The organism is Alteribacter populi (assembly GCF_002352765.1).
GTDB classification, from domain to species: Bacteria; Bacillota; Bacilli; order Bacillales; family Salisediminibacteriaceae; genus Alteribacter; species Alteribacter populi.
In genome coordinates, this window is the sequence record NZ_KZ293963.1 from 3987301 (window position 1) to 4044971 (window position 57671).

Below are 57671 nucleotides of genomic sequence, written 5' to 3' on the forward strand. Positions count from 1 at the left end.
GCGTTGACTTAATGGAATTCGGCATTCCTGAAGCGATGTGGCATTTACGTGTAAAAGGATTCAAAGCGATTGTCACGATGGACTCTCACGGAAACAGCTTACACGAGCACGTTGAGAAAACGTCATTGGAGCGTTTGTCTCAGTATAAAGAAAAAGTGTTTGCATAAGAAAGAAGGCCCTATCTTGAAACAGCCTGACTGCCAAAAGCGGTCAGGCTGTTATTGTGTGCTCCTTAATCTGTTGATTATTCTTACTAAAAACAACAATCTTTCAGAAATTAGCCTTTATAAAAGATTGTTGCTATTTTTTGAGCGTGACAGCCATTAATGATGGGAAAGGACGCAAATTTTTGCCTTCAACTCATCATTTGAGCTGAAAAACGCTCAAAAACAACAAAAAGAGTATTTATTTGAGTAATATATCGGCGCTAGCAGGTGCTTTATCATCTGCTCAAGCATGATATCAGCGGAAATCAGCATCTTATCAGCGGAAATAGCTCCGATATCGGCGATTCGACAAATATCGCGCATCAAACTTTACGAAAACAGCCTTATCAAGAAAAACGCCCATTTCAGAAGTCTTCGATGCATGAAAAGGAGCTGTTCGATTTAAACTATATGCATGAAGGTTGAATGTCGGGAAAAAGGAGCCGGATGAATGTGAAAAAGAGAGTCGTTCTTTTATCAATCGTGATGCTTTTTGCTATGATAACTGTACTTAGTTCATCTGCTTTTGCATATAACACGCAAGTATATCATTGGAATTTTAAACCGAAGGAAAACAATGAACCACCAACGACGGAACCCCATTACGAAGAGCTGCTAACAAAATACGGTGGTTTTTATTTAGGGGACACATCAGAAAAAGAAGTGTTTTTAACTTTCGATAACGGATATGAAAATGGCTATACACGTAAAGTGTTGGATGTGTTAGAAGAAAAAGAAGTACCAGCCGCTTTCTTTGTAACGGGACATTATTTAAACGAGGAGAAAGAGTTGATTAAACGGATGGTGGACGAAGGGCATATTGTTGGGAACCATTCGTTTCATCATCCGAGTTTGCCAGAAGTTAATAACGAACGTATGGAAAAAGAATTGACCAGTGTAAAAGAGCTTTACACAGAGATTACTGGTGATAAAATTATGAACTATTTGCGTCCACCTCGAGGCACTTTCAGTGAAAAATCTCTCGCGCTTACTGAGGAACTGGGTTATACGAACGTGTTTTGGTCATTTGCTTATGTCGATTGGGAGATCAATAAGCAGAAGGGGTGGAAGTATGCTTACGACTCTATTATGCGCCGAGTCCACCCAGGTGCCATTATGCTGCTACATTCAGTTTCCAGTGACAATGCAGAAGCACTCCCCAAAGTGATTGACGACCTTCGTTCTCAAGGCTATGAATTCAAAAGCCTGGATGAAATCAGTGTCAAAGATAAAGTTTTCCCTTATAAGCACGAATGAATGTGAAAGGGGTCAGGCACTGTGCCTGACCCCTATGTAGGTAATGTGTCATGGTAAGGACTAGAAAAGATCCCAATTCTTACTTTTTAATGAGAAAATGCGATTTCAGATAAACCAGCAGCAACTTCTTCTAATGTCGATACATCAGTTACGTCAAAAGCAATCGCTTCTTTGCTGCGAACGATAAGAACACCTAACGTTTTTTGATTTGCATCTTCAATTGGAAATTTCAATTCCGCGTTTGTTTCCCATTTAAAATCAGATTCTTCGTCGGAAGCTGCCATTAATTTTACATCTTCCTCATTTTCCACAAAGTAAATGCCTGACCAATCAATATAAGGCACCTCTTCTACAAGGCTGTCAACGGTCTTGTTTAAAACTTCCGTTAAATTTTTTCTTTGATAAATGTCGGCCATAATTTGTAATGAAGCCACGTCTGTTGCGATAGACACTCGTAATCTCTCCCTCATCTGTTAATCTCACAATCGAGTGTATCAAACATTTACCCAAAAGCGGGTTGGCAAGTTAAGGAAGTAGCCCGGATGTGGTATCATTTATTGTACAATGAAAGGCGGTGCGACAATGAACTCATCGATTCAGTTACAAGGACCATATAATTTTGACCACGCATTGAAAAGATTGGAAACCGACCCATTGAATGTTGTTAATCAAACTAAACGAGAAGTAAAAATCCCACTGATTGTAAACGAGACATCTGTTGTAGTGGATGTTCAAGCGACGGGAACAACGGAGCACCCGTCATTTGATCTTAGCATCTCAAGCTCAGTAGATAAGAAAGCAGTTCTTACGAGGCTATATGAAGTGATGCACTTTGATGTACCGTTAAAGAACGTTGCAAACCACTTTAAAGCTATGGATCTTTACCCTTTAATTCGAGAGAGTTATGGCATTCCTTTTATTACTGATTTCCAACTTTATGGCTGTTTAATGAAAACGATCATTCACCAACAGTTGAATATGAAATTTGGAATTACGTTAACCGAGCGATTTGTTAAAAGCTTCGGTGAAAACATTCACGGTGTCCCCTTTTTTCCAAAGCCTGAAACAGTGGGGCAATTACATGTTGACGAGCTTAGAAAACTCCAATTTAGCCAAAGAAAAGCAGAATATGTGATTGATACTTCGCAAATGATTGCTGAAGGAAAACTCAATTTCACGGAAATTAAACGAAAATCGGATGACGAAATTATTGAAGAACTTACGAAGATACGGGGAATTGGCCGTTGGACGGCAGAAAACTTCATGATGTTTGGGCTAGGCAGACTCGATCTGTTTCCCAAGCAAGACATCGGTGTGCAAAATGCATTGAAGCGCTTTTATCAGCTTGAAAAAAAGCCTTCATTTGAGTTTATGGAAAAAATAGCGGGAGATTGGAGCCCATACAGAAGCTATGCAACGCTTTATTTGTGGAATAGTTTAGAGAACGGAACGGTTTAACTGGAGGATAAAAAATGGAAAAACAACGTAAAAAACAAACAGAATTGAAGATGAAAGTAGGGCAACGCTTTCCCCTTACAATCAAGCGGTTAGGTATTGATGGAGAAGGTGTCGGCTACTATAAACGGCAAGTCGTTTTCGTTCGCGGAGCGCTTCCTGGAGAAGAGGTTGTTTGTGAAGTGACAAAGCTGCACCGGAAGTTTGCTGAGGGGAAAATAAGAAAAATCCGAAAGGCCTCTCCTCACCGAACAGAAGCGCCATGTCCGGTTTACGATAAATGTGGCGGCTGTCAGCTTCTTCACTTAACGTATGAAGGACAGCTTAAAGAAAAGAAAGATATTGTTAGACAAGCTTTTGAACGCTACACGAAGCTTAATCTCGACAAAGTTAAATTTGCTGACACGGTAGGGATGGAAGAGCCGTGGCGGTATCGAAATAAAAGCCAAATGCAAGTAGGAAACGCGGATGACAAGCTCATTACTGGCTTATTTCAAACCGGTAGTCACCGCTTAATTGATATTCCAGAGTGTATCGTACAACATCCGAAAACCGATGAAGTAACACGTACGGTAAAAGAAATTCTCGAAAGCTTGAACATCTCTGCTTACAATGAAAAGAAGCGAAAAGGTACGGTCCGTACGATTGTCACACGTGTTGGCTTTGAAACAGGTGAGGTTCAACTTGTGTTAGTGACAGCCACACGAGATTTTCCAAAGCGTGACCTCTTCGTAGAAAAAATAAACGAACGCCTTCCGTTCATCGAATCAATCGTCCAAAACATTAACCCGAAGAAGACTTCGATGATTTTTGGAGAAGAAACGATCGTGCTTGATGGTAAAGAAAAAATTCGTGAAACGTTAGGAGAGTTAAGCTTTAACCTTTCTGCACAAGCGTTTTTCCAATTGAACCCCGCACAGACGAATAAGCTTTATGACCTTGCAAAAGAAGCAGCGCAACTCACCGGAAACGAGCGTGTAGTTGACGCCTACTGTGGAGTCGGGACGATCGGTCTTTGGTTAGCAGATGAGGCGAAAGAATTAAGAGGAATGGATGTCGTCAAAGCATCGATTGACGATGCCCGTAATAATGCGGAGCAGCTCGGGTTCACAAATGCGATCTTTGAAACAGGGAAAGCAGAAGAATGGCTTCCGAAATGGGTGAAAGAGGGATGGAAGCCAGACGTCATTGTCGTCGACCCGCCACGAAGCGGATTGGATGAATCGCTCATTAACACGATTGCACGCGTGAAACCAAAGCGTATCGTATACGTTTCCTGCAACCCGTCAACACTAGCGAAAAATACAAATGATCTTCTTAAAGCCGGCTACCAGCTGGAGCAATTACAACCGGTGGATATGTTTCCGCATACGGCACATGTGGAGTGTGTGGCGCAGTTAGTTTTACGTGATAAAAATTAATCGAATAGGATTGAAGCGAACGTCGAGGTAATGAACAATGATTGAAAAATTACTGAAAAGGCACTTGCTTACGAGAAAAATACTCGAATCTCAGTTCCCACATACGATTGGTTATCTTTTTGCTGAATGGACTTGCCAAGCAGAATCAGATATTGCAGATAACATGAGTTAAGCTGTTTGTTTCATTAACGGGTGTGTTAATTTATAAGAAGGGTTATCGTTCTTTTGTGGAATTAATTGAACGAGCAGTTTAGTCCTCATACAATTATGAGTAAAAACAAGGGGGAACCTAATATGACAAAGAGAAATAAGGAATTGTCACTAGAACAACGTGAAGAACTACTCATAACTTTGAAAGCCCGTTTTGAGAAAAGCATGAACCGACATAAAGGTCTTGAATGGGCTAAAGTACAAGCCAAGCTAGAAGCTAATTCTGAAAAACTGTGGTCGCTTAATGAAATGGAAGGGACTGGCGGTGAACCGGATGTTGTTGGCTATGATAAAAATACGGGCGAATATATTTTTTATGATTGTTCAGCGGAAAGCCCTAAAGGTCGCAGAAGTGTTTGTTACGACCGTGAAGCACTGGAGTCAAGGAAAAAATACAAACCAGAAAATAACGTAATTGATATGGCAACTGCCATGGGCATTGAACTTTTAACGGAAGAACAATACCGGGAGCTGCAGAAACTTGAAAATTTCGATATGAAAACGTCGAGCTGGGTGCAAACACCTGCTAATATTAGAAAACTTGGCGGGGCTATCTTTTGTGATCGCCGCTACGAAACTGTCTTTGTGTACCACAATGGAGCAGAATCCTACTATGCTGCAAGGGGTTTTCGAGGCTCGCTAAAGGTCTAAATTTTGAGGAAGCAAAGGCGGTTCTTCTGCTGCTTGGTGACCCGCGATGACGCTACATCGCGGGTTGTTTACACTTTACATTAATAAGAAGTTAAAAGAGTATCATCTAATCCGTCATACGTATGAGATTCGTCAGTTATAGGGAGAATTTCAAGGAGTGTCACTTCGTTTTTTGTTAGTGAAATATCTAAGTTTATAAAGCCATTCCTAGTCTCAAGTCTGTTTGTTGTATGTTTTGGCTTTGCTGAATTCCTCATGATCTCTACTAGTTGTTTACTTGGAAACCTTGGTCTGCCCATCTTTTTCCACACGCCCCACGGATTTGCGTGATTTTCATCGACTGATTCACGATTGGTAAATACGTAGTCCGAATCAAAAGGAATTTCAAATGAAATTTCTTTGCTTTTTTCCGTTACCTTGTCTGTTACAAGGTTCCAGGCAACGAGAGTGATCGTCCCATCATCCTTTTGTGTAACGACAAGATCATTATCTCGGTATAGAACAGCATTCCCAAGTCTGTTGAAAAACGCAAATAAATGGTACGTAGGTTTAGGTATGCTGTTTAACGCAACTAGGCCAAATCCTCCATGAAATTGGGAACGTGGAATGTCAAATTCTTCAAAGACATCACTGAACGTCCAATAGGAGAAGGAATCGACATAATCTCCGCCTTCACTTAAAATTCTCGCGAGGTAGGCAGCATTTAACGGTGTGTCATGAATCGGATTGATCGGGCTGTATGATGTATTGTATTCAGTAATATGAAACGGCAAGTGTGGGAAGTCGGACGAATCAATTCTTTCTCTTCCTATTTTAAATTGATCTAACATATTACTATTTTCATATAAATCTTGATAGTAAAATTCTGAGGTTTTTTTCTTTGGAGCTTCTGATGTATAGGCATGTCTGCTGACAAAATCGACAGGGACGTTTTCTTGTTTACAGAAATAGAGGAAATCAGTAATCCACTCATCCGAACCTCCGCAAATCGCGGGTCCTCCCACTTGCAATTCAGGGTTAACGTCCTTGACTGCATTCGCAGTGACTTTATAAATTTTAAAATATTCCTCTTTATCAGCGTTTTTCCAAAAATTTCCTAAGTTCGGTTCATTCCACACTTCAAATGGCCATTGTATAACTTCTTCTAATCCATACCGGTCGATAAAGTGTTGTACCGTAGTGGTAATGAGATTCCGCCACTTATTATAGTTAGCTGGAGGCGTAATATTTCCTTCCCAGTAAAAAATCGTTTGTTCTCCTGAAGCTAGCGCTTTAGGCATAAAACCAAATTCTACAAAAGGACGAAGGTTCATTTCAAGAAAGGAATCAAAGATGCGATCGATGTAAGTAAAATTATAAAAAGGTTTTATTCCTTCGGGTGTATCTACTTCCTTATAAATACCAATATCTTCATGAAACAGTCCATGTCCACGGATATACTTAAAATTTATGTTTTCTTGGACCAGTGTTAAATGATCTAAATATTCTTTCTGAAGTGCAAGACCTAATCTTCCGGTTCCAATACAATGCTTCCATTTGTCGTCTAAAGTCGAGACAGGATTTTGGGTTATCCGAACTTTACTCATTTTCAGCCTCCTAAAAGAAAGTTTGTTTAATGAATGAACTTTTTTATATAAAAACTAATCGAATGTGATAAAATTGTCAAGTGGGAGTGTTCATTAATTAGAGGCTGTTGAATAAGTAGCATACGCCTGCGTAGCAAGAGGATATGCTCTTTCTCATGGAGAGAGTCTGCAAGGAAATAACTCTTCTTTTGCTAAGATACACATGGGGTAGCCAAGGGTGCTGCTCAATGGCGGAGACTCCTGCAGGGTTTTTAACTGATAAAAGCAACAAACTTTTAGAAAAGAGCCTTAATTAAAGACTCCTAATACATTATGAAAATGCTTACATTTACTTAGTGTGGTTAGTCTGATATTATTCGAAACAACTATTATGCTGTTTGAAACATGGAGAGTATTACTGATGAATCCGTCATTTCCGGTGAATTTAGCTAGAAAAAAAGTCTGGGAGTGGTCTTATGGAGTTTACTTTCAAAGATAAAAAGTTAACAGATGGTCATTTAATTACCAGGCCATATAATATTGAAGAGTATATCTATCCAGACATTAAAACTGGGTTTGAATTACTCGGAATGCATGTGAGGTCAACGAAGTGTACGTGGAATTATCCGGAGCACGAACACCAAATTTACGAATTAAACCTCGTAACGGAAGGCCATCAGATCTTTAATGTAAATGGAACATTTTATGATCAATATGCAGGGGATATCATTTTTATCAAGCCAGGAGAGCTACATTCCAGTGTTGCTGGAAGCGATAAAGGCTTCACCTATTTTTGTATGCACTTTAATATTGATGACAAATTATTTTTACCTTACTTTAAAGATGTAGAGCAATTATTTTTCCATTCTGAAAGTAAATTAAATCGTCAAATAACGCCTTTGCTAGAAAGGTTAATACACTTATTAAAAAACTCTGAGTCTTGCTTTGTAGAAAGAATGCATGTTCATGCTGTCATTTTTGAACTATTAGCTGGAATCGTTTCTGGTCTTAAAGAAGAAACGAGTGATAGTGAACTCATCACGAACCGCACGTATGAGCTGGCTTATCGAATTGCTGATAAATTAGAAGACATGGTGACAAATGAAGATGAAGAGCTCCACAAAAAGGGTATTGAAGATTTAGCATCAGAATTAAATATTAGTCTCTCTTACTGTCATAAGCTGTTTAAAAAAGTGTACAATATGTCACCAAGAAAATATCTATCCTATAAGAAGACAAACAAGTCGAAAACGTTACTCATGGAGAAGCAATATTCGGTGGAAGAAGTGGCCGAATTGATGGGTTATTATGATCTTGCTCATTTTAGCCGGCAATTTAAAAGGTGGACAGGATTTACCCCTTCTCAATATCGAAAAAATTATGCTACTAGAAGTGAATAATAGATTAAGAAAAGCTGCGTGAAGGTAGAACAAAAACCTCTATTTACAACAATAGAGGTTTTTTTATGGGTTAAGAAAAGATAAAAATCTATGCTTCATTGTCTAGCACCAGTCGCCATCAAATCATGTCAAATAACTTGCACAATTTTAAATATGAAACATCGATGTGCGATTTTGGGTAAAAGTAGTCCTAAAAGATACATAGATTTCTGAATTTTCTGTTGATAACATTAAATTACTCAACTGACATGGTAGTATACAACCTGAAACAATTCGGCCGGATTATTTAAAAAAGAAAGGTGTGTTGGAATGAATGTAAACGCTTTCTCTGAAAGGTATAAAAAGCTCAACATCTATTTGTTAAATAGCAGATTCAAAAATATTTGGAAATATCGTTGGCTTTACCTTTTTATGCTGCCTGGAATTCTTTTCTTCATTATTTTCAGGTATGCACCGATGTGGGGCGTCGTAATGGCTTTTCAGAATTATCGTCCTCACCTCGGTATTCTTGGCAGTGAATGGGTTGGATTTGCTCATTTTGAACGATTTTTCTCGCTGCCTGATTTTTGGATGCTCTTCAGAAACACACTCTTGTTAGCAATCTATGATTTAGTCATTTTCTTTCCGTTAACGATTATTTTAGCACTTATGTTAAATGAAATAACAAGAGAGTGGTTTAAAAGAAGTATTCAGACGATCGTTTATATTCCGTACTTTTTGTCTTGGGTCGTTATTGTCGGTATCACTCATCTCCTTCTTTCAACGGAGGGGGGGCTTATAAACGAAATTATTCATTATTTCCGTGGAGAGACAGTCAGCTTTTTGACGAGTACGGATTGGTTTAGACCATTAATTATTATGCAAATGATATGGAAAGATGCTGGGTGGGGAACGATTATCTTTTTGGCGGCACTTACCGGTGTGAATCCTCAACTTTATGAAGCAGCAAAAATGGATGGGGCAAACCGTCTTAGGATGATTTGGCATATTACGCTTCCAGCGATTCGAAACATTATTATCATTTTAATGATTTTGCGGTTAGGTAACTTCCTTGATCTCGGCTTTGAGCAGATCTTTTTAATGGTTAACTCATTAAATAGAGAAGTTGGGGAGGTTTTCGATACGTATGTTTATCGTGTCGGTCTCGTTCAGGGACAATTTAGTTATAGTGCTGCTGTTGGATTATTTAAAGGTGTAGTTGGATTAATTCTCGTTTTAGGTGCAGATAAAATAGCTAAAAAATCCGGAGAAGAAGGTATTTTCTAAAGGAGGTTAAATAGGTGGTTCACAACCCAAAATTATCAGAGCGCTTATTCGATGCATTCAACTACTTTTTATTAGCGATATTTTCCATTCTATGTATTGCTCCGTTTATTTACGTCATTGTTGCATCCTTTTCAGAGACAAATACCGCTATTCCTTCTGGATTTACCTTAGATGCTTATTATTATATTTTCACGACCAATACGTTTGTAAGAAGTTTAGGGGTCTCCGCTTATATTACGATTCTCGGAACGTTCTTGAGTATCATCGTTACAACCTTAATGGCGTACGGTCTATCGTTTAAAGGTGTACCTGGCAGAAGGATCATCATGCTCGCTGTTGTTTTTACGATGATCTTTAATGGAGGGATGATCCCGACCTATATCGTAGTGAGAAGCTTGGGAATGATTGATACGTATTGGGCATTAATGCTGCCGAACTTAGTGATGGCGTTTTACTTAATCATTATGAGAGGGTTCTTTCAAAACATTCCCAACGAATTAATTGAGTCTGCAAAAATCGATGGTGCTCACGACATCGTTGTATTATTCAGGATTGTTTTGCCGCTCTCGATGCCGGTTATTGCTGCGATCTCTTTGTTTTATGCGGTAGGGATTTGGAATCAGTATTTTGGAGCGGTCATGTATATAAATTCTCCTGAAAAATGGCCGGTACAGGTTGTGTTGAGGCAAGTCATCATCTTAGCTACAGGCAATATCGGTGATGAAAGTTCAATGGATGCCGATTCGTCATTTGTAGGCCAATCTGTTCAAATGGCGGTAGTCGTGGTTTCCATTATCCCGATTTTAATGGTGTATCCATTTATTCAAAAGCACTTTGCAAAAGGGATGCTACTTGGATCGGTAAAAGGATAGCCTGTGAACGTACGAAAATCGTACATAAGGGTTGTCATTTTATAAAAATAAAACTTGGAGGAGTAATGATATGGAGGGAAAAAAATTGTCAACCTACAGAATGATGTTTTGTTTAGCTATGATGTTGATTTTAGTTTCAGGTTGCAGTGATGCTGAGACTGGTGGTGAAGAATCGTCAGGGGATGAAACGCTTGATATATCCATGGCTCTAAACTTTGACGGTACCGAAGCACCATCGTCTGGAAGTGATGTTGAAGCTAAGTTAGAAGAATTAACGAATACAGAACTAGATATTACTCATATGGTTAGTGCAAATTTTTGTGATCGATTACCTGTTTTAATTGCTTCAGGGGATTTACCAGATGTGATCGCTAGTTGTGGTCCTCCAAATCAATCTTATTTACTAAGTGCGATGCAAGATGATGTGTTTTGGGAGATAGGGGAGTATCTCGACCAGTTCCCTACATTGGCATCCATGGCTGATATCGTATATGAAAATGTCAGCATTAATGAGGAACTGTACGGAATTCCAAGGTATCGTCCGTTATCTAGGTTTGTCACCGTTTATCGACAGGATTGGTTAGATAACTTGGGGTTGGAAGAACCGACAAATTTTGATGAGTTTGTTGATGTTATGAGAGCTTTTACTTTTGATGACCCGAACCAATCAGGGGAAGACGATACCCGTGGGTATACGAGCGTGTCATTACCCGGTCAGTTTGGCTTTGATTTCGGACTCGCTCACGGTTCGCCGCATATGTGGGATGTAGATGAAAGTGGTAACTTTACAAAAGATCATGAAACAGAAGAATTTTTAGAAGGGTTGAAATTCTCGAGACAAGTTTTTGAGGAAGGTTTAGTGAATAGTGACATTGTTGCTCCAGATCGAAGTGCGAGAGAAGCAGATTTTGAAAACGGGGTTTCAGGAATGTGGGCTGCTTCATCCAATAACGTTCTATCGATAGAAGCTGCATTAAAAAGTAATGAGCCAGACGCTGAATTAGGTGTATATAATGCATTGGAAGGACCAGTTGGTGATAGAAGGTTACCAAGTCAAATGGGCTCAAATGGGATCCTCATGTTCCCGCGAGCTTCTGTTGAATCAGAGGAACATTTATTACAACTGTTAGGTTTCTTTGAAGAAATAGCTTCAAATCAAGAAGTCATTGATTTATTTGCCTGGGGTATCGAAGGTGAACATTATGAGCTAAATGATGGTGTACCTGAACATATTGATTATGACAAGTATATGAATGCAGTAGGCTATCCGTATCGTTATCCATTGGTTACAGCACCAATTGAGGAGAGCATGACGCAAGGGCAGTTGTCTGAATTAGCTGAGTATGTTCTGGAATTAGAGGCGGAAAATGATGAGTTGGTTGTTACAGACCCAGCGATTAATCTCGTATCCGAAACTGAAAATCAAATGGGAGCAGATCTTGAACAACTCATTAATGATGCGAAGTTCCAATTTGTAACAGGTGAAATTGATGAAGACCAATGGTGGGAGGCTGTTGAAACATGGAAAGATCGTGGAGGAGATCAAGTTCGTGCTGAGCTTGAAGAACAATACAAAGAACTAAATTAAAAGGACTGATAGTTAACATTGCGGGGTTAAATCAACCTCACAATTCAAATTAAGTCTGGTCGATTAAGGTCACTTATTGGCCAGACTACTTATTTTAAAGGATCAAAAGTATAAAAATCTACGTATCGATTATCGATGTCTAGGTTTAGACGTTTTTCTAAATATACTCTTAAAGTAATTTTGGCAGAAAAGGAGAAATAAACATGTCTGTTATTGAAAATCCAATCCTTAAAGGCTTTCATCCTGATCCATCTATCCTTCGTGTTGAAGGCGATTATTATATTGCTACATCTACATTTGAATGGTTCCCTGGTGTAAGAATCTATCATTCTAAAGATTTAAAGAATTGGCGATTTATTAATAGCCCGTTAACTCGAGTATCTCAATTAGATATGAAAGGTAATATCAATTCAGGAGGCATCTGGGCTCCTTGTCTAAGTTATAGTGACGGGTTATTTTATTTAATTTATACCGATGTTAAGTCGTGGCATGGTGCTTATAAAGATACGCACAATTATTTAGTTACAGCTGAAAATATTACCGGACCTTGGTCTGAACCTGTGTATTTGAATAGCAGTGGGTTTGATCCTTCTTTATTTCACGATTGGGACGGTCGTAAATGGTTTACGAATATGATTTGGGATTACCGAAAAGGGCATCATCCTTTCGGTGGTATTATCCTACAAGAATACTCAGAGGAAGAACAAAAATTAGTAGGACCTGTGAAAAACATTTTTAAAGGGACAGATATTAAATTAACGGAAGGTCCTCACATTTATAAGAGAAATGGCTATTACTATTTATTAACGGCAGAGGGCGGGACAGAATATGCTCATGCTTCTACACTAGCGAGGGCGAAAAACATTGATGGTCCTTATGAAGTGGATGAGCAGTATCCATTGTTAACGTCTGCAGGCCGAGATGAGCTACCTTTACAAAAAGCAGGACACGGTAGTTTAGTAGAGACGCAAGATGGAGAATGGTATTTAGCTCATTTATGCGGCCGTCCTCTTAAAGATAAACGCTGTACATTAGGACGGGAAACGGCGATCCAGCATTGTGAGTGGACTGATGACGGCTGGCTTCGATTAAGTCAAGGCGGGAACGCACCATCATTGCATGTAAAAGGTATAAATGTACCGGAGTACAAGTTCGAAACAGCACCTGAAAAAGATGACTTTGACGAGCCGGAACTAAGAACTGACTGGAACTCTCTTAGAATTCCTGCAGATCCGTCTTGGGTATCTCTTAGTGAACGTCCTGGTTACTTAAGGTTAAAAGGAATGGAATCACTATCTTCATTACACAAACAGAGCCTTATAGCGAGACGCCAGCAAGCATTTAATGTTGAAGTTGAGACGTCAATGGCATTTGAACCGGAAACATTTCAGCAAATGGCAGGGTTGATTTTTTACTATGATACAGAAGATCATGTCTACTTAAATATCACCCACCGTGATGGGCTAGGGAAATGTATCGGGATTATTCAAACGAAACATGGTGAATATGATGAATTGCTAGAACGTTATATCGAAATTGAAGAGGGGCAAGAAGTGAAGTTAAAGGCTGTTGCTCAGAATGAGTGGCTACAACTCTATTATAAAGTTGAAGGTAGCGTAACGGAATGGAAGAAAATTGGAACAGAAATTGATATTAGTCATTTATCTGATGATTCTGCTCCTCATGTCAGGTTTACGGGAACATTTATTGGTATGTGTACCCAGGACTTGAGTGGGCAAAAAAAAGAAGCTGATTTTGATTATTTTGTTTATCAAGAGAAAGATGAATAAGCTTTAGCTCATAACGAGGAGAGGCTTTGAGATGATCCATCCGAAGTTGGGTAAGGTTGAAGCCTAAAAAATGTGGTGATTCTTAGCAAAGTGAATGAAGGGTAGATTTTATTAGGAGGGCAGTCACTTATGCGTTTTTATGATCATTATAATACGAGCTTGAATGACGATATCGACTTAGAGCATGAGAGCAGCTACAACGCGTGGTTACAATATGCGTGGATCGGAGACTTAGAATACAAAAAACAGATAGAACGATATACGAATGAATTGGTGACGTTAGAGCAGTCGAGCATCATTCATTCGGCTACGACAGAGTTAAATCAAGCATTATTTTCAATGCTTAATAGTCAGCCGCGAGTATCCATGAGCTTAAGCTCTACAACAGGCCTTGTTCTTGCAACAACAAAACAAGAGAGACAGCTTCCTTCAACAATCCGTTTAGAAGATATTGAAGATGAAGGGTATGCGATTAAAACTCACGATAACCAAACAATCTATATCGTGGGTCGATCAGACAAAGGAATTTTATATGGAACGTTTCATTTGCTACGTCTGATACAAATGAAGAAGGACCTTGATAATCTTGACATTCTTGAAAACCCGGCAAATCAATTTAGAATGATCAACCAGTGGGATAATGTCGATAGTAGCGTGGAGAGAGGATACTCAGGAAATTCAATTTTTTATAGAGACAATCAATTTTCAAGTAACTTAACAAGAATTAAGGACTATGCGCGTCTTTTATCTTCTACTGGGGTTAATGCGATTTCAATAAACAACGTAAATGTGCATCAAATTGAAACCAATTTTATTACAAGTGAGTTTTTGCCTGATGTAAAAAAAGTGGCTTCGATTTTCAGGGCATACGGCATTACGACGTTTTTAGCTATAAATTACGCGAGCCCTATAGGGATTGGAAATATGGAAACAGCGGATCCTTTAAATCCATCCGTTCAACAATGGTGGAAAGAAGCTGTGAAAGAAATCTATGAATCGATCCCTGATTTTGGCGGGTTTATTGTAAAGGCAGACTCAGAGAATCGGCCGGGACCTTTTACTTATAACAGAAACCATGCTGACGGCGCGAATTTGTTAGCAAAAGCTTTAGAGCCATACAATGGCGTTGTCATCTGGCGGTGCTTTGTTTATAACTGTAAGCAGGACTGGCGTGACCGTGAAACAGATCGTGCTCGAGCAGCCTACGATCACTTCACGCCATTAGACGGCAAATTCAATGATAATGTCATTTTACAAATTAAAAATGGGCCGATGGACTTTCAGGTGCGAGAGCCTGTTTCTCCACTAATAGGCGCTCTAAAAGATACAAATCAGATTCTTGAATTTCAAATTGCTCAGGAATATACCGGTCAGCAGCGTCACCTCTGCTATTTAATTCCTCAATGGAAAGAAGTCCTTGACTTCGACACCTACGCCAAGGGTAAGGGGACTGAGGTTAAGACAATTGTAAACGGCTCCTTATATAACAATAAATATAGTGGAATTTCAGCTGTTTCAAATATCGGTAATGATTATAACTGGACAGGTCATACGCTAGCCCAGGCAAACTTATATGGCTTTGGTAGATTGATTTGGAATCCTGATTTATCAGCAGATGAAATTACAGATGAATGGGTGAGAATGACCTTTGGAAATGAATCACAAACGGTAGAAGTGGTTTCTCATATGCTCAGTCAGTCTTGGGAAATTTATGAGAACTATACTTCCCCACTGGGTGTTGGTTGGATGATTAATCCCGGACATCATTACGGACCTAATATTGAAGGATATGAGTACTCTGCATGGGGAACCTATCACTTTTCAGACCGGGATGGAACGGGAGTAAACCGAACGCTAAAGAACGGTACCGGCTATACCGGACAATATTTTTCTCCTAATAAAGAGATTTATGAATCCATTGAAAGGTGTCCGGACGAATTGTTGCTCTTCTTCCACCATGTTCCTTACTCTCATCAGTTGAAATCGGGAGAAACCGTTATCCAGCATATCTACAATACTCACTTTGAAGGAGTAGAGCAGGTTGAAAGGTTAGCAGCTGACTGGAGAGAGTTAGAAGGGAAAGTAGATAAAGTTCGATTCAATGATGTTTTATCAAAACTGGAAGAACAGCTGGAGCACTCCAAAGAATGGCGCGACATTATTAATACCTATTATTATCGTAAGTCTGGTATTGACGATAGGTTTAAGCGAAAGATTTACTAAGAAATTGCTTTCGTAAAGTTTGTGGATTAACCGGGTGGTAATAAGGGGTGATGAAGATAGTAAAAGATAATGAGCTTGGGAAATTGTCGATCAGAGATTATGTCTATTTATCTCTAAAAGAAAGAATCCTCTCATTAGAGTTAGAACCCAACACTAAGATTTCAGAAAAAGAAATTGCTGAAGCATTAGAAGTAAGTAGAACCCCGGTGCGAGAAGCATTTTTGAAGTTGTCTGAGGAAGGGTTACTGGAAATTGTTCCTCAGAGTGGAACAACTGTTTCAAAAATTGATCTTTATTTAGTAGAAGAGGGTCGGTTTGTACGCGAGAAATTAGAAACAGCGATTGTAAGTGAAGCGTGTGTTAGTTTTTCTATGCCTTTTTTCGTTCAACTCGAGTCGAACCTAACGCTTCAAGAGATTAGCATCAAAAAAGATTATACAAGAATGTTCGAGCTTGATGAAGAGTTCCATAAAATCCTTTTTTACGGATGTGGGAAAACAAGGACATGGGAAATCACCCAACAAATGAATACTCAATTTAAAAGATTGCGGATTTTGAGGTTATTATCAACTGAATTAGATTGGGATATTATTGTTCTTCAACATAGAGAAATACACAGGCTCATTTCAAATGGTCGAGCGAAGGAAGCTGAGAAAGTGATGAAAGAACATTTACAATTAGTTGATTTTGAGAAAGAAACCTTATTAAAACAATATCCACATTATTTTAAAAAGCTTTCTTTACATAATCACTTAACTTGAGGACGTCAAAGCAGAAAGAGGGAGTAACTCCGTTGAAAATATCTTTTCGTTGGTTCGGAAAAAATGATGACAGTGTAGCATTGCGGGAAATTAAACAAATACCTGGTATGGATAGTATTGTAGGTGGCCTGTTTGATATTCCGGTTGGAGGTGTCTGGCCTGAAGACAGAGTGATAGAACTTCACAACGAAGTAAAAAGTAGTGGATTGAAGCTTGACGTCATTGAAAGCGTCAATATCCATGAAGATATCAAGCTTGGTTTACCAACGCGGGATCACTACATTTTAAATTATCAAGAAACGATCAGGAACCTTTCAAAAATAGGGATTAAAGTGATTTGTTATAACTTTATGCCTGTTTTTGATTGGACAAGGTCCTCCCTTGCTAAAGAGTTATCCGACGGCTCTACTGTTCTTGCCTATGATAGAGAGAAGATTGAAAAAGAAGACCCTCAACAGATCGTAGAACAAATTGAAAGAAGTTCAAACGGGTTCTCGTTACCGGGGTGGGAGCCGGAGCGACTAAAAACAATTAAAGAGTTATTTAAAATGTATGAAGATATAACAGAAGAAGACTTATTTAACAACTTAAAATATTTCTTAGAAAAAGTTATTCCAGTAGCCGAGGAATGCGATATTAAGATGGCCATTCATCCGGATGATCCCCCTTGGCAGGTGTTTGGTTTGCCGCGGATCGTGACAAATAAAGAAAATTTAGAGCGTATCGTTAAGTTAGTTGATAGCTCATCTAATGGTTTAACGCTTTGCTCGGGATCCTTAGGCGCTAATCCTAATAATGATATCCCTGACATTTTTAGATATTTTTCAGAGATGGGAAAAGTGCCATTTGCCCATGTAAGAAATATTAAACATTATGAAAACGGTGATTTCGAAGAGTCCTCACATCGAAGTTCGGATGGGTCACTGGATATTTATGGAATTATTAAAGCGCTCCATGACACTAAATTTGACGGGTATTTACGACCTGATCATGGACGAATGATTTGGGGGGAGCAAGCACGTCCTGGATACGGGTTATACGATCGTGCTTTAGGAATTATGTATATACTTGGAATTTGGGATAGCTTAGAGCACGAGAAATAGATTGGAATAAAGGTGGAGAAGGACCATGGAACATTCAAGCCTAAGAAACAAAGTGGCGTTTTTTTTGTGGATCAATCATTGGTAAATACGGGAGGTTCGGTTATCAATATTTCCTCAGGTGGCTTTATGGCATATTCAGGCGTTTGATAAAGTCAGAATAACATTAATCCATTGAAAGAAGGGTCAATTATGGAAATGAGTGGAATGTTCGGAGGGGTTTACCGCATCAGTTTATGGATTAGTAGGTTTGCCTATCTTAATTTAATTTGGATCCTATTTACCTTACTTGGGCTAGGGGTCTTCGGGTTTATGCCTGCAACAATAGCCATATTCTCTGTAACGAGACAGTGGATTCGTGGAAATACAGATTTGCCAATTTATAAGACATTTTTAAGCTATTATAAGAGAGAATTTATAAGGGCGAATCTACTTGGACTGATTTTAGTCTTACCTGCTGCATCTATCTATTTATACTTCACGTTAACTCAAAGCTCGGAAATGTGGATGGTGATAACGAGAGGATTGTTGTTAGTCGTTACGATCCTATATAGTATCATGCTTCTATATATTTTTCAGGCTTATGTTCACACGAACTTAAAACTCATCATGTATTTAAGAACGGCTCTAATGATGGGACTAGCCTATCCACACTATACATTACTCATGATCATTTCAATCTTTTTTCTGCAATTTGTATTTGTAAATGTTCCGGGGCTTGCAATTTTTTTTGCTATGAGTATTACGAGTTATTTCCTCATGTGGATTGGTAATCGAATTTTTGTTAATGCACAAAATGCTGAAAGTGAGGTCAAAGTATCTACTTAAAAATGGTGAGAGTTATAGATGGGATTTTTTTACATTAACTGGGTAACGGTTAAGAGGAGGGATAAGCTCATGACTGTGAGTTCCACTATAGACGTTGTAACCATAGGGGAGAGTATGGTGTTGTTTCAACCAATGCAAGAAGGACAGATCAAGTATGCACCCCTGTTCACGAACTCAATTGGGGGTGCTGAATCCAATTTGGCGTTAGCCCTCTCAAGACTAGGAATGAAAACTCGTTGGATTAGTCGAGTCGGCCAGGATCCTTTTGGTGAAATGATTCTCTCCACACTGTCGGGCGAAGGGGTAGACGTTTCTCGTGTAGTCGCTGATGATTCAGCAAATACTGCAGTCTTTTTTAAAGAAACGAAAGGTTTTGGAGATCCTAATGTTTATTATTTTAGGAAGCGTTCAGCTGCTAGTAAGTTATCGATTCATGATATTCAAGAAAATTGGTTCCATGGCGCGAAGCATTTACACGTCACAGGCATTACACCGGCATTAAGTGAAAATGCAGAAGAAATGGTAAGAGAAGCAATGAGGCAAGCGAGGTCAAAGGGCATGACCATTTCATTTGATCCCAATATACGTAAAAAGCTTTGGAGTGAACAAAAGTCACGAGAAGTTATTTTGTCGTTACTCCCACTATGCGACGTCTTTTTGCCAGGTGTGGATGAAGCGGAATTTTTACTAGGGGAAATGACAGAAGAGGACTATATGAAAGCATTTCAAGAGATGGGCCCTCCGGTTATTGCTCTAAAACTCGGTGAAAAAGGAGCAATTGCCAGGTACTTCGAGCATAATCATATCGGGACTGCTTATAAAGTCAAGCAGATTGTCGATACAGTCGGAGCAGGAGATGCATTTGCTGCGGGATTTTTATCGGTCCTGCTCAATCAGCCGGATCCACTTAGTGAACCCTCACTTAAAGAAAGCTTTCCTCACGCCATCGCTCGGGCAAATGTGATGGGGGCTTTAGCTACCCAATATAAAGGAGACTGGGAAGGAGTCCTAACTTTAGAAGAATTAGAGGGCATTATGTGCGGGAAGCAAAAGGTTACTCGATAGTTCTTAAGGAGGAGTATAATGACGGCACTGATCCATGATGATTTTATGTTAAATACTGAAGCGGCAAAAAGGCTATACCATGAGTATGCGAAGGAAATGCCGATCTTTGATTTTCATTGTCATTTGTCACCAGAAGAGATCGCTACCGATAAAAAGTTTGAATCGATATCTGAAATTTGGCTGCACGGAGATCATTATAAGTGGAGAGCAATGCGAACTTTAGGGGTAAAAGAAGAGCTGATAACAGGAGAAGCTTCGGACAGAGAGAAATTTAAAGCTTGGGCAAAAGTGGTACCTTATACGATTGGGAACCCGTTGTTTCACTGGACACACTTGGAACTAAAGCGGTACTTTGGGATCAATCGTTTGTTGACTGAAGAAACGAGTGATGACATCTGGGAGCAATTAAACGAAATGCTACAAACTCCTGAGTTTTCGTCTCAAAAAATAATCGAAAAGTCGAACGTGAAAGCGATTTGTACAACAGATGATCCGATTGATACGTTAAAATTCCATGAATCAATTGATGATAATAAAAGCTTTCAAACGAAAGTTTTACCGACGTTTCGACCTGATAAAATTGTAAATGTTGAAAGCGAATCATTTATTCACTATATTCACAAACTGGGTGCAACTGAGGAGGTTACTATTACTTCGTATAAAGACCTGTTAAAAGTAATTGAGACAAAAGCACATTATTTTAATAAAAGAGGCTGTTGTGTGTCTGATCATGGTTTAAATATTTTTCCATTTTCGATGTGTACTTATGATGAAGCCTCAGCTATTTTCAAAAAGCTCATTTTAGGTGAGAAGGTGTCCAGAATAGAAGTGGATAAGTATAAAACGTATACTTTAGTTTTTTTAGGCAAGCTCTATCATTCACTCGGATGGGTGATGCAATTACATTTGGGAGCGATTAGAAGTAATAACGATAGAATGTTTAAAAGGGTTGGACCTGACACGGGGTTTGATTCTATTCATGATTATCAGTTGGCAAGCTCATTGAATGGGTACTTAAATGAATTAGATAAAGAAGATCAGTTACCTAAAACAATTATCTATAACTTAAATCCATCACAAAACTATGTTGTAGCAACGACAATAGGCAATTTTCAGCGTGAAGGAGTAAAAGGCAAAATTCAATTTGGTTCTGGCTGGTGGTTTAACGATCACAAAGATGGTATGGTCCGACAAATGACAGACTTATCCAATGTCGGTATTTTTAGTAGCTTTATCGGTATGCTTACGGACTCTAGAAGTCTGTTATCTTTTACTAGGCATGAATACTTTAGAAGGATTCTCTGTGATTATGTTGGAGGGTGGATTGATAGAGGAGAGGCTCCTGCAGAATACGAATTTTTGGGAAGTATAATCAAGGATATTTGTTACAACAATGCAGAAAATTATTTTGAAATATAAAGATGGAATATTGAAAGTGTGGATTAAAAAGTGTCGATCAAAAGGAGTAGCAATGGCTTTGCACGGTGCGCGCCAGCTATGAGAAAACTGCTCATAGCTAGCATAAAAGATGCACCGGCTTCGTCAATTGCTTAGTTGGTACATCAAAAGGCTAAAATCGGTCTTTTGTGTACCAACTAGAAGGCTATGTCTGTTTGGAAGATTTCTTTAAAGTAATGTTCTATTGAGTAGGCTGAGCTGCCTAGAGCTGTTGAGTATTGCGATAAATTTGCGTAATTGACGGTTAGGTTTGTTTGATGTTCGTTTAATGTCTTCTCTTTAATCACTTGCATTAGTGATGTGTGAAGGTGGTCTTTTGCGATCGTGAGTCTGTTTCCGATGATGATTTGTTCGGGGTTAAAGGTGTTTATTATGTTGTTAATTCCAACACCTAAATAATATCCTATCTCATCAAATAATGTTTTGACCTCATGATCTTTTCTAGCAGCATCCATTAATCCTTCAAGTGAGGGTTCGCTGCCATATTTACTGCCAATTACTTCGTGGGCTCGGTTAATCAATGCTCTTTCAGATGCATAAAGTTCCCAACAGCCTTTACTGCCACAGCCACATAATTTCCCTTGGGACTCAATGATCATGTGCCCCATCTCTCCACTTAGTCCACTTTTACCTCTGTAGAGTTTATTATCTAAAATGAGTCCAGTTCCAATCCCAATACCAAGGCTGATATAAACGAGATCGGCAGACTCCTTCCCGACACCGAAACACTTTTCTCCGTACGCACCTGCATTTGCTTCATTTTCAACAATCACAGGTAATGAATATTTTTCCGAGATAATATTTTTTAAGTCTGCTTGCTCCCATTGTAGGTTAGGTGTGTATAAAACGTTTCCATCAAGGTTAACGATGCCTGGAACCCCGATACCAATACCGATAACGCCACGGTTACTTTCCGCGCCTTTTTGAATAAATTCGCTAATAACCTCTTCTATGAAAAGAATCGTTTGGTTGAAATCATTGGTGTTCATTTTTTGGTTTTTCTCGAACATAATGTTTCCACGAAGGTCAGTCAAAATACCAAGCACATAGTTTACGCCTATATCAATCCCAATAGAATATCCTGTCTTTTCATTAAACTTTAGCATCAGTGGGCGTCTGCCACCACTCGATTTTCCTGGGCCGGTTTGATGACAATAGCCTTCTTCAATCAATTCTTCGACTAAGCTTGATACTGTCGCTTTTGTAAGGTTCAGTTGCTGGGACAAGTGAGCTCGAGAAATTGGCTCGTGATTTTTTATTGATTGTAAAACTAAAAATTTATTACTGATCTTTATCGATTGTTGATATGCGCTCATAGGCTAGCTCCTTTTTACTTTAAAACTATAAAGGTATTACTTGAATGAATTTCATAATTCTGAGCCTAGACAGCTCAACGGTTCTAAGACATAAAAAAAGAAGCACCTCTCCAAATGTCGAAATTTTGTAAGTGGTCAAACAAACGAAATGAAATGGGAGGAAACCGTCTGTTTAGCACCCTACATATTTGGACGGAATCTGCGAGACTCCTGCGGTTCGTCCGCGGTAAGCGAGTAGATGCAGTCCAATGGAGTTGCAAAAAGATACGCTTTTTACAATAATGTAATAATCTGAAGTAGTATTCTTTTTTGAACCCAAATGAATTATGAAAGTGATTCACTTAGAACAGTTATAACATAAAATATTTCCAATGCAAACTTAGTTTATTCGATGGACAAACTAAGTTGGTGTTGGTATGATGAATGTAAATACTAGATCATTATTCATATTGGAGGGAATTAAGGTGGCCTATTTTAAAAATGTAAACAAAGTAAACTATGAAGGACCTAGCACTCAAAATCCTTTTGCATTCAAGTATTATAATCCAGAAGAAACAATGAAAAATGGGCAGACGATGGAGGAGTTTTTACGATTTTCTGTTGCTTACTGGCATACCTTTGTCGGAGACGGATCAGATCCTTTTGGGCAAGGAACGATGGTGCGACCATGGAATAAATTTTCAGGAATGGATTTAGCGAAAGCTCGTGTGGAAGCGGGTTTTGAGTTGTTTGAAAAGTTGAATGTACCGTTTTTCTGTTTCCACGATGTTGATATTGCACCAGAAGGCGAAACATTAAAGGAAACCTATGATAATTTAGACGAAATCGTAGGAATGCTGAAAGGTTACATGAAAACAAGTAAAACAAAATTACTATGGAATACGGCCAATATGTTTACACACCCTCGCTGGCTTCATGGGGCAGCTTCTTCTCCTAATGCAGACGTTTTTGCTTATGCTGCAGCAAAAGTAAAAAAAGGTTTAGAGGTTGGTAAAGAGCTCGGTGCTGAAAACTACGTGTTTTGGGGCGGACGAGAAGGGTATGAAACACTCTTAAACACAGACATGAAGCTAGAGCAGGATAACCTCGCACGCTTTTTCCATATGGCTAAAGATTACGCCCAGGAAATCGGATTTGATGCGCAATTTTTAATCGAGCCGAAGCCAAAAGAGCCTACGAAGCATCAGTATGATTTCGATGTAGCGACGGGATTGGCATTCTTGCAATCATACGACCTCACGGATCATTTTAAATTTAATATTGAGGCAAATCACGCAACACTTGCTGGACATTCTTTCGAGCATGAACTACGTGTTGCGAGAATTAACGGGATGCTAGGGTCTGTTGATGCAAACCAAGGAGATACACTTTTAGGGTGGGATACAGATGAGTTTCCTACAGATATGTACGCAACCACACTAGCAATGTATGAAATTTTGAAGAACGGCGGGCTTGGCACTGGAGGATTAAACTTCGACGCTAAACTAAGAAGGGGTTCATTTGAGCCGGATGATTTATTCCACGGGCATATTGCGGGAATGGATAGTTTTGCGATCGGTGCAAAAGTGGCAGAACGGTTAATTGAAGACAAAGTATTTGATTCCTTTGTAGATGAACGATACAGCAGCTATAAAGAAGGAATCGGCCTTGATATTGTCGAAGGGAAAACAGATCTTCATAAGCTAGAAAAGTATGCTCTTGAATTGGGAAGTATTCGCAACCATTCTGGAAGACAGGAAAAGTTAAAAGGTCTTCTTAACCAATATTTATTAGAAGCTTTGACGAAATAAAGACACAAAGTGAGGTGCTGGTTAACGGAAATGTTAACCAGCATATTTTACATATTTATAAGTATATGAAAAGGGTGATGATCAATGAGCAGCTATGTTATTGGAGTAGATTTAGGCACGAGTTCCGTGAAAGTACTCTTAATGAACCCTGAAGGAAAAGTTTGTAAGGAAATCTCTAAATCGTATCCATTAATTCAAGAAAAGCATGGGTTTAGTGAACAAGATCCAGAGGAATGGGTGGAAAAAACGACCGAAGCGATAAAGAAGTTAGTAGATGAGTTTGATGGAGAAGCAGCTGACATTAAAGGAATCAGTTTCTCTGGACAAATGCATGGGCTTGTATTGTTAGATAAAGATCGAATCCCTTTACGTCATGCCATTCTATGGAATGATACGCGGACTACAGAACAATGTAAACAGATATATGACCTTGTGGGAGAAAAAACACTTCTCGAGATTGCGAAGAATCCAGCTTTAGAAGGGTTCACTTTACCAAAATTGCTCTGGGTCAAAGAACACGAACCCGAAACATTTGAACAAGGAGAGGTATTTTTACTGCCGAAGGATTACTTAAGGTATAAAATGACAGGCCACCTTCACAGTGAATATTCAGATGCAGCAGGGACGTTGTTGTTAAATGTTGCAGAGAAAAAGTGGAGTGAAGAGATTTGTGAAAAAGTAGGGGTCAATGTCGACCTTTGTCCTCCTTTAGTTGAATCGAATGAATGTGTTGGGGAAATTGACCAGTACTTTGCGGAAGCTACCGGTTTAATGAGTACGACAAAGGTTTTTGCTGGAGGTGCTGATAATGCCTGTGGCGCGATCGGCTCAGCTATATTAAGCGAAGGGACTACGCTGTGCAGTATTGGTACTTCAGGAGTTGTTCTATCCTATGAGGAATCTGGAGAACGAGAGCTTGAAGGTGGTGTCCATTATTTTAATCATGGTAAGGAAAATGCGTATTATACGATGGGGGTAACTTTAGCTGCTGGATATAGCCTCGAGTGGTTTAAAGATACTTTTGCAAAGGATGAAGACTTTGAGCAGCTCCTAGTAAATCTCGACGAGGTCCCCATAGGTGCCAGAGGGTTAATGTTCACCCCTTATATCGTAGGGGAGAGAACTCCCCATGCAGACGCAAACATTCGTGGAAGCTTTATCGGAATAGATGCTTCCCATTCAAAAGCTGAGTTTACAAGGGCGGTTGTGGAAGGGATTACGTTTTCCCTAAATGAATCGATTGAAATATTTAGAGAGGCTGGTAAAACGATTGAGACGGTCATTTCCATTGGTGGCGGAGCCAAAAACGAAGAATGGCTTCAAATCCAAGCGGATATTTTCAATGCGAAGATTGTGAAACTAGCGAGTGAACAAGGCCCGGCAGTTGGAGCTGCAATGTTAGCTGCCTATGGTTTAGGCTGGTTTAATTCTATAGAAGAGTGTGCAGCTGTCTTTACTTCACAGGAGGAAACATATGAACCGATTCCTGATAACGTGAAAAAATATAATGAATATTACCGAATTTATAAACGGATCTATAGTCAGACACGCGAATTAAATGAATCATTGAGTGAATTAAGGTAAGTCCAGCGGTTTTTACAAGCATCCGCTGGCAAGAGGATATGCTTTTTTCATGGAGAGAATCTACAAGGAAATGATTCTCCATCTGCCAAAAACCTTGCACCTGATTTTGAGGTAACACATGGGGTAGCCAAAGGATGCTGCTGCAATGGCACGCCTTACGCGAATGGAGGCGTTACATGCGGAAAGCGAAGCCATGGAAGTGGCACCCTTTGTATTTGAAGTGCCAGAGTTATTCAGCAATCCCTAAATATAATCAAACACTAAAAATGTCTCCGATACAATGGGGGCATTTTTTTGAGTGAAGAAGGCAACTTTCTTTTGTAGTAATTCAAGGTAGAAAAAAATCCAGTGATTCTTTTCTGATTTGACTAACTTGTATATACAAGATATACTTGAACCGAAATAACATTGAAAACGATTTAACAGACAATAGTAAACCTCATTTCCACTGGAAGAACCTAGAGAATACGGTTTCAATAGTTAGAAATATGGGGAACATGAAAAAGACCGACTTGATGGAGGGATAGAATATGAACATGAATGAATGGTGGAGAAAATCCGTCGTTTATCAAATTTATCCGAAGAGTTTTAATGATACGATGGGAAATGGTATCGGTGACTTAGAAGGCATTATAGAAAAGCTGGATTATTTAAAGGAGCTTGGAGTCGATATTATTTGGCTGACTCCGGTTTATAAATCTCCACAAAAAGATAATGGTTATGATATAAGTGATTATTTCAGCATTCATGAAGAGTATGGGACAATGGAAGACTTCGATCGATTGTTAGCTGAAGCCCATAAACGAGACTTGAAAATCATTATGGACATCGTGGTGAACCATACTTCTACTGAACATGAGTGGTTTAAACAGTCTGCACAGTCAAAAGATAACACATACCGTGACTTTTACATTTGGAAAGACCCAATAGATGGAGAAGAACCAACAAATTGGCAGTCTAAATTTGGCGGTACTGCCTGGAAGTACGATGAAAAAACAGAGCAGTATTATTTGCATCTATTTGACGTCACGCAAGCAGATTTGAATTGGGAGAATGAAGAAGTTCGTGAAAAAGTGTACGATATGATGCGGTATTGGTTTGACAAAGGGGTAGATGGATTCCGACTCGATGTTGTTAACTTGATTTCAAAGGATCAGCGTTTTCCGAACGATGATGGCTCTGTGGCTCCGGGGGACGGACGTAAGTTTTACACAGACGGTCCCCGCGTGCATGAATTTATGCATGAAATGAACGACAAGGTGTTTTCTAATTATGACGTTATGACAGTTGGGGAAATGAGCTCAACGACTGTTGATCACTGTATTCAGTACACAAGACCAGATCGTCAAGAATTAAGTATGACATTTAACTTCCACCATTTAAAAGTTGATTATCCAGAAGGTGAAAAGTGGGTAGCAGCAGACTTTGATTTCCTTGCTTTAAAAGAGATTCTTTCAAAATGGCAAGTAGAAATGCACAAAGGTGGCGGTTGGAATGCGTTGTTTTGGTGTAATCATGATCAGCCTCGTGTTGTCAGCCGTTTTGGAAATGACGGAGAGTATCATAATGAATCAGCAAAAATGCTTGCAACAACGGTTCACATGATGCAAGGGACGCCGTACATTTATCAAGGGGAAGAATTTGGAATGACCGATCCGAAGTTTAATCGCATTGATGAGTACCGCGATGTAGAAACTCTCAATATTTATAAACTGAAACGCGAACAAGGGATAGATGAGGCTGAACTTATGAAGAGTATTAAGCAAAAATCCCGTGATAACTCGAGAACGCCTGTGCAATGGGATGGTAGTGAAAACGCAGGATTTACATCGGGTACACCTTGGATTGGTGTTGCAAATAACTATAAAGAAATTAATGCTAAAAATGCGATGGAAGATCGAAACTCTGTATTTTATCATTACCAGAAGCTAATTGGGCTGCGAAAGAAACTGGATATTATCACTTATGGAAGCTATGAGCTTTTACTCAAAGAGGATGAGCAAATGTTTGCCTACGTTCGAGAGTATAACGATGAAAAGTTATTGGTCGTTAATAACTTCTATGAGGATGAAGTGGACTTCGAATATCCTCTTGATGACCTCGCTGGTTACAAGTCAGAAATTGTGATCTCAAACTATGATGATGCTCCTTCAAATCCGAGAGAGGTAAAGTTACGAGCGTATGAGTCGGTAGTTTATCATTTGAAAAAAGCATGATAAACTGAATGAAGCTGATTGCTGATTGAATTGCACACACATATAAAGCGGTGAAAACGATGCAAAATAAGTTTATTAAAATCTACAAGAGTATTGCAGATAAAATACAATCAGGTGACTATGACCCACAAAGTAAGCTCCCTTCAGAGCATGATCTGATGGAAGAATATGATACGTCACGTGAAACGATTCGCAAAGCGTTAAATTTGTTGGCCCAGAATGGATTTATTCAAAAAGTCCAAGGAAAAGGGTCCATCGTTTTGGACGCGCGAAAGTTTGATTTTCCTATTTCTGGTTTGGTGAGCTTTAAAGAGCTGGCTAAAAAAATGGGTGATAATCATAAAACGTATGTTGAAAAGTTAGAGCTGATCAATCCCAGTCCATACATACGAGAACAATTGAAGTTAAACGATCGTGAGAAAGCTTGGGAAGTCCATCGTGTTCGTGAGATTGACGGTGAGAAAGTGATTCTCGACAAAGACTTTTTAAATCAAATGTACGTCGATCATTTAACAGAATCAATCTGTAAAAACTCGATTTATGAGTACATCGAAGGTCAGCTTGGAATGACAATTAGCTTTGCCAAAAAAGAAATTACGGTTGTTGAACCATCGAAACAGGATCGGCAACTTCTCGATTTAGATGACTTTTCCAACGTAGTCGTTGTGAAAAATTACGTCTATTTTGATGATGCTAGTCTATTTCAATATACAGAATCCAGACATCGTCCTGATAAATTCCGGTTTGTAGACTTTGCAAGACGAATGCATGGATAAGTGAAATAATAAAGCGTGCCTCCAATTGTGGAAGCACGCTTATTTTTTGTTGCAATTAAAAGGCTAGCCGCTAGTCTCAAGGGAAAAGCATACTTGAGACTTTAATCACATGCGGCGGAAGCTAACGCTGTTTTAATAAAGACCGCTATGCGTTTTTTCTTACGAGTTAAAAAATCTACGCTTAAGTGTCTAGCTCCAGGCGCCATCGTCTCGTGTCAAATAACCTGCCCGATTAAAAGTAAAAAGCACTTTTTATCGGACAGAACATTTGCATGTCGCCGATTAGCGGGCGCCTTGCGCTTTTCTTGTTATCCTGTTTTTTTATTCTTTAAAGCCATCACAATCGAGTGACGGATCGCTTTGTCGTGAACAGTATCGTTAAGCCAAGCCTTCGGACTTTCATTCATATCGTGTTTTACCCGCTTAAATAGCGTGGATAGTACGCTTTTCAAGACGTTTGAATAATGAATGTGATCGATGCGCTGGGCAAGGTGGAGTATGTTTTCGATCAGCGGTGAATGGTCTAGGGAAACAGATTCCGCCGTATTCAGTAAAAGGCGTTGGACCGTCGCTGTCTCGTTAAACTCCAAGTAATATTGACAAATATGCTCGAGCAGATTTGGGTATTTTTCCATTTGAAAACCGAGTTCGGGAACTAGCGCATCTTGGCGGTGAGAAATTAAAAATGAAAAGCTTTTGTTAGCATTAGCTTTGTGGAGAGCATCTTTTAACGTTTCGAGTATGAGCGAGTTGTTGTGTTTTCCGTCTGTTCTTTGGAGAGTAAGTAAGCGCGAAGGCCATTGATGTTTAATATCTTCAAGGTGTTCGTCATAAAGGTGTTTCATGACATTTTCATTTTTCATCTTTGCATCTTCTTTTGGTTTGAGAGCATCTCGTAAATCGTCTTGGGTAACACGGTGCTGTTTTTTGCGCTGTATAATTTCCTTATGCCGGTTTAAGGCATTTGTAGAGGCTTCATTAGTCTTATTTGAGAGGTAAAAAGAATCAAGAAACTTTCCATCATCGGACAATACGGCAAAAATCACCGGTGTATCTTGATCAAATAGTAATACGTTTGTTTTCTTTTTGTTAATGTGCTCTTCATAGCGGACTACGTAATTCATTTGACTTCCATCCATAAACACTTTTTTTCCTAAAAAACTTGGTGGCAGGCGTTTCACTGGCGTCACCTTTCCTTTCATCATTCCGGGGCTCCGGATTATTTGAACTGTGTAAAGGTGTTCCTAACTGCGATCAGACTATATGCGGTCTCTTCGGATGATCACGTAAACATTTAGCCGAAAATTGGAAAAAATAAAGTGACAATTAAGATGAGTAAGCTGTATTCTTTGCTATTTCCGAGGCCGAGAGAATCGCGGTATGCCCAATGCTCGTCATAATCTTGAGTATAACCATGGAGAGGACAAAAAGAGAAAGCCAAGAAGATGCGTCCTCCTATGCGCAAGCGATCTCTCTTCTCTATCATACCTTTCTTTGCACGTTTTGTGTAGGGTGGAGTAATGAAAAAGGATGCCCGAGTATACAGACATCCAAAATTGTGGCTTAAATATTATCTGTGTTTACGCGATGATCGGCGGCTTTTGCTCGTGCTTGTGCTTCAAGATCCTCTGTGTCAGCCACCTCTTCTGAATACTCTACTACTTCATTATCTTGAACTTCCTTCAGGTCTGGAATGTTTTTGTCCCGTTTGTTGTCTTTACTCATTGTGATAGCCTCCTTGATTACGTTATCATCCCTTAAGTTATCTTCCGTTTTTGCTTCTTAATGCAGCACGGTCGGCTGCTTTAAAATCGCTCATATAAGCCATTTCTTGTGGTTTTTTTAATTTACTTCGTTCTTCTTTCGCTTGGCGTTTTTTACTTTCCATACAATTCACCTCACGTTCGTTAGTCGTTAGTAGTGTGAACAGAGAGGAGGAAAGTTATTCAGGTTTTTGGTTTAATTACCAACAAAATAATTACTTAAAAAGTCGGTTACTGACTTTTTGAGTAATTCCCGAAGCAATGAGCAGAGCCAATGCATTTTTCAACGGTATATCCTCTTGCAACACAGGCGTATGCTACTTATTCACAGCTTTTAAATAGGTCCCTTTGCAATAAAATTAAGAGGTGTTTGACTTTTGATCTGCAAGGATATAAGTCTCCTTTTTGCCAAAAACCTTGCACCTGATTATGAGATACATATGGGATAGCCAAGGGGTACTTCTGCAATGGCGGAGGCTGAAGCGTTGCCTGCGAAAAGCGAAGCCATGGAAGCGGCACCCTTTGTATTTGAGTGCTAGAGTTATTCAGCAATCCCTATTTAAGATTCGGATAATAAATTTTTCAAAGCTCCCTCCAATTCAGGGAACTGAAAAGGATACTGATGGTGCTGTAATTTTTCAGGTATTACTCTTTGACCTTCCAGAACGAGAACACTCATATCACCGAGTACCGTTTTTAAAGCAATACTTGGAGACGGCAGCCAATAAGGGCGGTTAATGACGTCAGCTAATTTGCGGCCAAACTCGTTCATTTGGACTGGTGTTGGGGCGGTTACATTAACTGGACCGGAAAGCTTGTTATTTTCGATAGTAAAAATGATCGATCCAATGACGTCATCTATATGCACCCAGCTTATCCACTGCTTACCTGTTCCAAGTGGTCCGCCTGCAAATAGCTTAAACGGAATCATCATTTGGTTTAGGGCTCCCTCATTGTCATCCAGAACCATTCCAAAACGCATATAGGCAACGCGAATGTTGTCTGTTATTGCATGGCTCGCTTCTGCCTCCCAACTCTTTACCACTTCAGCAAGAAAGTCATCACCACTTTCCTTGTTCTGTTCGGTAAATGTTTGCTTAAAGGAGGTACCATAATAGCCAATAGCCGAAGCATTTATGAGGATTTCTGGCTTTTGATCAAGCTTATGAAGAATAGCTATTGCCTCCTTCGTAGCGTCAATTCTGCTCTTTAAAATTCTTCGTTTTCGCTTTTCTGTCCACCGTCCGCTATTCAAGCTCTCACCGGCGAGGTTAACAAATGCATCGATTCTTGCTAATTCCTTTTCAGGAGTACTTCCTTCTTTTAACCATTCAACAAAGGTAACATTTTTTGTATCTTGTTTATTGTCATTGTTTCGCGTTAAAATGAGCACTGAGTGGCCGTTCGCTGTTAGTTGGTTGGCTAATGCTGAACCAATAAAACCAGATCCCCCTGCAATGGCAATCTTCATCATTACCTTCCTCCCTATGGATGTTCATCCGTTTTCTTAACCTATGTATTTCCTTTTTAATCTTCCTATTAAACACGCTCCTGTTCAATTATGATACGATAATTGACGAGAGGTGACAGTTTTGGCAACCATATCTAAAATTACATTACATAAAAAGAGAAAAGGTCGTTATCACATCTATATTCAGCAGGACGGTTCTGAACAATACGCGTTTACGCTTAATGAAGATGTTTTAGTAAAGCACGCTCTCCAGAAAGGTTCGTCTCTGTCACAGGAACAAATGATAGCGATAAAAAAAGACGAAGAAAAAAGCAAAGCTTTCAATCGGGCGCTTCATTATTTATCCTACCGTATGCGGACTGTAAAGGAAATGAATGGCTATTTATATGATCAAGAGATTACCGATGAAGAAAAAGATGAAATTTTACAGCGTTTGCTTGAAATGAATTTGCTCGACGATGCTGCTTTTGCGGAATCGTATGTACGAACGAAAAAAAATACCCAAAAAAAAGGCCCGTTAAAAATATCGGTGGAGCTTAAAGAAAAAGGCGTTGCCGAAAAGGCGATTCAAGGCGCATTAAAGCAATATACTGACGGGGAACAGCTAGAGCATGCGATTGAATGGGGAGAAAAAAAGCAACGTTCTTATAAGTCAGATTCCATTCAGAAGAAAAAGCAAAAGCTCATCCAGTTTTTAATGCAGAAAGGTTTTTCACAAAGTGTCGCGGTAGAAGCGTTAAAGGAGATCAATTTTGAAGCCGATGAGTCAGAGGAGCTTGCAGCGTTAACGAAGCATGCAGAAAAAGCTGTACGGAAATATGACAAATTCGATGGATGGGAAAAAGAAAGACGAATCAAACAATATTTATATGGAAAAGGATTCCCTTTTGAAAAGATCGACCAATGGATTAATGACTGGAACGACGAAGATAGTAAGTAAAGGTTTAGTGTGGAAATTGATAATGTTTGGCTGTAAATTGTGTGAAGGGGACTTTTTTTTCATCGCGCACTCTCCTATAATGAAGGTATAAAAGGATGAAAAGGACGTTATATGATGGATAAAAGATACAGTCGCATGACTGAAATGGAATTGCGAAATGAAATTGCTTCCCTTAAAGAGAAAGCTCAAAAAGCAGAACAAATGGGAATGGTAAACGAATATGCCGTACATGAACGGAAAATGGCAATGGCGAAGTCTTATTTAATGGATCCTGGTCAGTTTGTTCCTGGGAAAGAATATCATTTAGCAGGCGAAGTGATGAGTACATTTAAGATCACCTACATGAATGGTGTGTTCGCTTGGGGATATCGGGATGGACAAAAGGAAGAAGAAGCCGTGCCAATCTCATTATTAGAGGATGTTCAGTAAGTCCGTTAAAAATAGCTGTCGTAGAATAGGATCTCCTACTAATACCGCCACGTCCTGTGGCGAACGCAGGAGTCACCTTAACCTGGGGAAGTTCGTTGGCTTGTTTCTCGCTCCTCACGTATTAATACCAGATGTCTCTTTCTCTGCTAGTTAAGCTACGAAGAGTGGATCGCTACGACTCGTCGCTCTGGTGCTCGAAAAATTTCGCCGCCTCGACCTACTCTGCTCTTTTTGTGCTCCTTTTTGAACATGCACTATTAGAGGAAAAGTAAAAGAGAGAAAGGCGTTTAGCCTTTCTCTTGAGGTTCGCGATGGAGAACTTGTCGCCCCTGTTAGCTCCGTTTGCGTGTTTGTACAGCGAGTACGTAATTGTGCAAGCTTTGCTCTGTTTCTCCATTCACTTGATGGAAAGCATGTTTCGGCTTTGCACGAGGAGATTGGAATGGATCGACATATTTAAATCCTGACAATTGGCTCGTTTTTCCTTTTGCCATTACAGGCACCTCCCACATTGTGTTGAAAGTTAGTCATTCGAACAGTGTTTGTCTAGTGTTTTTCATTTGATGATTGCATACGTGCGTACGGACGGTCATTTGTTTCGCCGTTTGTGCGCTTCGATGCATGTTCATCGCCGACATTTCTGTCTTTTGATAACTTCATGGGATTTGGAAATCCTTTTGCTTTGTTTCTCAAGGAATGAACCTCCTTTTTTGACGGGGCATGAATAGTGTTTGAAGTGACTTTTGATTTCATCCTTTGGAAAAAATGTAAAAGGAGGAGCATTTGTAATTGTGAATGATTATTATGAACGTCTCACAAACCGGTTGTTAGAAAGAAATGAACAAATGTCATATAGAGAAGCTCGTACATGGATAGAGCTTCTGTGGGAAGACTTTGAATCGACATATGCATCAGCCGGGAGAGAATACAGAGGTAAAGAAATGACTGAAATGGTGCTTCTGCAATGGATTAAACAATATGGCAGTCGTCTTCACGATGTGATGATTGAAAACCCAAAATATAGGGAGCACTTTAAAGGTAAAGAAATTCTTCACTAAAGTGAAACCGAAAAGGGCTGTCTTGTTCCTAAGACAGCCCTTTTCATATTTTTTGCCCCTAAGTAGCTACTTCCAATTTTCGTTGGAGGGTATTGGTATTATAGATCCAACCGGTGTAAGAGCTCAGGATTTGTTGGTCTTCATCCATTTTCACGATCGCAATAAACGGATAGTACCCCTTCGTTCGGTATCTTAAATCAACAAATTTAACAGTGTACCCTTGCTTTTCTCGGTGTATTTCCCAACGATAGGTTGGAGAGAAGGACAAAAATGCGGACAAATTTTTGTCCTTGCGAGCAGCATTAATCACAGGGTGATCTGGAATGGGTTCAAATGGATAGGTCTCAAAATAATTTACCTTCCCGCTTTTTACTTGAGCTACGTAAAGTTTTTTTCGGGTTCTCACCACGACGTGCCACTGAGACCAACGAAACGTTGGGGATGTGAAAATATGCGTAGCATCTGGATGAAGTGTTCTAAGCTGCTTTGTAACTTGGCGCTGTTCATAGATCCGCCACCAATAATAGAAAATTAGAACTACGAACAATCCTAAAAATGTCCAGCCAGCATGGAGACCATATCGCCAAAGTAAAATCGCTACAATATGAGCAATAAAAATAAACGGGTCAAATATGTTAATCACCCCAAGAGCCAACCATTTCTGCTTGAATGGAGCAAAGGTTTTTGTTCCATATGCATTGAAGATATCCACGAATACATGAAGGAAAACGGCTAGAAATGTCCACAGCCATAAGTTAATTAATGGTACATTCGGGGTCATATAAGCCAAAGCCAGTGTAATGAGAGTTGGCCAAATAAACCAAGCAGGAACGGAGTGGGTCACTCCACGGTGATGACGAATATAAGACGAATTGTTTCTAATTTTTAGGACCGTATCTAAGTCTGGAGCTTGAGAGCCGACGATGGCTCCAACCATGACCGCTTGCGTCATAGTCGGACTGCCAGAGACTGCTGGATCCAATGTTGCCAAGCCTCCGATAGCGATCCCCATAACGACGTGGGTTCCAGTGTCCATCAACGTACCTCCTTGATGAAAAATATTTGCATATGCTGTTACACTATATCGAGTACAGTGCTCAAAAATCGATAGATAACTGAAATTGTATCATCTAACGGAGTGTTTAAAATGAGGAGAAATAAGCCTCTTTGGTCAATCTCTTCTATAGTCATACCCGAAAACAACCAATTTCAAAAGGAGAATGGACGATGAATGACAAGTTGCAAATTTTTCTTGAATATAAAGTGAAAGACGACTGTACAGAGCAATATGAAGCTCTCATGAAAGAGATCCTCCCAGCCCTTAAAAATTATGAGGCAACGGATGTGGATTGGTATGAAGCAGCTGATCAAAAAAACCTATACGTTGAGATGTTTCAACTCCCAACGATGAGTCACTATCATGGCATGAAAAAGATGCGTTGTACATTGGAGCACCAGCTTTTCTCCAAGCTTGATTCTGTCGTGGTCGGGGGCATTGAAAAAGTCCACTGCTGGGCTTTTATACAACGTAAAACGGAGTAACGGGAACAAAAGGAGTTAACAAAGATATGGATCAATCATTGCAAGCATTTGATTTACATAAATTTTGCACAGATTTAGTGAAATGGTATCGAGAAAACAAACGAGCTTTACCTTGGAGAGAAGATCAGGATCCTTATAAGATTTGGGTTTCGGAAATTATGTTACAGCAAACACGAGTAGATACGGTGATCCCTTATTTTGAGCGGTTTATTTCACTTTTTCCAACTCCTGATGCACTTGCATGTGCTGAAGAAGAAACCGTTCTTAAAGCGTGGGAAGGACTTGGTTACTATTCGCGGGCGAGAAACCTTCAGCATGCTGTTAAAGAAGTGACAGAACACTATGGTGGCATTGTACCCGATACAAAAGATGAAATTTCAACGTTAAAAGGTGTTGGACCCTATACGGCTGGAGCTATTTTAAGTATTGCATACAATCAGCCTGCTGCTGCTGTTGATGGAAATGTCATGCGTGTCATGTCGCGGCTTTTAACGATCTATGACGATATAAGTAAAGTGAAAACGAGAAAACGGTTCGAATCGATTATAGAAGAGTTGGTCGTCCATACAGAACCGGCTGATTTTAACCAGGCTTTGATGGAACTTGGTGCATTAGTGTGTACCCCGCGCTCCCCATCGTGTATGCTATGTCCGGTTCAAGATCATTGCAATGCACGTGAAGAAGGCGTACAAGAATTTCTACCAGTCAAAGCGAAAAAAAAGCCGCCGAAAACGAAATTTATGAAAGCCGCTGTTATTGAAAATCAGCATGGACAGGTGTTGATTGAACGACGTCCTGAAACAGGCCTCTTAGCTAAGCTCTGGCAATTTCCAAACTGTGAAGATGAAATGTCTGATGACGTTACCAAGCTGTCTCAGCATTTAAGTGATCGAGATGCGCAACCTGATGATTTGGAAAAAGTTCAGCACGTGAAACATGTTTTTTCCCACATTGTCTGGGAAATTGATGTATACAAAGGTAAGTGCGTTGTAAAGGGCCAGAAAGAAGCTTCTTCTCATTTAAAATGGGTGGATAAAGAAGAAGTGGATTGGTACCCGTTTCCGGTATCACACCAAAAAATTATCGACAAGGTAGTAAAGGAGGCACTGTAATGGATTTAGAATTGAAAGGAAAAAAGGTACTCGTAACTGGCGGGTCGAAAGGAATTGGAAAAGGGATTGCTAAGACCTTTCTTGATGAGGGGGCTATAGTTGCGATTGCTGCTAGTACACAACAATCATTAAAGTCTGCCAAAGAGGACCTAGGGGAAGTGGCAACATTTCAAGCGGATTTAAAAAATGAAGTAGATCGTAAAAACTTGTTCAACGCATTTATCGAAGAGTTTGGTACGATCGATATTCTCATCAATAATGTAGGTGGAAGCAGTGGTGGAAAAACGATGGAAACATCCCTCGAACAGTTTAAAGATGCAATGGATTTAAACTATTTGTCGGCCGTTCATTTCAGCCAGCTCGCTGTGCCTTATATGAGAGAAAGCAGCAGTGGCTCCATCATTAATATTTCTTCAGTTTTCGGCCGGGAGTCAGGTGGAAAACCAACCTACAACAGTGCAAAAGCAGCGATGATCAGCTTTACGAAGTCGTTAGCGGATGAGGTGGCTAAGGATGGAATTCGAGTAAATGGTGTTGCTCCAGGGTCCATACTGCATCCTACTGGTAACTGGCAACGGCGTTTGGAAGAAGATCCTGACAAAATTAACGCTTTTGTTAAGTCAGAGATTCCTGCAGGCCGATTTGGCAATGTAAAAGAAGTCGCTAATGTTGTCGCATTCTTAGCTTCACCTAAGGCCAACTGGGTGGTCGGTGCCACGCTTAATGTTGATGGTGGACAATCAAGGGCGAATTTTTAGAAAGCTGTCTTCTAACGAGTCAGTCGCTAATATTAAAGAGGCAGCTCCTTTGTGGGCTGCCTTACTGTTTTACAATTACAAATCAGATGGTTCAAATGTCTTACAATCAGTTTCTTCTTGGGAAGAGGCTTTTTTTCCTTTATGACTTACTACAAAAATTTCAGAGGCGCCACATTTTTTACCATCTCTATTGTGCACACAATTGTTTACTTCGCACAGTACATCTAGTGCCATTCTTCCTTCACCTCCCTATGACCTTATAGAGCATGTTCAAAAAGTCCCGGTAAATAGCTGTCGCGACGCTTTTAGTCGACCACGCTTTGACCCTTTTTTGTTCTCCTAATTGAACACTCATTTATAGATTAAACGATCGATATAAAAAAATACTGGCACTTCATTGGAAGGTAAATGACGTCGAAGGGGAGGAGAAAAGTTTTTCGTTCATGCACATGGTCGTAAAAGCTCTTTATGTACTGAATTACTGTTTTATTAAAAAGATGCAAGTGAAATCAAAGCGATATCACTTGCGGTTTTGCACAGTACTTTTCTATCTGAGTGACTAATGCAAATCATTATAAAGCTGCTCTTGTATTAACACGGTATCTATCGGACACATTTCTGCATCGCGACCATATTGCCATGCAAAAACATTCACTGGGCAATCCGGTGATGCAGGGTTATAACTAGGGTGATTGGCTTTTGGTGTAACACCAGGCTCAGGCTCTGCGCTCCACAATACGGTTTGGACCCTAACGTTTTCGCTACGCTCCACAGCCTCACAATATGCAGCACTGAACCCCCCTTCGATTGGATCATGGTAGAACCCCGGTCGATAATTGCTTTCGAAAAAAACATCAGCCCATCCTATAAGCCAATCGGCATCAATCTCAAAAAAATTTTCTATGTTAGCGAAAATGAATACACCTTGGTCTATCCCTAACCTCTCTGCATTGTATATGGCATTGCGTGCGGCCACAGTCCCCTCCCTGTACCCTAAAGCCTCTTGGAAGTTATTGTATATCGGTAACAATTTCATTCCATTTTCCTTAATAAAGGCTATTTCTTCGGCTGTCAAGCCCTCGCTAACATTCGGTATAGTATTAAGATACCTGCCCCAAAAGTCAGGCTGTCCAAAATTCCCAACTACACAGTCATATAACTCTTGGTCTACACTTGAAGACGAATCGACACCCCAGATAATATTTCTTCTCACGCCATTCCCTCCCCCATAGTATGAGTATGTATTCGTTGAAAATTTGTGAAAACGTGGGAGGAAGGCTTGAAGTCGTTAAGTGCAACTCTAACGCTCTTTTAATAGACAGCGCGGTGTTTGTCGAATCCTCGATATTGGTCTTATTTTCGCCGATATCTGTCCCATTTCCGCTGATATGTCATTAAATTCCGCCGATATAGGCCCGCAAAGTCGGGAGAAGAGCCTGAAGTTGGATGAAGAGCCTAAAGATTATTTACACTGAAAATAAAAATATGACAAACTTTTCAATTTATTCGAAACTCGAACTATGTTAGTATAAGAAAAAAGTAAAATTAATTAGGAGGAGAAACGGTATGGTTAAATTTGATAGTGGTTATTATCCTTATCCATCGCAACGGATGGTTACATATGCACAAAACGGTATGGTGGCGACATCTCAACCGTTAGCATCACAAGCTGGTTTAGACATTTTAAAAAGAGGGGGAAATGCGATTGATGCTGCGATTGCTACGGCTGCATGTTTAACAGTCGTTGAACCGACAAGTAACGGCATTGGTGGAGACGCATTTGCCCTCGTCTGGACAAAAGGAGAACTTCACGGGCTAAATGCGAGTGGTCCTTCTCCGGCTGACATTTCGATTGATCGTGTGAAAGCAAAAGGTCATGAGGAAATGCCGAAGTATGGCCTAACTCCTGTGACAGTACCGGGAGCACCAGCAGCATGGGCTGAATTATCAGAAGAATTCGGCAAATTACCACTTATGGACGTTTTAGCTCCTGCAGTGAAATACGCTCGGGAAGGCTTTCCGTTAAGCCCGACTCTCGCTTTTTACTGGGAGAAAGCAGAGCAAGCGTTCCGAAGCAAGTTGGAAGGGGAAGAATTTGCTCACTGGTTTACGACTTTTGCACCTGAAGGTCGTGCGCCAAAAGCCGGTGAACTGTGGAAATCAGAAGACCATGCCAGAACGTTAGAGAAAATTGGAAAAACAAATGGTAAAGCTTTCTATAACGGTGAATTAGCGGATAAAATTGACGCTTTTTCAAAGAAATATGACGGCTTTTTGCGCGCAGAAGATTTAGCAGATTACAAGCCTGAGTGGGTAAACCCAATTTCGGTCAATTATAAAGGCTATGACGTGTGGGAAATCCCTCCAAACGGCCAAGGGTTAGTCGCGTTAATGGCGTTAAATATGCTAAAAGATGATCAATTTTCCGGACGAGACGATGAAGATACATTACACCGACAAATTGAAGCAATGAAGCTGGCGTTTGTTGATGGGGAGAAATACATTACGGAAGAAGAGCATATGAGTGTACAGACAAGCGATTTACTATCAGCTCAATATGGGTCAGAGCGTCGTGAGCTGATTGGAGATCATGCGTTGTACCCTTCTGCTGGAGAGCCTCCAAAAGGTGGTACCGTTTATTTAGCAACAGCAGATAGTGAAGGAAACATGGTATCGTTTATTCAAAGTAATTACATGGGATTTGGTTCAGGGATAGTGGTGCCGGAAACAGGGATAGCGCTTCAAAATCGCGGACACAATTTCAGTTTGGATCCGATGCACGACAATGCTTTAAAACCGAAAAAACGAACGTTCCACACGATCATTCCTGGGTTTTTAACGAAAGATAACGAAGCTGTCGGTCCTTTTGGCGTAATGGGTGGCTTTATGCAACCACAAGGACATATGCAAGTGGTCATGAACACGATCGACTTTGGCTTAAATCCGCAAGCGGCACTCGATGCACCGCGCTGGCAATGGATGAAAGAAAAAACAGTTATGCTTGAACAAAGTTACGGGGCACCATTAGCTCAGCAGCTTACGGGTCGGGGGCATGACATTCAAGTTGCTCACATGAGCGGTGGATTTGGACGCGGGCAGATTATTTGGCGTAATCCTTTAACTGGCGTTTTGGCTGGAGGAACAGAGTCTCGAACTGACGGCAGTATTTCGGCATATTAATTAATAGGGTGTCCAAATTGTCCGGTGAAAGATTATGTGCGATACAGAGAATTTAGAGATTGTAACTGGTTGCACCTTAATTTTTGCAGACTTTTTTAATACTCATTAATGATGAATTTTTGACTTTAAGTGAGGGGAATATTTTGACGCAACGAGATTTATTTTTGGCTTTTTTTAGAGTAGGGATGCTGGGCTACGGTGGGGGCCCAGCATCCATTCCGTTAATCCATAAAGAAGTGGTTGAAAAGTACGCGTGGATGAATAGTGAGGAGTTTTCCGATACATTGGCAATTGGAAATACCTTACCAGGACCAATTGCAACAAAAATGGCAGGTTATATCGGGTACAGGGTAGCTGGAATTTCTGGCATGATTAATGCCATCATAGCAACGATCGTACCTACCATCGTGTTAATGATCTTATTGTTAGTTTCACTCGCTTCATTTCGAGAGTACCCATGGGTCCAAGGGATGACAAATGGGGTACTACCAGTAGTAGGCGTGATGCTTGCGGTATTAACTTGGCAGTTTTTTTCGAAGTCAAAAGAAGGTCTTGGGTTAGGTTACAGCCTCTTATTAGTCGGGCTCACTATATTGTTTATTAGTGGCCTAGGTTTGCATCCCGCATTTGTGATCGCTGGCCTCTTGCTCTTTGTGTTTTTGAAAAAAGAGAAGCCGTCGCAAGAGCATGAGAAAGGAGGAGTCATGTAGTGGTATATTGGGAAATATTCCTCGCTTTCTTTATTCCAGGTATTATTGGCTATGGGGGCGGTCCCGCTACCATCCCGTTAATTGAGTATGAAGTGGTTCATCGCTATAACTGGATGGGCGTAGAAGAGTTTGGTGAAGTACTGGCTTTAGGCAATGCATTGCCAGGGCCGATCGCCACAAAGATGGCTGGGTATATTGGTTATATGGAGGGTGGTATAGTAGGCGCTAGTATTGGTGTGTTTGCTACGGTTGCGCCATCTCTTATTCTGATGATTGTGCTACTAGGATTATTGTACAAATTTAAAGATTCACCAAAAGTAAAAAGGTTATCCATGATCGTACGTCCGACAATTGCCGTTTTACTTGGCGTCATGACGTACCGCTTTTTCGCAACATCTTATATCGATAATGGTTGGATGCAAACAGGAATCCTCTTGGTCGCGAGCTTTTTGCTGCTTGAAAAATGGAAAGTTCACCCAGCATACGTAATTATCGGCTCACTTCTATACGGCGCACTCTTCCTTGCGCCTTCATAAAAAACAAAAGTTCGGGGGACAGTCCCCCGAACTTTTGTGTGAAATTATGGGATGAGGACGATGTTGCCGTTGTATATTTTGTTTTCGAGTGCTTGATGGGCTTCTGACGCTTGTTCAAAGGTATAAGTTTTGGCTAGATGTGGTTTGATTTTTTTGTCGTTTAGTGACTTCGATATTTGTTCACCGGCTTTTCTAAATTCCTCGGGTGGAGTGGTAAATAGTAGTACGCCCATGAGTGTCGCGTGTTTTTGGTTAAGCTTACGCCATGGAAGCTCTGGTGTATTATTTTCAGGTGAGCCGATCGCCACCACGCGTCCGCCGACTTTTATCATTTCAAAATCATCTTCCATGTTTTCACTGAGTGACATTTCCAAAATGACATCAACCCCTGATTCGTTCGTTAATTTAGCTACTTTTTCCACGACATTTTCCTCATTGTAGGAAATGACATGATCTGCACCAGCATCTAGACAAAGCTGGGCTTTTTCGTTACTACCTGCAGTCGCAATAACATGGGCACCGAATTTTTTTGCCAGTTGTATTCCGGCATTGCCAACTGCTCCTGCTCCTCCGTAAATAAGTACTGTTTCCCCTGCTTTTAATTGGGCACGATAAAATAAGGAAAGATGGGCGGTCATAAATGCCATAGCAACCGCTGCTCCTTCAGCTTCAGTAATATGCTTTGGAAGAGAGAACAGCTTTTCTGAAGGTACTGCTACGTATTCACTAGCTGTTCCGCCAACGACACTTGTAGCCCATACTCGTTCTCCTTTTTGAACGTTCTCCACCTTATTACCTGTTTCAACAACAGTACCGGCTAGGTCATGATGTGGAACAAAAGGGAAGCTGCTAACAGGACGGATTCCTTTCCGGAAATATGTATCAACTGGATTGATTCCACTTCCGCCAACTTTAACTAAGACCTCATTTTCATTGAGGGTGGGCTTTTCTATTTCCGTTAACTCTAAAACTTCAGGTCCGCCATAATTATGATATACAACTGCTTTCAATCATCTCACTCTCCTTTATAATTACGCTTATCACTAGTTTAAGTAATTTGCGAGCAAACGTCACCCATTCCAAGGAAGGTTGTTCAAAAAAAGTATTGTAGCCCTAATAAGTCCAATGAAAAAATCAGGACAAGTTATACTCGTCCTGATTAAAGCAGTCATTCGTGATAGGAGATTAATCGTAATGGGTCCGACTTCCGCTCGTCCAATCAGCTTCTTGTTGGTTAACTCCTCCACGGTTCATCATTTCTTTAACGATTTCTCGGTGAATCGTTACTCCTTCAGAGTTGAGGTATGGTGCAATTTGTTGAAGGTTGTGATGGAAAAATGCGAGTTCTTTATCCGTCCAGTCCGTTTTTCCCATCATCGACAATTCCGTCATATCACGACCTACATACATTCTCCAAGCCTCCTCTTTCACCGGTATCATGGCATTCTGTTACCGGTCCCTTATAGTGTTTCTAGTGACAAGGAGCGATATACGATATAATGAAGTGTAAAAATAGACAAATCCTGAATGACAGGCAAGAGGAGGAAATGATTATGAACGAAAAAAAAGTAGCTCTCATTACCGGAAGCAGTCGAGGTATTGGTAAGCGAATCGCCATTAAATTAGCTAAAAAAGGTTATAATATCGTGATTAACTATGCACGAAGTCGCTCTAAGGCTGAAGAAACGGCAGAAGAGCTTCGCGAACTTGGTGCTGATGTTTTAACAGTGAAAGCAAATATTTCAAAAAAGGAAAAAGTGATTGAGATGTTTGAGGAAGTTGACGCATATTTTGGTCGTTTGGATGTACTCGTTAATAATGCTGCATCTGGCGTATTACGACCTATTATGGAACTAGAGGAGTCTCACTGGGACTGGACGATGAACATTAATAATAAAGGGATGCTTTTCTGTTCTCAGGAAGCTGCGAAACGAATGGAAAAACAACAGACTGGAGCAATTGTCAGTTTGAGTTCGTTAGGGGCTGAACGTTACTTAAAAAACTACACTACAGTTGGGGTATCAAAAGCAGCTGTTGAGGCGTTAACCCGTTATTTAGCTGTAGAATTAGCGCCAAGTAATATTCGCGTGAATGCTGTATCCGGTGGAGCGGTAGACACAGACGCGTTAACACATTTTCCTAACCGTGACGAACTTTTACAAGATTCTAAAGATCGTACTCCGGCTGGAAGAATCGTTGAGCCGGACGATCTTGCCGACGCCGCTGTATTTTTGCTTTCAGATGAAGCGAAGATGATCTGCGGTCAAACCATTATTGTTGATGGCGGAATTTCATTACTGACATAGAGTTAGCTGTATTATCTACTCACCACATCCCTACATAATTATGTGTGACAAATGATCCATTTTTGAAATAAAATTGGTAAACAATTTAAGGATAAAAACAAGTCACCGGGACATGATAATGTACGTGGAGGTGATACTCATGGCTCATAAACAAAACCAACAACAGCAGGCTCAACAACAAGCTGCTAAAACAAACGCTCAAAAAGTACGTCAACAAAACGCTCAGTCTGCTCAAGCTGCTCAAGGCCAACCGGCTGAATTTGCGAGCGAGACAGATGCGCAGCAAGTACGTCAGCAGAACCAACAATCTGCTCAACGTAAAGGCCAAGCATCTGCCAAAAAACAACCAAAAGGACAACAGTAACAAAAATTGTCTGCTGCATAAATGTCCTAGCGCGTCTTTTCCATTCCGGAAAAGGCGCGTTTTTTATAAAATTAGAATTTATAATTGTGCGGGGACAGTCCCCCGAACTTTGATGCTTGAACTTATCGATTTTAAATTGACTGAATCAATAGTATAATAAGAAAAATAGAGGAAAAATAAAAAGTTGATATTTAAGGTGCTTCGATCTTTGAAGGCTTTGCGATGAACGCGTAAAAAGTAAAAGAAAAGTTGTAAGAGGGCGTGGTGCAAGAAGTGATTCAATATAGGTGAGGGGGGAGGCGCGTGTGGTTCAAAAGGAAAAAAGGTGGAAACAATCGTAAGGAGAGAAAAGATGTTGAGATGATCCATGTTACCGTTGAGGATATGCGTATTGCTGTCAATACCTATGCAAATCAGTTGGATTCTGACGTTTCTTTGCGTACAATTATAAAAGATAACCATGAAATTGATAATGAGCCTTTGACGGATTTTCTAGGAGGCAGACCGGACCGCTCCTTTTATATGGCGAAAGAGACGTTTGAAATTTTTGAAGATCCGGAATATCCTAAGTGGATTGACCTTTGTCAAATTGCTTGTGATCAGTACTTTTTGGAAACAGGAGAAGAGCCCGTTTTAGCCGGAGATCCTGCGAGAAAATTAAATTATCTTAAGGTAAAAGATTATTTAAAGGAGAAGCCTCCTTTTGATCTGTATTTACATTCACACGACCGGATGGTGACACACCGAATGCCCGAAAATAAATAAAAAGAGGTAGTTCAAAAAATTTAGAATGATAGCCGTAGATTGTTAGTTTAGCGGTTCGTAGCTCTAATTATTTTCTTTACGAAACCTCATTTTTAGGAAAGGAGTAGAACATTGAGTTTTCCCATGGCAGGCAGCAACATCCAGGTACAAAGCTATAAACATAATGGACTTATTCACCGAATCTGGGAAGAAACCATTGTTCTAAAAGGAACCTCCCAAGAAGTCATCGGCGGCAATGATCGGATTATGGTAAAAGAGTCAGACGGTCGTCAATGGCGTACACGTGAACCTGCAATTTGTTATTTCACAGCACACCATTGGTTTAATGCAATTGGAATGATACGAAATGACGGAATTTATTTTTACTGTAACTTAGGGACCCCTTTTACGTATGATGAAGAAGCTCTTAAGTACATTGATTATGATTTGGACATTAAAGTTTATCCTGATATGACGTACAAGCTTCTCGATGAAGATGAATATGCGCTACACAGCCAACGGATGAACTATCCTAAAGAAGTGGATGTAATCCTCCGAAGAAGTGTGGATGAACTCGTTCAATGGATTAGTCAACGAAAAGGTCCCTTTGAGCCGGGGTTTATTGAATATTGGTACGAGCGTTTTCTCCAACATCGCTAGCTCCAAGCATGTTGTAAAGAAATATGAACCACTAGCCGGCGAAACGGGTATACGTAAGCCGGCTTCTTTTATGGTGAAACATTATTCACTAAAAAATGTCTTCTAGCCATTTGAGTGATTGAGCTTTTCTTTACAAACAATAATGAAACCGCTCATTGGAAAGCAGACGGGATGTGACTTGAACGAATGGACAGTATAAAACGTTATTTACAGTTTGTTAAACCTTATTGGAAACAGATTTTAATTACGGTAGTTATCGGGATGGTGAAGTTTGGGCTCCCTCTCATTATTCCTTTATTAATGAAGTATGTCATTGATGATATTATTGGAGCGGACGGCCTTACGACGAACGAACAATTAACCCAGCTTTACTGGCTAATGGGGGGCGTCCTCTTCATTTTTATTTTCTTAAGGCCTCCAGTGGAGTATTACCGGCAATACTATGCACAGTGGACAGGGAGTAAAATTCTTTATGACATCCGGAATCAATTATTTACCCACCTTCAAAAGCTAAGCTTACGTTTTTATTCAAATAACAAATCCGGAGAAGTCATCTCACGCGTCATTCATGATGTAGAGCAAACGAAAAACTTTATCATAACCGGAATGATGAATATATGGCTTGATATGTTTACGATTATTGTAGCAATCGTTATTATGCTTACAATGGATCCTTTGCTTACCCTTGTCGCTGTAGTACTTCTCCCGTTTTACGGACTAGCGATCAAGTACTTTTACACGCGACTTCGAACACTCACACGAGATCGCTCCCAGGCGTTGGCTGAAGTACAGGGTCATTTGCACGAACGTCTTCAAGGGATGAATGTCATTCGAAGTTTTGCCCTCGAAAATCACGAAGAACGACAATTTGACGTTAGAAATGAAAACTTTTTATCTAAAGCATTAGACCACACGCGTTGGAATGCTAAAACGTTTGCTGTCATAAACACGGTAACGGACTTAGCCCCAATTCTCGTTATTGGTGTTGCTGGTATGCTTGTCATTCAAAATGTTGTGACTGTAGGGACGATGGTAGCATTTGTAGCCTATATGGACAGGCTTTATAATCCGCTTCGACGTTTGGTAAACTCATCAACGACGTTAACACAGTCTATTGCGTCAATGGATCGCATGTTTGAATTAGCCGATGAAAAGTACGACATTAAAGATAAAAAGGATGCATCCGCTATGAAAAACCCTCGTGGTGATGTGTCGTTTGACCATGTATTTTTTAGCTATGACAATGAAGATTTTGTCTTAAAAGATCTTCATTTTCATGTAAATAGTGGAGAAACAATTGCTATTGTAGGAATGAGTGGCGGCGGAAAAAGTACGATTATGAGTTTGATTCCCCGTTTTTATGATGTCTCAGATGGTCGAATTATGATCGATGGAAAAGACGTACGCGATTATCAAGTAAGAAGCCTCCGTGACAGAGTAGGTATGGTACTTCAGGATAACGTCATTTTCAGTGAGTCAGTCAAATTCAATATTTTAATGGGAAGGCCGGATGCAACCGATGAGGAAGTATTCGAAGCAGCAAAAGCCGCTAATGCTCACGAATTTATTCAAAATTTGCCTGAAGGGTATGACACAAGTATCGGTGAACGTGGTGTGAAGCTTTCAGGTGGGCAAAAACAGCGCTTAGCTATAGCCCGCGTATTTTTAAAAAGTCCTGAGATTCTTGTTTTTGATGAAGCAACATCCGCGTTGGACTTAGAGAGCGAACAGCTCATTCAGCAATCGCTATTTGAACTTGCTAAAGATCGGACGACGTTCATCGTTGCTCATCGATTGTCGACGATTACTCATGCTGATCGAATTTTCTTAATAGAAAACGGCCGCCTCGTAGAAGAAGGTAGCCATCAAGAGCTGATGATAAGGCAAGGAGCGTACCATAAATTGTTTCAGGTTCAACAGTTGAATTAAAAAAACAAAAGCAGCCTCTCACATGTGAGAGGCTGTTTATTTAGATTCGGGATCATGGTGATGGAGCCACTGGTCATTGGGTCATCACGGATATTTAAGTCGATGGGTGACAATTTCAGAAGAATGGCCATTTTAAAGTGTGGTAAACAATGGATATTATCGAAGTTTTTGGTCAAAATACCATATGTACATCGATACCAAAAGGAGTGACAAAATGACTCACAAAAACGATCATGAGAATGAAAATTTCGGTACAAACGTCTCTGGCACAGGCGATTCTTTAGATGGGCGTACTGCTGATAATGAGACCGAAGATACCCTTACAACTAGGCAAGGACACCCGGTAACCGACAATCAAAATGTTCGTACTGTTGGAAATCGTGGACCGACAACACTTGAGAACTACGACTTTTTAGAAAAAATCAGTCACTTTGACCGGGAAAGAATTCCCGAACGTGTCGTTCACGCTCGCGGGGCAGGTGCCCACGGTTATTTTGAAGCTTATGGAACGGCAGGGGATGAACCAGTTTCGAAATATACCCGTGCTAAGTTATTTCAGGAAAAAGGGAAGCAGACACCCGTTTTTGTTCGATTTTCTACAGTAAACCATGGTCGTCATTCCCCAGAGACGCTCCGGGATCCTCGAGGATTCGCGGTGAAATTTTATACGGAAGAAGGGAACTGGGATCTTGTTGGAAACAACCTAAAGATCTTTTTTATCCGCGATCCGTTAAAATTTCCTGATCTTGTTCATGCTTTTATACCTGATCCAGTTACAAATATTCAAGACGGAGAGCGTATTTTTGATTTTATCTCACAAAGTCCAGAAGCGATGCACATGATTACGTTTTTATTTTCACCTTGGGGTATACCGGCTAACTACCGATTTATGCAAGGTTCGGGTGTAAATACGTACAAATGGGTGAATGAAGCAGGGGAAGGAGTTTTAGTTAAATATCATTGGGAGCCAAAGCAAGGTATTCGCAATCTTACACAAGATGAAGCGGAAAGCATACAAGGAAAAAACTTTAATCACGGAACTCAGGACTTGTATGAAGCAATTGAGGAAGGGAATTATCCGGAATGGGAGCTTTTCGTTCAGATTATGAGTGATGGTGAGCATGCTGAACTCGATTTTGACCCACTTGATCCAACGAAGCTGTGGTATAAAGAGGATTTTCCTTGGTTACCGGTCGGAAAAATGGTCCTTAATAAAAATCCACAAAACTATTTTGCAGAAGTGGAGCAAGCGGCATTCGGTACTGGTGTACTTGTAGACGGTCTTGACTTCTCTGATGATAAACTTCTTCAAGGACGTACGTTTTCCTATTCTGACACTCAGCGGTACCGTGTTGGAGCGAATTACTTGCAAGTACCTATCAATGCTCCGAAAAAACATGTGGCTACAAATCAACGTGACGGTCAAATGCAGTACCGTGTTGATCAAGGAGAAAATCAAAATCCCCATGTGAACTACGAGCCTTCAATTATTGGCGGGCTAAAAGAAGCGTCGAAAAAAGGAGAGGATCACAAACCTAAAGCAGAAGGTCCTGTGACGCGTGAGAAGATTGACCGAACGAACGACTATGGACAAGCAGGTGAAACGTTCAGACGGTTTTCTCAATGGGAAAAAGATGATCTGATTCATAACTTGGTTGAAACTCTTCACCCATGTAGGAAAGAAATCCAGCAGGAAATGATCGCCCATTTTAAAAAGTGTGACGAAGAGTATGGTCGGCAAGTTGAGGAAGGTCTTAATCAGAAAACGGATTCGCCAACAGATAGTCATCGAAACGTAATCGGTGCAACCGATGCAGAAACAGCCATTCAGGAAGCAGAAAACGTAAGTCATCCTTCAGACCCGTATTAAACACAGTTAAGCTTCCGATTATAGGTTTTAAATAAATTAAAAAAGGCAGCATCGCTTCAATGGCGGTGCTGCCTTTTTCCTATTATCGTTCTAATCACGCTCTTGTATTTCGACTTCATTATCTTCTTTATGATACGTAAAGAAGCTGTCGACTAAACGGTCCAAATGTTCGAGTTCTTCACTGTACTCGACAATCAAGGCGACAACAGGGAAAAAGTGAATCCATTCGTCCCGGTCCATCCTTTTGTCCTCGTGAAGGTTGAAAAAGACGTCGGTAAGCTGTCGTTTTCCACTATCGACTTCTTCATATAGATCCTCAGTCGTTTGCGGGCGGACTTTTCCGATATACTTCAGTAAAATCCGTTCTTGATAATTAGTTAATTCATCGAGTTGATCCTTAACAAGGTCCTGGAGCTCATGAGGCATTCGCTGCATGTTGTTTTCATGCTTGCTCAAGCTCTGTAAAATATCCATCCCTTTACTTAATCCGTGAAGCATTTGTCTGAACAAGACGACTTTACGCATACGGGAATATTCATTTTTCTTAAAATATGTCCGCTCATCTTTATAAAGAAGGAAAAGGTTATCCATTTTTACGATGGCTTCTTTAAGTTTTTTCAAGTCTTGTTTAAGCGTACTATAGTCAGCTTCATGACGTGTCATTAACCGGATCCATTGGATGATCTGTTCGTTTGCATCGGTAATTTTATGGAACAACTGATTCTCGTGCTTAGGCGGCAGAAATATTAAGTTCACGAGAAATGACGCACCGACACCAATCATAATTAATAAAAACCTGGAGGACGCAAAAGAGATGAAATCCTCTGAAGGTGCTTCCATAATAATGATAGCAGTAACAACAGCAAGCGGAATGATCGATTCTTTTCCAAGTTTCAAGTTAATAGCAATAACTAATACGACAACGACACCGACAACAAATGGCTCATGACCAAATGATAAAACAAATATGACAGCAAGAACTGCACTAATAACATTGGCTTGAATTTGGTCTAAAATTGTAACCAAACTCCGGTAGACGGATGGCTGAACCGCAAAGACTGCAGCCAATGCAGCATAAACGGGTGGATCGAACCCAAGCCATGTGGCAATATACAAAGCGAGTGTGATCGCTAAACCAGTTTTTAAAATTCGGGCTCCTAGCCTCATTTGAAGACATAGTCCTTTCTAAAAGTGGTGGTTCAAAAGTTTGCGAATGGAAGGCCGGCAAATTGCAGTGCCTATACAACTCGATTAGGCCTCATTCTTCACTATTGAACAGTAAGTCATCTTGGTGATTTAATTCTAAATTCAAACAATACTTTCGATCGTACTATACAATGGTTTCAGACAACAATCAAGTTACTTTTTACCCGTAGTTTTCCACTGAAATCCGATTGTAAACGCAAACACCCTTCTTCCACAAGGAAAGAAGGGTGAGAATAATTTGAAAAGATTTACTCTGTTGAGACTGCAGGATCTGCTTGTTGTTTGACTGGGATGACTTGACGGAAGTGATCTGTAGGTGATTCCATCAATTCGGTTATATAGTTCAATTCATCAAGCTGGCCGTTTTTCGACAGCTGACTTTGGTAGAGGGTCAGCATCTCCGTTACATCTTGCAGCCCCTGCTCACTTAAAGGTTCGACGACTACTTTCGCGCCCTTAGCAATGCGTTTTTGTATCCCGGCATCATCAAGACCGTGCTCTGGAGAGTGACGAAGATAAACGACACCACCTGTCATACCGGCACAAATCCATGGGCCAGGGTCGCCGACAACTAAACCTCGCCCGTTCGTCATGTACTCAAAGGCAAATCCTTTAATATTCGCGTGGATCCCGATATTGTAGGAACGCTCGCTATGATTTGTGTTTACAGGGTGCCCTCCAAAGATCATATCAGCACCAGAGAGACGGATTCCAGCTCTTGCATCTGCATTTCCTTGAATAATAAACGTACCTGCTTGAGCACCGTATCCGACACCTTTTCCGACGGATCCATTATAAAACTTACCGTCTTTTCCTTTGGATTTAAAGATTGAAAACGACCCGCCAAAGGATGTTTTGCCAACTCCGTCCTGGGCACCGCCATCAACTAAAATATTAACACCGTCACTATTATACGCACCAAGACCATTTCCTAAAATCGAACCCTTTGTAAAGCTTAAGTTCACTTCAGGAGACGTTCGATAAGCACCGTCTAATTTTCCACGTACCCGGTGACAAGAAACACGACTTCCAAGAACTCGTTGTTCAGCGGTTATTTCCGCAAATTCACGAGAAGCAGTCAGATCCTCTACGTTAGAGTCCAAGTATTCTGCACCAACAGCGACAGCTAGCTGTTTTTCTTCCTCCATGGCGTGCACAGGTTCAATGGATGGAATGTCCTGTTCAGGAAGTGTTGCGAGAAGGTCCGTTAAATCCATCGCATCTTTCCCACGCGTTTGCTCGAGTAAGTCAGAGCGCCCTACCATGTCTTGAGTCCGTTCAAAGCCAAGAGAAGCAGTCAATGCTTGAAGTTCTTTTCCAAAAGCGTTAAACATCCGCTCTAAGCCTTCAACAGCTAAGTCATATTGACGTGGTACAAAACGGCGGAGGCCATGCTCTTTCGCTTGCGCTTCCGATTCAATTTGAGTCGCAATGCCAACATGACAAGTATCTAAGTGACAGCCGCGACATGCTGTACAACCAACAGCGATCATCGACAGCGTCCCAAATCCGATCCGGTTTGCCCCTAAAAGCATAAGCTTTACCACGTCTAACGCACTTTTTACCCCTCCGTCAGCCCAAATTTCGACTTTTTTACGGAGTCCAGCTTCAAGAAGGGCATGGTGAGCCGCTTTCACCCCAATTTCAGCGGGTAATCCTACGTGCTGAAGGGCGTGAACACGAGCGGCACCTGTACCGCCGTCAAAGCCACTTAATGTAATAAAGTCAGCACCTGCTTTGGCGATACCGACAGCAATTGTCCCGATGTTTGGTACGATCGGTACTTTGACAGCCACTTTCGCAGTATCATTTGCAGTTTTAATTTCCGTGATCATTTGTGCTAAGTCTTCAATCGAGTATATATCGTGATTGTTTGATGGTGAAATCAAATCCGATCCTGTTGTCGCATTACGCGCAGCAGCGACTTTATCGGTTACTTTTGAACCTGGTAAGTGACCGCCTTCACCGGGCTTGGCTCCTTGACCAATCTTAATTTCAAGTAAGTTAGACGAGTTTAATAGTTCTACGTTAACACCGAATCGTCCGGAGGCAATTTGCTGTCCGCGCGTGTTCGGGTATTTTCCGAGCATATCCTTGATTTCTCCACCTTCACCGTTAAAACTGATCATGTTCAATCGATCAGCAGCTTCAGCATAAGCACGAAATGCAATCTCGTTTTGTGATCCAAAAGACATCGAGCTGATCATAAATGGTAAAGAGTGATTACTAACACCAATATCGACTTTTTCATCGTCAATCTTTGAATCGACCGCTTTTAAATCCGTCAAATGACGAATGTTAATCGGGTTTTTCTCTTCCTGCTCCTGCAGCTTTTCTTTGAAAGCCTTATAGTCTCCCTTTCCAGATGCAAGATCTCCAAGAGCTTTCCAAAGCCGCGGAAAGAGGTGGAACGTTTTACCCGGGCGGATTTTTTCTGAATGAAAGTCTTCCACTCGGTTCATACTATCTTCTTTCATATGATCAAAATTGTAGCTCACGTCTTTACTGCCAAGGAAGTTGACGATGTTAAGTTCGCTAGCAATTTCTTCATTAAGGCCGATAGCAGAGAATAACCGCCCATAACCGCGAAGTTCATGAATTCCAATTGTGGAAATGACTTTTTCAAGACCTTTGTTCATCGCCTCATAAAGTTTGACAGCAGGTTCTGCACTTTCATCAATAACTGTTGCCATCATAAGGTGCGGGTTAACGATGTCAGCACCTAACCCAAAAGCAAGCGCTAAATCATGCAGCATGCGAATGGACCCAGATCGCAGAGCAATCGAACATTTACGGCGTTTCTCTGCGTGAGTTAACGTTTGATCAATAGCCGAGACGACGAGATGAGGATCTAACCATAAATGATCTTCATCTTGGTGAGACAAGTTGTCATCTAAAACGAGAAGTGTTTTCCCTTTTTCCACAGCTTCAAGTGCAACGTCTTTTAAACGGTCCAATGCTTCCTTCACTGATTCAGTTTTTGAATAAGTCAGTGGAAGAGTGGCGGAAAGGTCTGCTTTTTGAAAGTGAGAGACAATTCCTTCATAGGAAGGCTGACCGGCTTCTTTTTCTAACATTTTTCCAGCAAGTCCCTCTGCTACAAGAGGTGAATCAAGTTCAAGGACCACTGAGACATCTACTTTTTCAAATAATGCTGGACGACGGCCAAGGACGACACGAGTAGAGAAGTGCTCCATTTCACGATCCCGGTCAATTGCAGGATTCGTTACAACCGCTACACTCTCTTTTATAAAATCAGCAACGTTTTTACGTCCAGGATGAATCGAAGCAAGCGGTGCATCATGACCTAGTGAGCGAATGGGTTCTACACCTTTATCGGCCATCTGCTCAATTAATTGGATGTGCTCACGATCCCAGCCGTAAGCTGCATAATCGTTATTCGTTACTTTGGGATTAAAGTAAACCGTATCTGAATCGGTTTCTATATTAGTAGATAATCGCGACCGGCTGTCTTTAACGGCCAGTCGATCAGATAACCGGTTGTATACCTCTTCTTGAAATTTGTCATGCCAGTAAACTTGGATCCTACCATCTTTTCCACGAAGTAAGCCGACTTTTTCTCCAGGAGCGAACGGTTTAGGTTCATTTACATAGGTGCTGGATGTAAAAATCCCTTGTTCAGAAGAGAAAATGAAACTTGTATCCGTTTCCAGCATCCAAACAGGTCGTAATCCTAATGAATCGACACTAAAAACCGCTTCGTTTCCGTGCCGAGAAATAATCCCCGCCGGTCCTTGGGCAAAGTGGCCCCAAGCTTCGCGCATATAAGTAAATAAATCCTGCAAATGGTCAGGATAAGCTTTCATTTCGTTCACGATCGGCGGAAAGATCAGCTCCATCGCTTCAAACAACCCATACCCGTGTTTCGAAACAAACGTATCAAGAACACGGTTTAAATCTTGAGAATCACTTCCTCCATCAACGAGGGGAACACCAATCATATCCGCTTCATCACGTAATTTTGCAATCGTATTAATTTCTCCGTTATGACCGATCACACTAAAAGGCTGGACGCGAAAGAAGTTTGACAACGTATTGGTAGAATAACGGTTATGTCCTAATGTCATCGTGGAGGCTACTAATGGACTATTTAAGTCAGAGTAATACTTTGGCAAAATGTCCCCTGCTCCCATCACTTTATATACGACATACGAATCACTTAATGAGGCTACATGGATAGCTGGGTTTTTTTCTGCTTGAATTGTAAAATCAAAAAGCACTGCATCTTGGTTAATTTTTTCTGCACCCGTTAAAAAGGCGACTTGCCAGAAGATAGGTTCATGTTTTCTACCTAAAGGGCCTAATGCTTCTGTTTTCGTTTGGTTGTCGCTCTCAAAAACGAGTGTCCAGTTCTGCTCTTGGGCAAGTTGCTTTATTTCTTCTTTTGTATTTTCTGTGTCAACAGACTGATCAAGAAAGAAGTGACCGACTACAAAGTCGTCGCGATTTAAAAATTCTATATCAGTCCCGGCTTCACTCAATTTTTCAGTCCAGAGGCGCCACGGTATATCCATGTGAATACCAACGCCATCCCCTTCCTCGTTAATAAAACCAGCGCGGTGGTTCATTTTTACGAGAGATTCAATGGTATCATCGATATTTTGCTTTGACGGTTTATTTTCTTTTTCTACAAAAGCGACGATGCCGCAGCTGTCGTGCTCTTGTTTCATAGCATGACGAAAACGGGCAATGTCTTGGTTTCGGTTAGGCATAGCATTGGTCATAATGACCGTCACCTCCTGAAAAAATAAGTAATGTGAGAAAAGTTGATAAAGCTGATAAAAAAAGATCGACCATCTACTTTGACAGAATTGTCAGATAATATCTAGGGTACCACGTGATGAATAAAAAATCAATTATTTATACATTCAGTTGGATGAAATAAGGGTGTGAATGGCCGTGGTATTAGCAAGTGAAATTGCTGTAATGTTATTTTGAAAGCGTTTACAGTGGCCTGTACAAAAAAAGAGGATGAGACAAACTCATCCTCAGTAGTAAGATCTTGAATAAATATACAAATTCTTAATACTACAATTTAGAAAAAGCGTAATCTACAGCTTCAAGAGTCTTCTCGATGTCTGCTTCCGTATGCTCCGTCGTTAGGAACCAGGCTTCATATTTAGAAGGAGCAAGGTTTATCCCTTGCTCAAGCATTAGTTTAAAGAAGCGGCCAAACATTTCACCATCACTGTTTTCTGCTTGATCGTAATTAGTCACACCTGCGACACCGAAGTACACGGTAAGCGCTCCTTTCAAACGATTGAGTGTGATTGGAACATTGTAGGTCGCAGCATGGTTACGAATGCCTTCTTCTAATTGAGCGCCTAATTCATCCAGATACTCGTATACACCAGGCTGTTTCAGTACTTCTAAACAAGCAATGCCAGCGCGTATAGATGCCGGGTTTCCAGCCATTGTTCCTGCTTGATAGGCAGGTCCGAGTGGGGCAACTTCTTCCATTATGTCTTGTCGTCCGCCATAAGCTCCAATTGGTAGTCCTCCACCGATGATTTTGCCTAGTGCGGTCATATCCGGTTCGACATTGGTATAGTTTTGCGCACCGCCGTACATAAAGCGGAAGGCAGTGATAACTTCATCATAAATGACGAGTGCACCTGCTTCGTGAGTGATCTCATTTACTTTTTCTAAAAAACCAGGGGCTGGTTCGACGATTCCAAAATTTCCAACGATCGGTTCAACAAGAACACCGGCTATTTCATCTCCCCATTTCGTGATTGCCTCTTTGAAGCTTTCAATATCATTAAAAGGAACGGTAATGACTTCTTTTGCAATGTTTTTTGTCACTCCTGCAGAATCGGGGCTGCCAAGTGTGGCAGGACCAGATCCAGCTGCGACAAGGACAAGGTCAGAATGTCCGTGATAACATCCCGCAAATTTGATGATTTTATCACGTCCTGTATAAGCACGAGCGACACGGATCGTTGTCATCACCGCTTCAGTTCCGGAGTTCACAAAACGGACTTTTTCCATGGAAGGAATTGCTTCTTGAAGCATTTTCGCAAATGTATTTTCATAAGCCGTGGGTGTTCCGTATAGGACACCATCTTCTGCTGCTTGTTTGATCGATTCGGTAATATGAGGGTGCGCGTGTCCTGTAATAATTGGACCGTATGCCGCTAAGTAATCAATATATTGGTTGCCGTCCACATCCCAGAAGTAAGCACCTTTTGCTTTTTCCATAAAAACAGGAGATCCACCGCCAACCGCTTTGAACGATCGTGAGGGACTATTTACGCCTCCCAAGATATGCTCT

At 40.5% G+C, this 57671-nt stretch carries 53 protein-coding genes (2 of these 53 only partly in view); 36 read left to right on the top strand and 17 right to left on the bottom strand.

The genetic code is table 11. The features are described 5' to 3' along the window. Together CDZ94_RS18350 and pdaA are read left to right on the top strand one after the other, a co-directional pair. A protein-coding gene (locus tag CDZ94_RS18350) for a fumarate hydratase (RefSeq protein WP_425352570.1) crosses the window boundary here: on the top strand, positions 1-167 show its 3' portion. Its footprint begins 1351 nt before the window's first position; the window shows 167 of its 1518 coding nt (coding positions 1352-1518); its start codon lies off the left edge, out of view; the stop codon is at positions 165-167. Between the two features lie 525 nt (positions 168-692). Continuing rightward, a complete protein-coding gene (gene pdaA, locus CDZ94_RS18360; RefSeq protein ID WP_232735841.1) occupies positions 693-1463 on the top strand; it encodes a delta-lactam-biosynthetic de-N-acetylase in 771 nt (256 codons plus the stop codon). An 86-nt stretch (positions 1464-1549) separates the two neighbouring features. Here the strand turns inward: pdaA and CDZ94_RS18365 are convergent, their stop codons facing one another. After that, positions 1550-1915, bottom strand: a complete 366-nt coding sequence (locus CDZ94_RS18365; protein WP_096439623.1) for a GAF domain-containing protein — start codon at positions 1913-1915, stop codon at positions 1550-1552. A gap of 130 nt (positions 1916-2045) precedes the next feature. Here CDZ94_RS18365 and CDZ94_RS18370 point away from each other — a divergent pair, with 130 nt between their 5' ends. The 4 genes from CDZ94_RS18370 (at position 2046) to CDZ94_RS18380 (ending at position 5200) form a co-directional block, all read left to right on the top strand. Continuing rightward, positions 2046-2921 (top strand): DNA-3-methyladenine glycosylase family protein, encoded by an 876-nt coding sequence (locus CDZ94_RS18370; protein ID WP_096439625.1) that lies wholly within the window; start codon positions 2046-2048, stop codon positions 2919-2921. A 14-nt stretch (positions 2922-2935) separates the two neighbouring features. Continuing rightward, on the top strand, positions 2936-4339 hold the full coding sequence (gene rlmD, locus CDZ94_RS18375) for a 23S rRNA (uracil(1939)-C(5))-methyltransferase RlmD (RefSeq protein ID WP_096439627.1): 1404 nt from the start codon (positions 2936-2938) through the stop codon (positions 4337-4339). A gap of 37 nt (positions 4340-4376) precedes the next feature. Then, positions 4377-4511, top strand: a complete 135-nt coding sequence (locus CDZ94_RS21900; protein WP_280951872.1) for a hypothetical protein — start codon at positions 4377-4379, stop codon at positions 4509-4511. Between the two features lie 122 nt (positions 4512-4633). Then, positions 4634-5200 carry a DUF4256 domain-containing protein gene (locus CDZ94_RS18380; protein ID WP_096439629.1) on the top strand — a complete coding sequence of 189 codons (567 nt, stop codon included), beginning with the start codon at positions 4634-4636 and terminating at the stop codon, positions 5198-5200. An 80-nt stretch (positions 5201-5280) separates the two neighbouring features. Here CDZ94_RS18380 and CDZ94_RS18385 read toward each other — a convergent pair whose 3' ends face one another. Then, positions 5281-6786 (bottom strand): GH39 family glycosyl hydrolase, encoded by a 1506-nt coding sequence (locus CDZ94_RS18385; RefSeq protein ID WP_096439631.1) that lies wholly within the window; start codon positions 6784-6786, stop codon positions 5281-5283. 455 nt (positions 6787-7241) lie between these two features. Between CDZ94_RS18385 and CDZ94_RS18390 the strand changes: the two genes are divergently transcribed. The 11 genes from CDZ94_RS18390 to uxaC all read left to right on the top strand — a co-directional run bounded on the left by CDZ94_RS18390 (position 7242) and on the right by uxaC (position 21077). Further along, positions 7242-8165, top strand: a complete 924-nt coding sequence (locus CDZ94_RS18390; RefSeq protein WP_096439633.1) for a helix-turn-helix domain-containing protein — start codon at positions 7242-7244, stop codon at positions 8163-8165. Between the two features lie 309 nt (positions 8166-8474). Then, positions 8475-9431, top strand: coding sequence for an ABC transporter permease (locus tag CDZ94_RS18395; protein WP_096439635.1), 957 nt, complete (start codon positions 8475-8477; stop codon positions 9429-9431). Positions 9432-9445: 14 nt separating this feature from the next. Next, the gene (locus CDZ94_RS18400; RefSeq protein ID WP_096439637.1) at positions 9446-10303 is read left to right on the top strand and encodes a carbohydrate ABC transporter permease; all 858 of its coding nucleotides are present in this window, start codon (positions 9446-9448) and stop codon (positions 10301-10303) included. A gap of 70 nt (positions 10304-10373) precedes the next feature. Then, positions 10374-11891: an extracellular solute-binding protein gene (locus CDZ94_RS18405; protein WP_096439639.1), complete on the top strand. Its 1518-nt coding sequence runs from the start codon at positions 10374-10376 to the stop codon at positions 11889-11891. 203 nt (positions 11892-12094) lie between these two features. Further along, positions 12095-13681 (top strand): glycoside hydrolase family 43 protein, encoded by a 1587-nt coding sequence (locus CDZ94_RS18410; protein WP_096439641.1) that lies wholly within the window; start codon positions 12095-12097, stop codon positions 13679-13681. A gap of 129 nt (positions 13682-13810) precedes the next feature. Next, on the top strand, positions 13811-15904 hold the full coding sequence (locus CDZ94_RS18415; RefSeq protein WP_096439643.1) for an alpha-glucuronidase family glycosyl hydrolase: 2094 nt from the start codon (positions 13811-13813) through the stop codon (positions 15902-15904). 50 nt (positions 15905-15954) lie between these two features. Next, entirely contained in the window at positions 15955-16665 is a 711-nt protein-coding gene (locus CDZ94_RS18420; protein ID WP_096440996.1) for a GntR family transcriptional regulator, read from the top strand. A 32-nt stretch (positions 16666-16697) separates the two neighbouring features. Continuing rightward, positions 16698-17768 carry a mannonate dehydratase gene (gene uxuA, locus CDZ94_RS18425; protein WP_096439645.1) on the top strand — a complete coding sequence of 357 codons (1071 nt, stop codon included), beginning with the start codon at positions 16698-16700 and terminating at the stop codon, positions 17766-17768. A gap of 189 nt (positions 17769-17957) precedes the next feature. Continuing rightward, positions 17958-18593 (top strand): YesL family protein, encoded by a 636-nt coding sequence (locus CDZ94_RS18430; RefSeq protein WP_096439647.1) that lies wholly within the window; start codon positions 17958-17960, stop codon positions 18591-18593. Positions 18594-18662: 69 nt separating this feature from the next. Then, positions 18663-19658, top strand: a complete 996-nt coding sequence (locus tag CDZ94_RS18435) for a sugar kinase (protein WP_096439649.1) — start codon at positions 18663-18665, stop codon at positions 19656-19658. Between the two features lie 18 nt (positions 19659-19676). Continuing rightward, entirely contained in the window at positions 19677-21077 is a 1401-nt protein-coding gene (gene uxaC, locus CDZ94_RS18440; RefSeq protein ID WP_096439651.1) for a glucuronate isomerase, read from the top strand. Positions 21078-21253: 176 nt separating this feature from the next. Here the strand turns inward: uxaC and CDZ94_RS18445 are convergent, their stop codons facing one another. Next, on the bottom strand, positions 21254-22432 hold the full coding sequence (locus tag CDZ94_RS18445; RefSeq protein WP_096439653.1) for an ROK family transcriptional regulator: 1179 nt from the start codon (positions 22430-22432) through the stop codon (positions 21254-21256). Positions 22433-22896: 464 nt separating this feature from the next. On the opposite strand from CDZ94_RS18445, the gene xylA reads away from it, so the two are divergent. The 4 genes from xylA (at position 22897) to treR (ending at position 28798) form a co-directional block, all read left to right on the top strand. Continuing rightward, positions 22897-24222: a xylose isomerase gene (gene xylA, locus CDZ94_RS18450; protein ID WP_096439655.1), complete on the top strand. Its 1326-nt coding sequence runs from the start codon at positions 22897-22899 to the stop codon at positions 24220-24222. An 84-nt stretch (positions 24223-24306) separates the two neighbouring features. Next, entirely contained in the window at positions 24307-25806 is a 1500-nt protein-coding gene (gene xylB / locus CDZ94_RS18455) for a xylulokinase (RefSeq protein ID WP_096439657.1), read from the top strand. 530 nt (positions 25807-26336) lie between these two features. Then, positions 26337-28022: an alpha,alpha-phosphotrehalase gene (treC, locus tag CDZ94_RS18460; RefSeq protein WP_280951874.1), complete on the top strand. Its 1686-nt coding sequence runs from the start codon at positions 26337-26339 to the stop codon at positions 28020-28022. A 59-nt stretch (positions 28023-28081) separates the two neighbouring features. Further along, complete coding sequence (gene treR, locus CDZ94_RS18465; RefSeq protein ID WP_096439661.1) at positions 28082-28798, top strand: trehalose operon repressor; 717 nt, start codon at positions 28082-28084, stop codon at positions 28796-28798. 308 nt (positions 28799-29106) lie between these two features. Here treR and CDZ94_RS18470 read toward each other — a convergent pair whose 3' ends face one another. The 4 genes from CDZ94_RS18470 to CDZ94_RS18485 all read right to left on the bottom strand — a co-directional run bounded on the left by CDZ94_RS18470 (position 29107) and on the right by CDZ94_RS18485 (position 32035). Then, on the bottom strand, positions 29107-30003 hold the full coding sequence (locus CDZ94_RS18470) for a hypothetical protein (protein WP_096439663.1): 897 nt from the start codon (positions 30001-30003) through the stop codon (positions 29107-29109). Positions 30004-30361: 358 nt separating this feature from the next. Then, positions 30362-30523, bottom strand: coding sequence for a YfhD family protein (locus tag CDZ94_RS18475; RefSeq protein WP_096439665.1), 162 nt, complete (start codon positions 30521-30523; stop codon positions 30362-30364). A 37-nt stretch (positions 30524-30560) separates the two neighbouring features. Next, positions 30561-30686: a YfhE family protein gene (locus CDZ94_RS18480; RefSeq protein WP_096439667.1), complete on the bottom strand. Its 126-nt coding sequence runs from the start codon at positions 30684-30686 to the stop codon at positions 30561-30563. A 434-nt stretch (positions 30687-31120) separates the two neighbouring features. After that, positions 31121-32035: a TIGR01777 family oxidoreductase gene (locus tag CDZ94_RS18485; RefSeq protein ID WP_342587638.1), complete on the bottom strand. Its 915-nt coding sequence runs from the start codon at positions 32033-32035 to the stop codon at positions 31121-31123. Between the two features lie 118 nt (positions 32036-32153). Here CDZ94_RS18485 and recX point away from each other — a divergent pair, with 118 nt between their 5' ends. Both recX and CDZ94_RS18495 read left to right on the top strand, forming a co-directional pair. Continuing rightward, complete coding sequence (gene recX, locus CDZ94_RS18490; protein WP_157911782.1) at positions 32154-32972, top strand: recombination regulator RecX; 819 nt, start codon at positions 32154-32156, stop codon at positions 32970-32972. 114 nt (positions 32973-33086) lie between these two features. Next, positions 33087-33401 (top strand): YfhH family protein, encoded by a 315-nt coding sequence (locus CDZ94_RS18495; RefSeq protein WP_198546735.1) that lies wholly within the window; start codon positions 33087-33089, stop codon positions 33399-33401. A 332-nt stretch (positions 33402-33733) separates the two neighbouring features. Here the strand turns inward: CDZ94_RS18495 and CDZ94_RS18500 are convergent, their stop codons facing one another. Then, positions 33734-33895 carry a YpzG family protein gene (locus CDZ94_RS18500; RefSeq protein ID WP_096439673.1) on the bottom strand — a complete coding sequence of 54 codons (162 nt, stop codon included), beginning with the start codon at positions 33893-33895 and terminating at the stop codon, positions 33734-33736. A gap of 52 nt (positions 33896-33947) precedes the next feature. Beyond that, positions 33948-34094, bottom strand: a complete 147-nt coding sequence (sspK, locus tag CDZ94_RS18505) for a small acid-soluble spore protein K (RefSeq protein WP_096439675.1) — start codon at positions 34092-34094, stop codon at positions 33948-33950. 98 nt (positions 34095-34192) lie between these two features. Here sspK and CDZ94_RS18510 point away from each other — a divergent pair, with 98 nt between their 5' ends. Beyond that, positions 34193-34459: a YfhJ family protein gene (locus CDZ94_RS18510; protein WP_198520869.1), complete on the top strand. Its 267-nt coding sequence runs from the start codon at positions 34193-34195 to the stop codon at positions 34457-34459. A 58-nt stretch (positions 34460-34517) separates the two neighbouring features. Here the strand turns inward: CDZ94_RS18510 and CDZ94_RS18515 are convergent, their stop codons facing one another. After that, positions 34518-35495 (bottom strand): metal-dependent hydrolase, encoded by a 978-nt coding sequence (locus CDZ94_RS18515; protein ID WP_096439677.1) that lies wholly within the window; start codon positions 35493-35495, stop codon positions 34518-34520. 191 nt (positions 35496-35686) lie between these two features. Here CDZ94_RS18515 and CDZ94_RS18520 point away from each other — a divergent pair, with 191 nt between their 5' ends. The 3 genes from CDZ94_RS18520 to CDZ94_RS18530 are packed head-to-tail and all read left to right on the top strand — an operon-like array spanning position 35687 to position 37871. Further along, complete coding sequence (locus tag CDZ94_RS18520; protein WP_096439679.1) at positions 35687-36001, top strand: hypothetical protein; 315 nt, start codon at positions 35687-35689, stop codon at positions 35999-36001. Positions 36002-36027: 26 nt separating this feature from the next. Beyond that, on the top strand, positions 36028-37113 hold the full coding sequence (gene mutY / locus CDZ94_RS18525; RefSeq protein ID WP_096439681.1) for an A/G-specific adenine glycosylase: 1086 nt from the start codon (positions 36028-36030) through the stop codon (positions 37111-37113). Beyond that, complete coding sequence (locus CDZ94_RS18530) at positions 37113-37871, top strand: SDR family NAD(P)-dependent oxidoreductase (protein WP_096439683.1); 759 nt, start codon at positions 37113-37115, stop codon at positions 37869-37871. The genes mutY and CDZ94_RS18530 overlap by 1 nt, the downstream gene beginning before the upstream one ends. Positions 37872-37946: 75 nt before the next feature. Here CDZ94_RS18530 and CDZ94_RS18535 read toward each other — a convergent pair whose 3' ends face one another. Beyond that, on the bottom strand, positions 37947-38105 hold the full coding sequence (locus tag CDZ94_RS18535; RefSeq protein WP_096439685.1) for a DUF1540 domain-containing protein: 159 nt from the start codon (positions 38103-38105) through the stop codon (positions 37947-37949). Positions 38106-38430: 325 nt separating this feature from the next. Continuing rightward, positions 38431-39084 carry a glycoside hydrolase domain-containing protein gene (locus tag CDZ94_RS18540; RefSeq protein WP_198546736.1) on the bottom strand — a complete coding sequence of 218 codons (654 nt, stop codon included), beginning with the start codon at positions 39082-39084 and terminating at the stop codon, positions 38431-38433. 353 nt (positions 39085-39437) lie between these two features. On the opposite strand from CDZ94_RS18540, the gene CDZ94_RS18545 reads away from it, so the two are divergent. The 3 genes from CDZ94_RS18545 (at position 39438) to CDZ94_RS18555 (ending at position 42297) form a co-directional block, all read left to right on the top strand. Beyond that, entirely contained in the window at positions 39438-41051 is a 1614-nt protein-coding gene (locus tag CDZ94_RS18545) for a gamma-glutamyltransferase family protein (RefSeq protein ID WP_096439687.1), read from the top strand. A gap of 143 nt (positions 41052-41194) precedes the next feature. Next, a complete protein-coding gene (locus tag CDZ94_RS18550; protein WP_096439689.1) occupies positions 41195-41761 on the top strand; it encodes a chromate transporter in 567 nt (188 codons plus the stop codon). Next, positions 41761-42297, top strand: coding sequence for a chromate transporter (locus CDZ94_RS18555; RefSeq protein ID WP_096439691.1), 537 nt, complete (start codon positions 41761-41763; stop codon positions 42295-42297). Before CDZ94_RS18550 ends, CDZ94_RS18555 begins: the two co-directional genes overlap by 1 nt. Positions 42298-42341: 44 nt before the next feature. Here the strand turns inward: CDZ94_RS18555 and CDZ94_RS18560 are convergent, their stop codons facing one another. Beyond that, a complete protein-coding gene (locus tag CDZ94_RS18560) occupies positions 42342-43307 on the bottom strand; it encodes an NADPH:quinone reductase (RefSeq protein WP_096439693.1) in 966 nt (321 codons plus the stop codon). A 175-nt stretch (positions 43308-43482) separates the two neighbouring features. Continuing rightward, complete coding sequence (locus CDZ94_RS18565) at positions 43483-43707, bottom strand: hypothetical protein (protein ID WP_096439695.1); 225 nt, start codon at positions 43705-43707, stop codon at positions 43483-43485. Between the two features lie 143 nt (positions 43708-43850). Between CDZ94_RS18565 and fabL the strand changes: the two genes are divergently transcribed. The 6 genes from fabL (at position 43851) to CDZ94_RS18595 (ending at position 50170) form a co-directional block, all read left to right on the top strand. Further along, on the top strand, positions 43851-44603 hold the full coding sequence (gene fabL / locus CDZ94_RS18570; protein WP_096439697.1) for an enoyl-[acyl-carrier-protein] reductase FabL: 753 nt from the start codon (positions 43851-43853) through the stop codon (positions 44601-44603). A gap of 139 nt (positions 44604-44742) precedes the next feature. After that, entirely contained in the window at positions 44743-44967 is a 225-nt protein-coding gene (locus CDZ94_RS18575; protein WP_096439699.1) for a gamma-type small acid-soluble spore protein, read from the top strand. 303 nt (positions 44968-45270) lie between these two features. Continuing rightward, positions 45271-45732: a DUF3939 domain-containing protein gene (locus tag CDZ94_RS18580; RefSeq protein ID WP_096439701.1), complete on the top strand. Its 462-nt coding sequence runs from the start codon at positions 45271-45273 to the stop codon at positions 45730-45732. Between the two features lie 111 nt (positions 45733-45843). After that, positions 45844-46371, top strand: a complete 528-nt coding sequence (gene ntdP / locus CDZ94_RS18585; protein WP_096439703.1) for a nucleoside tri-diphosphate phosphatase — start codon at positions 45844-45846, stop codon at positions 46369-46371. Positions 46372-46557: 186 nt separating this feature from the next. Further along, positions 46558-48300 carry an ABC transporter ATP-binding protein gene (locus CDZ94_RS18590; protein ID WP_096439705.1) on the top strand — a complete coding sequence of 581 codons (1743 nt, stop codon included), beginning with the start codon at positions 46558-46560 and terminating at the stop codon, positions 48298-48300. Positions 48301-48514: 214 nt separating this feature from the next. Next, positions 48515-50170: a catalase gene (locus CDZ94_RS18595; RefSeq protein WP_096439707.1), complete on the top strand. Its 1656-nt coding sequence runs from the start codon at positions 48515-48517 to the stop codon at positions 50168-50170. Positions 50171-50260: 90 nt separating this feature from the next. Here the strand turns inward: CDZ94_RS18595 and CDZ94_RS18600 are convergent, their stop codons facing one another. The 3 genes from CDZ94_RS18600 to CDZ94_RS18610 form a co-directional block, all read right to left on the bottom strand. Then, complete coding sequence (locus CDZ94_RS18600; protein ID WP_096439709.1) at positions 50261-51337, bottom strand: FUSC family protein; 1077 nt, start codon at positions 51335-51337, stop codon at positions 50261-50263. A gap of 287 nt (positions 51338-51624) precedes the next feature. After that, the gene (locus tag CDZ94_RS18605) at positions 51625-56121 is read right to left on the bottom strand and encodes a glutamate synthase-related protein (RefSeq protein ID WP_096439711.1); all 4497 of its coding nucleotides are present in this window, start codon (positions 56119-56121) and stop codon (positions 51625-51627) included. Positions 56122-56425: 304 nt separating this feature from the next. Further along, on the bottom strand, positions 56426-57671 hold the 3' portion of the coding sequence (locus CDZ94_RS18610; RefSeq protein WP_096439713.1) for a glutamate-1-semialdehyde 2,1-aminomutase. 41 nt of this gene lie beyond the right edge of the window; only the last 1246 of its 1287 coding nucleotides appear in the window; the start codon falls outside the window, past its right edge; it ends in the stop codon at positions 56426-56428.

Excerpts from the sequence above, each read along its gene's own strand:
- CDZ94_RS18495 (WP_198546735.1), top strand. The coding sequence starts at position 33,087 with ATGGATAAAAGATACAGTCGCATGACTGAAATGGAATTGCGAAATGAA.
- CDZ94_RS18445 (WP_096439653.1), bottom strand. The coding sequence starts at position 22,432 with ATGAGCGCATATCAACAATCGATAAAGATCAGTAATAAATTTTTAGTT.
- CDZ94_RS18605 (WP_096439711.1), bottom strand. The coding sequence starts at position 56,121 with ATGACCAATGCTATGCCTAACCGAAACCAAGACATTGCCCGTTTTCGT.
- CDZ94_RS18545 (WP_096439687.1), top strand. The coding sequence starts at position 39,438 with ATGGTTAAATTTGATAGTGGTTATTATCCTTATCCATCGCAACGGATG.
- mutY (WP_096439681.1), top strand. The coding sequence starts at position 36,028 with ATGGATCAATCATTGCAAGCATTTGATTTACATAAATTTTGCACAGAT.
- CDZ94_RS18575 (WP_096439699.1), top strand. The coding sequence starts at position 44,743 with ATGGCTCATAAACAAAACCAACAACAGCAGGCTCAACAACAAGCTGCT.
- treC (WP_280951874.1), top strand. The coding sequence starts at position 26,337 with ATGAACATGAATGAATGGTGGAGAAAATCCGTCGTTTATCAAATTTAT.
- CDZ94_RS18530 (WP_096439683.1), top strand. The coding sequence starts at position 37,113 with ATGGATTTAGAATTGAAAGGAAAAAAGGTACTCGTAACTGGCGGGTCG.
- CDZ94_RS21900 (WP_280951872.1), top strand. The coding sequence starts at position 4,377 with ATGATTGAAAAATTACTGAAAAGGCACTTGCTTACGAGAAAAATACTC.
- pdaA (WP_232735841.1), top strand. The coding sequence starts at position 693 with ATGCTTTTTGCTATGATAACTGTACTTAGTTCATCTGCTTTTGCATAT.
- CDZ94_RS18485 (WP_342587638.1), bottom strand. The coding sequence starts at position 32,035 with ATGATGAAGATTGCCATTGCAGGGGGATCTGGTTTTATTGGTTCAGCA.
- CDZ94_RS18370 (WP_096439625.1), top strand. The coding sequence starts at position 2,046 with ATGAACTCATCGATTCAGTTACAAGGACCATATAATTTTGACCACGCA.
- rlmD (WP_096439627.1), top strand. The coding sequence starts at position 2,936 with ATGGAAAAACAACGTAAAAAACAAACAGAATTGAAGATGAAAGTAGGG.
- CDZ94_RS18600 (WP_096439709.1), bottom strand. The coding sequence starts at position 51,337 with ATGAGGCTAGGAGCCCGAATTTTAAAAACTGGTTTAGCGATCACACTC.
- CDZ94_RS18410 (WP_096439641.1), top strand. The coding sequence starts at position 12,095 with ATGTCTGTTATTGAAAATCCAATCCTTAAAGGCTTTCATCCTGATCCA.
- CDZ94_RS18565 (WP_096439695.1), bottom strand. The coding sequence starts at position 43,707 with ATGTATGTAGGTCGTGATATGACGGAATTGTCGATGATGGGAAAAACG.
- CDZ94_RS18385 (WP_096439631.1), bottom strand. The coding sequence starts at position 6,786 with ATGAGTAAAGTTCGGATAACCCAAAATCCTGTCTCGACTTTAGACGAC.
- CDZ94_RS18535 (WP_096439685.1), bottom strand. The coding sequence starts at position 38,105 with ATGGCACTAGATGTACTGTGCGAAGTAAACAATTGTGTGCACAATAGA.
- CDZ94_RS18480 (WP_096439667.1), bottom strand. The coding sequence starts at position 30,686 with ATGGAAAGTAAAAAACGCCAAGCGAAAGAAGAACGAAGTAAATTAAAA.
- CDZ94_RS18515 (WP_096439677.1), bottom strand. The coding sequence starts at position 35,495 with ATGGACACTGGAACCCACGTCGTTATGGGGATCGCTATCGGAGGCTTG.
- CDZ94_RS18395 (WP_096439635.1), top strand. The coding sequence starts at position 8,475 with ATGAATGTAAACGCTTTCTCTGAAAGGTATAAAAAGCTCAACATCTAT.
- fabL (WP_096439697.1), top strand. The coding sequence starts at position 43,851 with ATGAACGAAAAAAAAGTAGCTCTCATTACCGGAAGCAGTCGAGGTATT.
- CDZ94_RS18475 (WP_096439665.1), bottom strand. The coding sequence starts at position 30,523 with ATGAGTAAAGACAACAAACGGGACAAAAACATTCCAGACCTGAAGGAA.
- treR (WP_096439661.1), top strand. The coding sequence starts at position 28,082 with ATGCAAAATAAGTTTATTAAAATCTACAAGAGTATTGCAGATAAAATA.
- CDZ94_RS18500 (WP_096439673.1), bottom strand. The coding sequence starts at position 33,895 with ATGGCAAAAGGAAAAACGAGCCAATTGTCAGGATTTAAATATGTCGAT.
- uxaC (WP_096439651.1), top strand. The coding sequence starts at position 19,677 with ATGACGGCACTGATCCATGATGATTTTATGTTAAATACTGAAGCGGCA.
- CDZ94_RS18520 (WP_096439679.1), top strand. The coding sequence starts at position 35,687 with ATGAATGACAAGTTGCAAATTTTTCTTGAATATAAAGTGAAAGACGAC.
- CDZ94_RS18595 (WP_096439707.1), top strand. The coding sequence starts at position 48,515 with ATGACTCACAAAAACGATCATGAGAATGAAAATTTCGGTACAAACGTC.
- CDZ94_RS18470 (WP_096439663.1), bottom strand. The coding sequence starts at position 30,003 with ATGATGAAAGGAAAGGTGACGCCAGTGAAACGCCTGCCACCAAGTTTT.
- xylB (WP_096439657.1), top strand. The coding sequence starts at position 24,307 with ATGAGCAGCTATGTTATTGGAGTAGATTTAGGCACGAGTTCCGTGAAA.
- CDZ94_RS18590 (WP_096439705.1), top strand. The coding sequence starts at position 46,558 with ATGGACAGTATAAAACGTTATTTACAGTTTGTTAAACCTTATTGGAAA.
- CDZ94_RS18415 (WP_096439643.1), top strand. The coding sequence starts at position 13,811 with ATGCGTTTTTATGATCATTATAATACGAGCTTGAATGACGATATCGAC.
- CDZ94_RS18405 (WP_096439639.1), top strand. The coding sequence starts at position 10,374 with ATGGAGGGAAAAAAATTGTCAACCTACAGAATGATGTTTTGTTTAGCT.
- CDZ94_RS18430 (WP_096439647.1), top strand. The coding sequence starts at position 17,958 with ATGGAAATGAGTGGAATGTTCGGAGGGGTTTACCGCATCAGTTTATGG.
- CDZ94_RS18380 (WP_096439629.1), top strand. The coding sequence starts at position 4,634 with ATGACAAAGAGAAATAAGGAATTGTCACTAGAACAACGTGAAGAACTA.
- CDZ94_RS18435 (WP_096439649.1), top strand. The coding sequence starts at position 18,663 with ATGACTGTGAGTTCCACTATAGACGTTGTAACCATAGGGGAGAGTATG.
- CDZ94_RS18420 (WP_096440996.1), top strand. The coding sequence starts at position 15,955 with ATGAAGATAGTAAAAGATAATGAGCTTGGGAAATTGTCGATCAGAGAT.
- CDZ94_RS18390 (WP_096439633.1), top strand. The coding sequence starts at position 7,242 with ATGGAGTTTACTTTCAAAGATAAAAAGTTAACAGATGGTCATTTAATT.